The 43,812-nt window shown below is 63.8% G+C and carries 39 protein-coding genes, 1 other RNA gene and 2 pseudogenes (1 of these 42 cut by a window edge); 27 read left to right on the forward strand and 15 right to left on the reverse strand.

The window, feature by feature from the left end; genetic code table 11:
• Window positions 1-2,112, reverse strand: partial view of a DNA gyrase subunit A gene (gene gyrA, locus QMO14_RS05610; RefSeq protein ID WP_301505309.1) — the 5' portion only. Its footprint begins 534 nt before the window's first position; 2,112 of the gene's 2,646 nt are visible here — the first part of the coding sequence; it begins with the start codon at window positions 2,110-2,112; its stop codon lies off the left edge, out of view.
• A 224-nt stretch (window positions 2,113-2,336) separates the two neighbouring features.
• Here gyrA and ompA point away from each other — a divergent pair, with 224 nt between their 5' ends.
• The 5 genes from ompA to QMO14_RS05635 all read left to right on the forward strand — a co-directional run bounded on the left by ompA (window position 2,337) and on the right by QMO14_RS05635 (window position 5,491).
• Entirely contained in the window at window positions 2,337-2,987 is a 651-nt protein-coding gene (gene ompA, locus QMO14_RS05615; protein ID WP_301505311.1) for an outer membrane protein OmpA, read from the forward strand.
• Between the two features lie 128 nt (window positions 2,988-3,115).
• Window positions 3,116-3,835, forward strand: a complete 720-nt coding sequence (ubiG, locus tag QMO14_RS05620; protein ID WP_301505393.1) for a bifunctional 2-polyprenyl-6-hydroxyphenol methylase/3-demethylubiquinol 3-O-methyltransferase UbiG — start codon at window positions 3,116-3,118, stop codon at window positions 3,833-3,835.
• Entirely contained in the window at window positions 3,832-4,500 is a 669-nt protein-coding gene (locus QMO14_RS05625) for an HAD-IA family hydrolase (RefSeq protein ID WP_301505313.1), read from the forward strand. Before ubiG ends, QMO14_RS05625 begins: the two co-directional genes overlap by 4 nt.
• A 13-nt stretch (window positions 4,501-4,513) precedes the next feature.
• Window positions 4,514-4,898: a transfer-messenger RNA gene (gene ssrA / locus QMO14_RS05630) on the forward strand.
• A gap of 203 nt (window positions 4,899-5,101) precedes the next feature.
• Window positions 5,102-5,491: an Arm DNA-binding domain-containing protein gene (locus QMO14_RS05635; RefSeq protein ID WP_301505315.1), complete on the forward strand. Its 390-nt coding sequence runs from the start codon at window positions 5,102-5,104 to the stop codon at window positions 5,489-5,491.
• Here QMO14_RS05635 and QMO14_RS05640 read toward each other — a convergent pair.
• Both QMO14_RS05640 and QMO14_RS05645 read right to left on the reverse strand, forming a co-directional pair.
• Window positions 5,373-5,942, reverse strand: coding sequence for a tannase/feruloyl esterase family alpha/beta hydrolase (locus QMO14_RS05640; protein WP_301505396.1), 570 nt, complete (start codon window positions 5,940-5,942; stop codon window positions 5,373-5,375). The genes QMO14_RS05635 and QMO14_RS05640 overlap by 119 nt on opposite strands.
• A gap of 46 nt (window positions 5,943-5,988) precedes the next feature.
• Complete coding sequence (locus QMO14_RS05645) at window positions 5,989-6,687, reverse strand: TetR/AcrR family transcriptional regulator (protein WP_301505317.1); 699 nt, start codon at window positions 6,685-6,687, stop codon at window positions 5,989-5,991.
• A 59-nt stretch (window positions 6,688-6,746) separates the two neighbouring features.
• On the opposite strand from QMO14_RS05645, the gene QMO14_RS05650 reads away from it, so the two are divergent.
• The 3 genes and pseudogenes from QMO14_RS05650 to QMO14_RS05660 form a co-directional block, all read left to right on the forward strand.
• Window positions 6,747-7,643 carry an alpha/beta hydrolase gene (locus QMO14_RS05650; protein WP_301505318.1) on the forward strand — a complete coding sequence of 299 codons (897 nt, stop codon included), beginning with the start codon at window positions 6,747-6,749 and terminating at the stop codon, window positions 7,641-7,643.
• Window positions 7,644-7,646: 3 nt separating this feature from the next.
• Window positions 7,647-8,555, forward strand: coding sequence for an SDR family NAD(P)-dependent oxidoreductase (locus QMO14_RS05655; RefSeq protein WP_301505320.1), 909 nt, complete (start codon window positions 7,647-7,649; stop codon window positions 8,553-8,555).
• Window positions 8,503-8,832: pseudogene (locus QMO14_RS05660) on the forward strand (SDR family NAD(P)-dependent oxidoreductase); the annotation flags it as partial. The gene QMO14_RS05655 and the pseudogene QMO14_RS05660, both read left to right, overlap by 53 nt.
• A gap of 248 nt (window positions 8,833-9,080) precedes the next feature.
• On the opposite strand, the gene QMO14_RS05665 reads toward QMO14_RS05660, so the two are convergent.
• From QMO14_RS05665 to QMO14_RS05690, 6 genes are all read right to left on the reverse strand, one after another.
• Window positions 9,081-10,253, reverse strand: coding sequence for a branched-chain amino acid ABC transporter substrate-binding protein (locus QMO14_RS05665; RefSeq protein ID WP_301505397.1), 1,173 nt, complete (start codon window positions 10,251-10,253; stop codon window positions 9,081-9,083).
• A 164-nt stretch (window positions 10,254-10,417) separates the two neighbouring features.
• Window positions 10,418-11,851, reverse strand: a complete 1,434-nt coding sequence (locus QMO14_RS05670) for an NAD-dependent succinate-semialdehyde dehydrogenase (RefSeq protein WP_301505322.1) — start codon at window positions 11,849-11,851, stop codon at window positions 10,418-10,420.
• An 82-nt stretch (window positions 11,852-11,933) separates the two neighbouring features.
• The gene (locus tag QMO14_RS05675) at window positions 11,934-12,476 is read right to left on the reverse strand and encodes a 3-hydroxyanthranilate 3,4-dioxygenase (protein WP_301505324.1); all 543 of its coding nucleotides are present in this window, start codon (window positions 12,474-12,476) and stop codon (window positions 11,934-11,936) included.
• 29 nt (window positions 12,477-12,505) lie between these two features.
• Window positions 12,506-13,309, reverse strand: a complete 804-nt coding sequence (locus tag QMO14_RS05680) for an aspartate dehydrogenase (RefSeq protein ID WP_301505326.1) — start codon at window positions 13,307-13,309, stop codon at window positions 12,506-12,508.
• Between the two features lie 29 nt (window positions 13,310-13,338).
• The gene (locus QMO14_RS05685) at window positions 13,339-14,301 is read right to left on the reverse strand and encodes a dihydrodipicolinate synthase family protein (protein ID WP_301505328.1); all 963 of its coding nucleotides are present in this window, start codon (window positions 14,299-14,301) and stop codon (window positions 13,339-13,341) included.
• A 457-nt stretch (window positions 14,302-14,758) separates the two neighbouring features.
• Window positions 14,759-15,229: an Lrp/AsnC family transcriptional regulator gene (locus tag QMO14_RS05690; RefSeq protein ID WP_301505330.1), complete on the reverse strand. Its 471-nt coding sequence runs from the start codon at window positions 15,227-15,229 to the stop codon at window positions 14,759-14,761.
• A 109-nt stretch (window positions 15,230-15,338) separates the two neighbouring features.
• On the opposite strand from QMO14_RS05690, the gene kynU reads away from it, so the two are divergent.
• Genes kynU through QMO14_RS05720 form a run of 6 tightly spaced genes read left to right on the forward strand, consistent with a single transcriptional unit; the run spans window position 15,339 to window position 21,878 of the window.
• Window positions 15,339-16,592: a kynureninase gene (gene kynU / locus QMO14_RS05695; protein ID WP_301505332.1), complete on the forward strand. Its 1,254-nt coding sequence runs from the start codon at window positions 15,339-15,341 to the stop codon at window positions 16,590-16,592.
• Between the two features lie 51 nt (window positions 16,593-16,643).
• Window positions 16,644-18,041: an FAD-binding oxidoreductase gene (locus QMO14_RS05700; protein ID WP_301505334.1), complete on the forward strand. Its 1,398-nt coding sequence runs from the start codon at window positions 16,644-16,646 to the stop codon at window positions 18,039-18,041.
• A gap of 49 nt (window positions 18,042-18,090) precedes the next feature.
• Complete coding sequence (locus tag QMO14_RS05705; RefSeq protein WP_301505336.1) at window positions 18,091-19,080, forward strand: tripartite tricarboxylate transporter substrate-binding protein; 990 nt, start codon at window positions 18,091-18,093, stop codon at window positions 19,078-19,080.
• Window positions 19,077-19,970 (forward strand): alpha/beta hydrolase, encoded by an 894-nt coding sequence (locus QMO14_RS05710; RefSeq protein WP_301505337.1) that lies wholly within the window; start codon window positions 19,077-19,079, stop codon window positions 19,968-19,970. The genes QMO14_RS05705 and QMO14_RS05710 overlap by 4 nt, the downstream gene beginning before the upstream one ends.
• A 17-nt stretch (window positions 19,971-19,987) precedes the next feature.
• On the forward strand, window positions 19,988-20,926 hold the full coding sequence (locus QMO14_RS05715) for a tryptophan 2,3-dioxygenase (RefSeq protein WP_301505339.1): 939 nt from the start codon (window positions 19,988-19,990) through the stop codon (window positions 20,924-20,926).
• A gap of 31 nt (window positions 20,927-20,957) precedes the next feature.
• Window positions 20,958-21,878: a LysR family transcriptional regulator gene (locus tag QMO14_RS05720; RefSeq protein WP_301505341.1), complete on the forward strand. Its 921-nt coding sequence runs from the start codon at window positions 20,958-20,960 to the stop codon at window positions 21,876-21,878.
• A 427-nt stretch (window positions 21,879-22,305) separates the two neighbouring features.
• On the opposite strand, the gene QMO14_RS05725 is transcribed toward QMO14_RS05720, so the two are convergent.
• Complete coding sequence (locus QMO14_RS05725) at window positions 22,306-22,500, reverse strand: hypothetical protein (RefSeq protein WP_301505343.1); 195 nt, start codon at window positions 22,498-22,500, stop codon at window positions 22,306-22,308.
• A gap of 62 nt (window positions 22,501-22,562) precedes the next feature.
• Between QMO14_RS05725 and QMO14_RS05730 the strand changes: the two genes are divergently transcribed.
• A protein-coding gene (locus QMO14_RS05730) for an IS3 family transposase (protein ID WP_159275353.1) occupies window positions 22,563-23,710 on the forward strand; the annotation gives its coding sequence in 2 pieces (ribosomal slippage) (window positions 22,563-22,830 and window positions 22,830-23,710; 1,149 coding nt in all).
• Between the two features lie 31 nt (window positions 23,711-23,741).
• On the opposite strand, the gene istB is transcribed toward QMO14_RS05730, so the two are convergent.
• The 3 genes and pseudogenes from istB to QMO14_RS05745 form a co-directional block, all read right to left on the reverse strand.
• Entirely contained in the window at window positions 23,742-24,533 is a 792-nt protein-coding gene (gene istB / locus QMO14_RS05735) for an IS21-like element helper ATPase IstB (RefSeq protein WP_301505346.1), read from the reverse strand.
• Window positions 24,526-26,043: an IS21 family transposase gene (istA, locus tag QMO14_RS05740; protein ID WP_301505348.1), complete on the reverse strand. Its 1,518-nt coding sequence runs from the start codon at window positions 26,041-26,043 to the stop codon at window positions 24,526-24,528. Before istA ends, istB begins: the two co-directional genes overlap by 8 nt.
• Before the next feature lie 921 nt (window positions 26,044-26,964).
• Window positions 26,965-27,771: pseudogene (locus tag QMO14_RS05745) on the reverse strand (LysR family transcriptional regulator); the annotation flags it as partial.
• A 154-nt stretch (window positions 27,772-27,925) separates the two neighbouring features.
• Between QMO14_RS05745 and QMO14_RS05750 the strand changes: the two are divergent.
• The 8 genes from QMO14_RS05750 to QMO14_RS05785 are packed head-to-tail and all read left to right on the forward strand — an operon-like array spanning window position 27,926 to window position 37,902.
• Window positions 27,926-28,777 (forward strand): fumarylacetoacetate hydrolase family protein, encoded by an 852-nt coding sequence (locus QMO14_RS05750; RefSeq protein ID WP_301505352.1) that lies wholly within the window; start codon window positions 27,926-27,928, stop codon window positions 28,775-28,777.
• Between the two features lie 15 nt (window positions 28,778-28,792).
• Window positions 28,793-30,895 (forward strand): hydantoinase/oxoprolinase family protein, encoded by a 2,103-nt coding sequence (locus tag QMO14_RS05755; protein ID WP_301505354.1) that lies wholly within the window; start codon window positions 28,793-28,795, stop codon window positions 30,893-30,895.
• Window positions 30,892-32,679 (forward strand): hydantoinase B/oxoprolinase family protein, encoded by a 1,788-nt coding sequence (locus QMO14_RS05760; protein WP_301505356.1) that lies wholly within the window; start codon window positions 30,892-30,894, stop codon window positions 32,677-32,679. Before QMO14_RS05755 ends, QMO14_RS05760 begins: the two co-directional genes overlap by 4 nt.
• 8 nt (window positions 32,680-32,687) lie before the next feature.
• Window positions 32,688-33,056, forward strand: coding sequence for a hypothetical protein (locus QMO14_RS05765; RefSeq protein ID WP_301505358.1), 369 nt, complete (start codon window positions 32,688-32,690; stop codon window positions 33,054-33,056).
• A gap of 2 nt (window positions 33,057-33,058) precedes the next feature.
• On the forward strand, window positions 33,059-34,129 hold the full coding sequence (locus QMO14_RS05770) for a GTP-binding protein (RefSeq protein ID WP_301505360.1): 1,071 nt from the start codon (window positions 33,059-33,061) through the stop codon (window positions 34,127-34,129).
• A 43-nt stretch (window positions 34,130-34,172) separates the two neighbouring features.
• Complete coding sequence (locus tag QMO14_RS05775; RefSeq protein ID WP_301505362.1) at window positions 34,173-35,585, forward strand: MFS transporter; 1,413 nt, start codon at window positions 34,173-34,175, stop codon at window positions 35,583-35,585.
• 26 nt (window positions 35,586-35,611) lie between these two features.
• Window positions 35,612-36,568, forward strand: a complete 957-nt coding sequence (locus QMO14_RS05780) for a tripartite tricarboxylate transporter substrate binding protein (protein ID WP_301505364.1) — start codon at window positions 35,612-35,614, stop codon at window positions 36,566-36,568.
• 44 nt (window positions 36,569-36,612) lie between these two features.
• A complete protein-coding gene (locus QMO14_RS05785; RefSeq protein ID WP_301505366.1) occupies window positions 36,613-37,902 on the forward strand; it encodes a porin in 1,290 nt (429 codons plus the stop codon).
• Window positions 37,903-38,673: 771 nt separating this feature from the next.
• Here QMO14_RS05785 and QMO14_RS05790 read toward each other — a convergent pair.
• Together QMO14_RS05790 and QMO14_RS05795 are read right to left on the reverse strand one after the other, a co-directional pair.
• Window positions 38,674-38,880 carry a hypothetical protein gene (locus QMO14_RS05790; RefSeq protein ID WP_301505368.1) on the reverse strand — a complete coding sequence of 69 codons (207 nt, stop codon included), beginning with the start codon at window positions 38,878-38,880 and terminating at the stop codon, window positions 38,674-38,676.
• A 9-nt stretch (window positions 38,881-38,889) separates the two neighbouring features.
• Window positions 38,890-39,165 (reverse strand): hypothetical protein, encoded by a 276-nt coding sequence (locus QMO14_RS05795; RefSeq protein ID WP_301505370.1) that lies wholly within the window; start codon window positions 39,163-39,165, stop codon window positions 38,890-38,892.
• Between the two features lie 51 nt (window positions 39,166-39,216).
• Here QMO14_RS05795 and QMO14_RS05800 point away from each other — a divergent pair, with 51 nt between their 5' ends.
• The 4 genes from QMO14_RS05800 to QMO14_RS05815 form a co-directional block, all read left to right on the forward strand.
• Window positions 39,217-39,501, forward strand: a complete 285-nt coding sequence (locus QMO14_RS05800; RefSeq protein ID WP_301505371.1) for a hypothetical protein — start codon at window positions 39,217-39,219, stop codon at window positions 39,499-39,501.
• 174 nt (window positions 39,502-39,675) lie between these two features.
• Window positions 39,676-41,271 (forward strand): class I SAM-dependent methyltransferase, encoded by a 1,596-nt coding sequence (locus QMO14_RS05805; RefSeq protein WP_301505373.1) that lies wholly within the window; start codon window positions 39,676-39,678, stop codon window positions 41,269-41,271.
• Window positions 41,272-41,320: 49 nt separating this feature from the next.
• A complete protein-coding gene (ggt, locus tag QMO14_RS05810) occupies window positions 41,321-43,057 on the forward strand; it encodes a gamma-glutamyltransferase (RefSeq protein WP_301505375.1) in 1,737 nt (578 codons plus the stop codon).
• A 61-nt stretch (window positions 43,058-43,118) separates the two neighbouring features.
• The coding region (locus QMO14_RS05815; protein ID WP_301505377.1) for a pseudouridine synthase at window positions 43,119-43,812 on the forward strand (694 nt) is incomplete at its 3' end.

Consider the following 43,812-nt stretch of genomic DNA (forward strand, 5'->3'; position numbering starts at 1 on the left):
GGTGAGCGCGGCGCCGATCAGGTAGTCGCCCTCGTCGAGGTTGACGGCGATGATGCCGCCCTTGCGCGGGTTGCTGAACTCGTCGAGCGCGGTCTTCTTGACCGTGCCCATCGAGGTCGCCATGAACACGTACTGGTCGGCCGGGAAGTTGCGCTTCTCGCCGGTGAGGGCGAGAGCGACGTTGATCTTCTCGCCTTCCTGCAGCGGGAACATGTTGACGATGGGACGCCCGCGCGAGCCGCGCGAACCCGCCGGCACTTCCCACACCTTGAGCCAGTAGAGCCGGCCGCGGTTGGAGAAGCACAGGATGTAGTCGTGCGTGTTGGCGATGAAGAGCTGGTCGATCCAGTCGTCGTCCTTGGTGGTGGTCGCCTGCTTGCCACGGCCGCCACGTTTTTGCGCACGGTATTCGCCCAGCGGCTGGCTCTTGATGTAGCCGCTGTGCGAGAGCGTGACCACCATGTCGGTCGGCGTGATCAGGTCTTCGGTCGAGAGGTCGTAGGCGCTGTGTTCTACCAGGCTGCGGCGTGCGCCGATCTTCGACTGGCCGAACTCCTGCTTCAGGGTGCCGAGTTCCTCGCTGATGATGGTCGAGACGCGTTCGGGCTTGGCCAGGATGTCMAGCAGGTCGTCGATCTCGGCCATGACTTCCTTGTACTCGGCCACGATCTTGTCCTGCTCGAGGCCGGTCAGGCGCTGCAGGCGCATCTGCAGGATTTCCTGGGCCTGGGTTTCCGACAGGCGGTAAAGGCCATCGCTGCCCATGCCGAATTCGCGCTCGAGGCCTTCGGGGCGGTAGTCGTCGGCGTTGACCACGCCACCGTCGGCGCGGGTACGCGTGAGCATCTCGCGCACCAGCTTGCTGTCCCAGCTGCGCGTCATGAGCTCGGCCTTGGCGACCGGGGGCGTCGGCGATTCGCGGATGATGCGGATGAACTCGTCGATGTTCGCCAGTGCCACCGCCAGACCTTCGAGCACGTGGCCGCGCTCGCGAGCCTTGCGCAGATTGAAGACCGTGCGGCGGGTGACCACTTCGCGGCGGTGCTGCAGGAAGACCTCGATGAGGTCCTTCAGGTTGCACAGCTTCGGCTGGCCGTCGACCAGCGCCACCATGTTGATGCCGAAGGTGTCCTGCAGCTGGGTCTGCTTGTACAGGTTGTTGAGCACCACCTCGGGCACTTCGCCGCGCTTGAGCTCGATCACCAGGCGCATGCCCGACTTGTCGGACTCGTCCTGGATGTGGCTGATGCCTTCGATCTTCTTCTCGTGCACCAGCTCGGCCATGCGCTCCTGCAGCGTCTTCTTGTTGACCTGGTAGGGAAGCTCATCAACGATGATCGCCTGGCGCTGGCCGCGGTCGATGTCCTCGAAGTGGCACTTGGCGCGCATCACGACCTTGCCGCGGCCGGTGCGGTAGCCGTCCTTCACCCCGTTGATGCCGTAGATGATGCCGGCGGTGGGGAAGTCGGGCGCGGGTACGATCTCCATCAGCTCGTCGATGCTGGCCTGGGGATTGCGCAGCAGGTGTAGGCAGGCGTCCACCACCTCGTTCAGGTTGTGCGGCGGGATATTCGTGGCCATGCCGACCGCAATACCGCCCGAGCCATTGACCAGCAAATTCGGCAGCTGGCTCGGCAACACCTTGGGCTCCTTTTCGGAGCCGTCGTAATTGTCCTGGAAGTCGACAGTTTCCTTGTCGATATCGGCCAGCATCTCGTGCGCAATTTTGGCCAGCCGGATTTCCGTATACCGCATTGCGGCCGCGTTGTCTCCATCGACGGACCCGAAGTTGCCCTGGCCGTCGACGAGCATGTGGCGCATCGAGAAGTCCTGGGCCAGGCGCACGATGGTGTCGTAGACCGACTGGTCGCCGTGCGGGTGGTACTTACCGATCACGTCGCCCACGATACGGGCCGACTTCTTGTACGGACGGTTCCAGTCGTTGTTGAGTTCGTGCATCGCGTAGAGCACGCGGCGGTGCACCGGCTTGAGGCCGTCACGGGCATCGGGGAGCGCTCGGCCCACGATCACGCTCATGGCGTAATCGAGATAGCTGCTGCGCATTTCCTCTTCGAGACTGATGGGCAGGGTTTCTTTTGCGAAGGAGGTCATGAGCAAGGGGCTGGCGGCAGGAAGGCGAAATTTTACGCTGTGAGGGGTGTCGCACCGCCGCAACACAAGGCGCCTATTCCGCCTCCGTCCTACGCTTCCGGGCCGTCCGGCGGCCTGTTTGCCAAAGACCCTATGGCACAATCGCCTCAACGTTTTGGGTGGTGGTCACTTAAAGCGTCCTTGATTCGCAGCGCGGCTGCGGCTTTTTCCCCAAGAGGAGAACCATGAAGAAACTGAATAAAGTGGCGATGATGTTTGCAGTCGCTGCGCTCGCCACTGCCGCCGGCGCGCAGACCCGTGTCACCGCTGCGGACGGCGGTCCTACGATCGACAACTGGCAAAACGGCACCGGCGAACTGGTTTGGAAGAACGGCACGAATGAACTGTGCTGGCGCGATGCCAACTGGACGCCTGCTACGGCTGCCGCTGGTTGCGACGGTGCTCTGGTTCCTGCGGCTCCCGCTGCCGTGGCTCCGACCCCCGGCGCCCCGGCCCCCCGGCCTCCCGCTCAAGTCGCCGCTTCGAAGGTCACTTTCGCAGCTGACGCCTTCTTCGACTTCGACAAGTCGGTGCTGAAGCCCGAAGGCCGCGCCAAGCTGACCGACCTGGTCGAGAAGATCCGTGGCGTGAATCTGGAAGTCATCATCGCTGTCGGCCACACCGACTCGATCGGTACGGACGCCTACAACCAGCGTCTGTCGGTGCGTCGCGCCGAAGCCGTCAAGGCCTTCCTGGTCTCGAAGGGCATCGAACGCAACCGCGTCTACACCGAAGGCAAGGGCAAGAAGCAGCCCGTGGCTGACAACCGCACCAAGGAAGGCCGCGCCAAGAACCGTCGCGTGGAAATCGAAGTGGTCGGCACCCGCGCCAACTAATCGATCGATTCCCATCGACAATGAAACCCCGCTTTGGCGGGGTTTTTTTATGGCTGCCGAATTCGCGATTGATCTTCGGTAAAGGCCGTGCTGTGTTTATCGGACACCGCCCGTTTCATAATCGCTTCATGACAGAAAACCTGAATGCGGATCCGGCCGAACTGGCCAAGTTTTCAGAACTCGCGCATCGCTGGTGGGATTTGGAAAGTGAATTTCGGCCGCTGCATGAAATCAATCCATTGCGCCTGGAATGGATTGACGGTATTGCCCCGATTTCACAGCGCCGCGTGCTCGATATCGGCTGCGGCGGCGGAATCCTTGCCGATTCGATGGCTCGCAAGGGAGCCGATGTTCTCGGCATCGATCTGGCCGGCAAGGCGCTCAAGGTCGCGCAACTGCATGCCCTCGAGGCGGGAACGCGTGGTGTGAAGTATCGCGAGATCAGCGCCGAGGCGCTGGCGGCCGAGCAGCCGGCAAGCTTCGATGTCGTGACCTGCATGGAGATGCTCGAGCACGTCCCGCAGCCGGCCTCGGTGATCCATGCCTGCGCCACGCTCGTTAAGCCGGGCGGCTGGGTATTCTTCTCGACGATCAACCGCAACCTGAAGTCCTTCATGCTGGCGATCGTGGGCGCGGAGTATGTCCTCGGCATGCTGCCTCGCGGAACCCACGAATATGCAAAGCTGATCCGGCCCAGCGAGTTGGCTGGCTATTGCCGCGCGGCCGGCTTGGACTTGAGGCATGCGCGCGGGATGGAGCACAACCCCTTGACCAAGCGCTATTGGCTCAGCGGCGACACCAGCGTCAACTATATGTTCGCCACGCAGAAGCCAGGGCCGCAAGGATGATGGGCATCGAAACGAAAGCCGTGTTGTTCGACCTCGACGGCACGTTGATCGACAGTGCGCCTGATCTCGGCGCCGCGGCCGACAAGATGCGCATCGATCGAGGTCTCGATTCGTATCCGCTGGAGCGCTACCGTCCCATGGCTGGGGCAGGCGCGCGCGGCATGCTTGGAGTGGCGTTCGGCATTACGCCGGAGTCGCCCGAGTTTCCGGAACTACGCGAAGAGTTCTTCGTCGCCTACGAGCGCCGCATGCTGCTCAACACACATGTGTTCGATGGCATCCAGGCGCTTGTCGAGGCGCTGCGGGCGCGCGGGTTCCTGTGGGGCGTCGTCACCAACAAGTCGATGCGTTTCACCGATCCGCTGACTCAAGCCATTCCGCTCTTTGCCAGTGCGGGGGCAGTGGTGAGTGGCGACACGACGCCGTTCGCAAAGCCGCACCCCGAGCCCTTGCACGAGGCCGCGCGCCGCCTTGGCGTGCCCTCCGAGGCATGCATCTATGTTGGCGACGACGAGCGGGACATCATCGCCGGGCGCGCCGCCGGTATGCGCACGGTCGCGGCAACCTACGGTTATATGGGGCCGCAGGCCGACTCGACGCTCTGGAAAGCCGATGCTTCGATCTCTTCTCCCTTGGAGCTCTTGAAGTTGCTCAATAACGCCTAAAATGCTGTCTCTTGGGGCTGCACTGGTTTCGACGTGGGTTCGGAGTCGCAGCGGGGCATGTCGAGCTGAATGCGCTCGTAAAACAGATTCAAACAAACTAACTGCAAACGACGAACGTTTCGCACTCGCTGCTTAATTGCCAGTGAGCCTTGCAACAGTTGGCCGATGGGCTGGGCAAGGGGGTCTGGAGCAATCCTGACCTCCCGGCTGCAAGGATAACTACATGGGCTGGCTCCGATCCGGGTACCTTGGGTCGGGGCGAGAAAATAGGGTGCTGGCGTCCGGTTTAGCGTGTGACTGCGCGACTCCGGAAGCGAGACTCAAAACAGATCACTAAACATGTAGAACTGCGCGATGAAGGCTTGCGGACGGGGGTTCAAATCCCCCCAGCTCCACCAACATAACGTCCGAGGGCGTTCACTGAAGTCCGGTGAACGCCCTTTTTCATTGGGAGATCGCCTGTTGGCGGTCCGATGAAATCCGACAAGGTCCATTGGCAGCCAAGCCAAAAGCGGGGAACAGACCAGGGAACATAGGGCAGAACTTGAGACTTTTGGAGTATTTGTTCCCCGGTTGCTCTGATCTTCGGGCTGCCCCACCCATGTTGACCGACAAACACTGCAAGAACGCCGCCCGTCCGCCAGACAAGAAGCGTGCGCGCCTCACCGACTCCTCTGGCCTGTATCTGGAGGTGAGTCCTGCCGGCTCGAAGCGATGGTTCTGGAAGACCTATGCGAATGGGAAAGAGGGGCGGATGGCTCTGGGCAGCTATCCGACGATGAACTTGGCGGAGGCGCGAAAGGCCCGAGACACCGCCAAGCTTCAGAAGGCGGACGGTATCGATCCGATCCCGGCGCGTAAGGTGCAGAAGCTCAAGGCGACCGACCCCGCCGGCGACCTTCAGCGTGGTTGCCATGGAGTGGTGCGGGAAGCAGAAGGATCAGTGGAGCGCCGGCCATGCGGAGCGTGCGCTGCGCCAGTTCGAGCGTGATCTGTTCTCTTGGCTGGGTGCGCGTCGATTGGCCGAGATTGAGCCTGTGGAGCTTCTGGCCACGCTGCGCAAGGTAGAGGCGCTTGGCGCGATCGAAATGGCTGATCGAGGCCTGATGCTGGCTCGACAGGTGTGGCGTTAAGGAGTGGCTACCGGTAGGGCGAGTCGCGACGCCGCTGTCCTTGTATTTCGGAAAGCTTGAGTACTTGCACAAGGGGCGCGCCAGTACCGGCGCTTTGGTCGTCGAATCCAGCTTCGTCGCCACGATGTTCTGTGTGGAGGGCTTGGCGCCACCCTCTCGCCACTTCGCGACCGCGTCCACAAGGTCGACGGTGTCGGGGCCGACACCGCCGGTGCAATGCTGAACGCCCGGCTGAAGGAAGAATTCCATTGAGGCATCCCGCGTGGATGCGCCGCCGACCGTGGTGGCTACATCGTTGAAGCACTTGATCTACCCATATTCGATCCCGCGGCCACTGACGCCGTCGTCATTCCGGTCAGGAACGCTTCTGCTCCTCGCGCGACAACCTGACTTGCGCGGCCTTGCGACGCCCACCTGTGGCCGTTGCCGGTTGGCGCTGCGTCGCGGCCAATCCGGTCTCGAGCACGAGCATCGCAGTATTCAGCACCTTGCCGCGCGTTGCCTCGTCGAGCCTGAAGGCGTCGTTGCGCACGGCCAGCGTCAGCATGCCGTTGAACATGCCCCACAACGCGGTCGCCATTGCGGCGGCATCGATGTCGCCGCGGATCTCGCCGCTCGCGATGCCATCGCGCAACGCCTGCTCCAGCTTGCCGTTCATCTCGGCCACCAGCGTTGTCAGTGACTTGGCGGCTTCCGGGTCGTCCGGAGGCGAGGCGAGCAGGAGGAACTGCGCCGGCTGCTCAAGCGCGAACTGCCGGTAAGCGTCGCCGGCGCGCAGGATGCGCTCGATGGGCGAGCCGGGTGCGGCATACGCCGCCTCCATGTGCCGACGGTTCTCGATCAGCGCCGACTCAGTCGCGGCCGCGAGCAAGGCGGCTTTGCCGCCGACCCGGTTGTAGACCGTCTGCGGGGCAACGTCGGCGCGACGCGCCACCTCTTCGGCACTCAGTGCAGCCGAGCCGCCTTCGGCCAGGATCGCCGAGGCGATCTCCACGATCGTTCGACGCATCTCCTCGGTGCGTCGCTGCGTGCGCGTCATGTTCTGCTTAAGCATGGGGTTGACTGTAGCAAACCCCAAAGGTAGAGTTGACTCCAATATTAGAGGAGACTAACGTGCCGCACTGTTCCGAAGTTCACTTCAATTCCGAAGGCCATCGCTGCGCTGCGTGGCTTTATCTGGCGGAGTGCAGCGCGCCCGCGCCAGTCATCGTGATGGCGCATGGGCTCGGCGGCGTGCGCCAGATGCGGCTTGATGCGTTTGCCGAGCGTTTCCAGGCAGCCGGCTACGCCTGCCTTGTCTTCGACTACCGGCACTTTGGTGGCAGCGAGGGTCAGCCTCGGCAACTGTTGGACGTGCGCAAGCAGCAGGCCGACTGGCGATCCGCCGTGGCGTTCGCGCGCGGACTGCCCCAGGTCGACGGGCAGCGCGTGGTCGTCTGGGGCACGTCGTTTGGTGGCGGTCACGCCATCCACACCGGCGCCACCGTGCAAGGCGTCAGCGCGGTGATCGCGCAATGCCCGTTCACCGACGGCGCGGCCTCCGGGCTGGCCATGAATCCGATCACCGCGCTGCGCGTGAGTTCGCTGGCGATCGCTGATCAGTTGCGCGCCTGGCTCGGCGCGCAGCCGCTCATGGTGGCCACCAGCGGATCCCCGCGATCCGCCGCCCTGATGACGGCGCATGACTGTCTCAGCGGTTATCTGAATCTGGTGCCGCACGGTGGTGTGCCGTTCGAGAACCGCGTCGCCGCGCGCGTGGCGTTGCAGATCATGGCCTACCGCCCGGGCCGGCTCGCTCGGCGCCTGCTGTGCCCCTCGCTGTTCTGCGTCTGCGAAAACGACACTGTCGCCCCGGCAGCCGCCACCTTGCGCCATGTGCGCAAAGCGCCACACGGCGAAGTCCGCCTGTATCGGGACGGTCATTTCGACATCTACGTCGGCGAAGCCTTCGAGCGGGTCGTGGCCGATCAGCTCGATTTTCTCCGGCGCCATATCCCCCTGAAAGGATGAGCCATGTCGAAATATGATTTGACCAATCGAGTCGTGGCCATCACCGGCTCTACCGGCGGCTTGGGATCAGCGCTCGCCGTGGCGCTACGCGCCAAGGGCGCCCGCTTGGCATTGTTCGATCTGGAATTGGCCAAGGTCGAGGCGCAGGCGAAGACCTTGGGCGGCCTCTCCCTAGCCCGCGGCTGGACCGCCAACGTGCGCAGCATGGAGAGCCTGGAGGCGGCCATGGCGGAAGCCACGGCGCATTTCGGCCACATCGACGTAGTGATCGCCAACGCAGGCATCGACACCATGGCGCCCATGGCTACGCTCAACCCGGAGGCATTCGAGCGCGTCATCGACATCAACCTCAACGGCGTCTGGCGCACCTTCCGCGCCGGCCTGCCCTACGTGCAGAAGCGGCAGGGCTACCTCATGGGCATTTCGTCGATGGCTGCCTTCGTCCATTCGCCGCTCCAGGCGTCCTACACCGCCAGCAAGGCAGGAGTTTGGGCCCTGTGCGACAGCGTCCGCCTGGAATTGCAGCATCTGGGAGTCGGCGTCGGCAGCGTGCATCCCACCTTTTTCCCCACACCGATGATGGACGACGTAGTGGCTGATCCTGCAGGCCGCGCCTTGTGGGGCGGAAATGACCAAGGCCTTTGGAAAATGGTGTCGCGGGAAGCAGTCGTGCGCGACATCGTGGCCGGCATCGAGCGGCGCGCGGACATGATGGTCGTGCCCAAGCGAAATACCATCATCGCAAAAGCGCCCGGACTCTTCCGGCGCTTTATCGAGCGCGCCGGCTTCCGTGGCAAAAACATCCAGCAAGCCATCGAGCTGGCATCGTCCTCCGGATGGAACTTCCCAGCAAAAGCTCATGAGGGGCATTCCGGGCTTGAGCGAGAGAGCAAGGCCGGGTGTGGCGTTTGACGTCACCGACGCTGCGGCAACGAAGGCTGTCATCCAGGAGGCGATCCAACGCTTTGCGCGCCTAGATGTGGTTTTTGCCAACGCTGGCATTTCGTGGCGTAGTGGCGCCTCAACAATTGCCAGTTGCGATGAGGCCGAGTTCGAGAAGATCGTAGAAGTCGATCTGCTTGGCGTCTGGCGCACGATTCGCGCGGCGCTGCCGGAGATTATTCGCAACAAAGGCCGAGTCCTAGTCACGTCTTCCGCATACGCTTTTCTCAATGGCATGGCGAATGCACCTTATGCCGCATCGAAGGCAGGGGTAGAAATGCTCACACGCCGCTTGAGAGCAGAGTTCGTATATGGCGATGGGTCAGCCCAACCACTACGTTGGAGCCCAGCACTTGCGGGCAACTACCCCGAGGGAAGGTCTGATGACTTGTACGAGAAATGCAGACCGGGCGGAGTCGATGGATTGCAATTGCTGATTCGATGGAATCCCGACCTGCCTTCAAACTACAGTCATCGTCAAAAAAGGCCCCTCGATCATCGAACCACAGCAATCTGCGAACGGATTCCGCCCTTGTACGTGAACAAAGTCAGCGCGCCGTTCCTGATGTCTCCCTTTTCGTCGAAGGCGATGGTTCCGGTCAGCCCCTTGTATTTCACCTTGCCTAGTTCAGGCAGATACACGGAAGGCTCCGGCGAGCCGGCCTTGACCATCGCATCGGCCAACACGCCTATCGCGTCATAGACGTACGGTGCGTAGATCTGCACGTCTACACCGTTCTTTTCCTTGAATCTGGTTTTGAACTCCTCCAGCGCTTGCCTGGCGTCGTCATCGACGCCCCCCGCCACGGCGCATACAACCGCCCCCTCGCCCACGGCATCCCCAGCGAGCTTCGGAAGTTCGGTGCTGCACATTCCGTCGCCGCCCATGAATTTCGCGTCAATTCCGAGCTGCCTGGCCTGCTTGAGCATCGGGCCGCCGACGGCGTCCATGCCGCCGAAGAACAGCACGTCGGGCCTGGCTGCCTTCAGCTTGGTCAAGATGGCGTTGAAGTCGGTCGACTTGTCGGTGGTGAACTCGTGGCCCACGATGGTGGCGCCAGCAGACTTGGCCGACTTCTCGAACTCCTCGGCGACGCCCTGGCCGTAGGCGGTGCGGTCGTCGATCACGGCGATGTTCCTGGCCTTGAGCGTTTCGACGGCGTACTTGCCCAACGTGCTGCCGAGTTGCATGTCGTCGGCCACGACGCGGAAGGCGGTCTTGAAGCCTTGGCGCGTGTACTTAGGGTTGGTTGCCGAAGGCGAGATCTGCGGAATGCCGGCGTCGCTGTACAGCCTGGAGGCGGGAATGGTCGTGCCCGAGTTCATGTGACCGACCACGCCTTTGACGTTTTCGTCGATCAGCTTCTGGGCCACTGCGGTGCCCTGCTTCGGATCACCTGCATCGTCTTCGGGCACCAGTTCGAATTTGGCGGTCCTGCTACCGATCTTGAGCCTCTTTGCATTCAGGTCTTCGATGGCCATCCTGGCGCCGAGCTCGTTGTCCTTGCCGAGGTGGGCGATGGGGCCGCTGGTCGGGCCGGCGTGCCCGATCCTGACGATCAGCATCTCTCCGTCCGGGGCCATTGCTGCAGGTGCCACGGCTTCTTCTTTCTTGCCGCAAGCCGTCAGGGTGAGTGCGGCCAAGACCGCAATCCATTTAAATTGCATAAGAGCTCCAGAGCATGGTGGGGAAAACAAGTCGAAAACCGTAGTGCGATTCGGCGTTCAGGCTGCTCAAGCTTCTCTCCGCCAACCAGCGGCACCCTCGTGCTTGCCCGGCGTCGTTGACGGAGGAGCCGATCGAAAGACGCTGCTCAAGCGCAGCAGGCGTATCAGAGCGCCATCTTGTGGGACACGGTCTTCACCACGGTGTAGTGCAGAAGACCTTCCGCGCCGCCTTCACGACCAAATCCACTGGCCTTGACCCCGCCAAAAGGCGTTTCGGCAACCGATGCCTCCAAGGTATTGAAGGAGAGATTTCCCGTTTCGATTCCGTCGATCATCCGATCCACGTTGGCCGCTGAATGCGTGAGCCCGTAAGCGGCGAGGCCGAAAGGCAGCGAGTTCGCCTTTGCAATGGCCTCATCCAGGGTGGAGACCCTGTTGATGATGGCGATCGGCCCGAAGGGCTCCTCCTGCATGACCTTCGCGTTGTCAGGAACGTCCGCCAGGACCGTTGGCGCAAAGAAGTACCCCTTGCCTCCGATCCGGTGCCCCCCGGCAAGTGTTCTTGCGCCTCTGGCAGCCGCATCTTCCGAAAGGGCCGTCAGCGCTTCGATGCGCCGGCCGCTGGCCACGGGCCCCATCCCGGTTTTCTCCTCGATGCTGTTGCCAACCACGATTGCCGCCGCATGCGCGGCGAAAGCATCGGCAAAACGATCGAAGACTTTCTCGTGGACGAAGAAGCGCGTTGGCGAAGTGCACACCTGTCCCGCGTTGCGCATCTTCCTCGTGGCCGACAGCACGCCGGCCTTGTATGGGTCCACGTCGTCGCAAACGATCACCGGTGCATGGCCGCCCAGTTCCATGAGCACCGGCTTGCCATGCCGTGCGGCGAGTCCTGTGAGGTGCCGGCCGACGGCCGTCGAACCCGTGAAGGCGACCATCCGCACCTGGTCGTGCGGGATCAGATAACTCGAAATCTCGGCCGGAATGCCGAACACGAGGTTCAGGACACCAGGGGGAAGCCCCGCATCATGGAAGGCGCGTGCAATATGCACAGCGCCGCCCGGGGTCTCTTCGGCCGCCTTCAGGATGATCGAGCAACCGGAAGCCAGGGCGCCCGCCACCTTGCGCGCAGGTTGGCTCATCGGAAAATTCCATGGCGAAAAGGCTGCGACCGTACCGATGGGCTGATGCACCGTCATGTACCGGATCCCGGGCTCGCTTGGAATGACGCGGCCATACATGCGCTGTGCCTCGCCGGCATCCCATTCAAAGAATTCGCAGCCACGGATCACTTCCATGCGCGCCTGCCTGATCGGCTTGCCCAACTCCGAGCTGATGGCGTAGGCGATCTCTTCATTGCGCTCGCGCAGGAGCGCACTGGCGCGCATCATGATTTCAGCGCGTTTTCGCGGTGCGGTACGGCTCCATGTCTTCAAGCCTTTTGCCGCGGCTTCGAGCGCATCGTCGAGGTCGGATTGCCGCGCAACGGGCAACGCACCGATGGTGGATTCGTCCGAGGGGTTGATGACCGGCATCGTCTCGGACGCGGAGCGCCATTGTCCGTCTATGTACAGTTTCAGATCGGGATAGGTAGGCATGGTGTGCTCGGCAGATGGAAGGCCCACGGCTGCCGGATGAATGAGTGTTGAATGGATGAACGTTGAAGCCGAAGCGCGGCACTCAAGCGCCGCGCGCCGTGTGCCAGGCTTGCCAATCCCGTCCCGGATGCACCGCGCCGCACGAGGGGCAGCGCCTCTGCTCCGGCGCCGCGCCGTAGAAGCTTTCATAGACGCGCGGCAGGTCGTTGACGATGCTCTGAAGCTGGATTTCCGTGCGATTCACCAGATGACCGCATTCCGCGCAGTACCACTCGAAGGCATCGATGGTGCCCAGCGGCCTGGTGCGCTCGATCACCGTGCACAGGCTGTTGGGCTCGGGACGCTGGGGCGAGTGGCGAACATGGGCGGGCAGGAGGAAGATGTCGCCCTCGTGCAGGTCGATGCGTTCGAACTTGCCGCGGTCTGCCACCAACAGGTGTGCATTGCCTTTGAATTGGTGAAAGTATTCCTCGAAAGGATCGTCGTGGAAGTCCGTCCGCTGATTGGGTCCGCCGACCACGGTCACGATCAGGTCCGTGTCTTTCCAGATCTGCTGGTTTCCGACCGGAGGCTTGAGCAGGTGCTGGTTCTCGGCAATCCACTTGGGGAAATTGATGGTTTTCAAGATGGGGTCTCCATGGAAATAGAGGGCGCTCAGATCGCCATGGCGGCGCTACGGTTCAGGATGGTCCTGAGCACGCTATGCGCCGTCATGACGGAGGTGCGTGCGTTGCCGACGTCGGGTTGACCGGCGATCCGAGTGACCATGCTCCCGCCCGCCGACGTCGCCTCGATCTCATGCACGTTGACGGACGCACCCGGGTCTGCGATCAATTCGACTTGCGTTGCGTCCAGGCCCAAACCGGCTAGAGCCACGGTGGCTGCAACATTTGCGTTTCGAGGGTAGAGGGCGGCGGCTTCGCGCGCGCTGCCTTGAAAAAAAGTCGTCGGGCTTGCGAGCGAAGCCAGGTCCACGCTTCTTTCCGCAACACTGCCAGCCCACGCCTGCGAAGGCTTGGACGCGCGATAAACCACGCGCGTGAGTCCTGCCGTGCGCGCCGCGCCGAGCCAGTCGATGCCGCCGATTGCGCCCGACGGCACGAGGATCTGGCGGCCCGCAGCGGCGGCCGCGTCGCGCAGCCGTTGTTCGCGCGAGGCATCCGCGAGAGCACCACTCGAGACCAGCACCAGATCGATGCCTGCATGCAGGACGGGGGCTGCGTATGTGTCCACCGCCTGATGGCCCGCGCATTCCACGACCATGTCGAGAGCGGCGTTCAGCATGGTGTCCAGGCTCTTCGTTACCGCGAGCAATGAACCTTGGACATGCGGTTGAACGGATTCGGGCTTGGAGACGAGGATGGCGGCCACTTCCACCGAAGCTTTTGCATGTGACAGCAGAAGCTGATGCAGCGCGCGACCGATGGCGCCATAGCCGATCAAACCGATGCGCTGCATTCAGTGCTCCTTTTCTTCCATGGTCCGGCTCAGACCTGCTTGAGACCGCTGCGGGCGAACGCTTCGCGTGCTGCTGCCTTCTGCCCTTCGGTCAAGTTCAGAAGAGGCCGGCGCACCGGGCCTCCGACCTGGCCCAGCAGCTCCAGCCAGTACTTCGAGTACGCCTGGGGTGTGCCGCTCGGGCGTGCCGCACGGAAAGCGGTGCGTGCGGGTTCCAGGCTGTCGCGTATCGCACGCGCCTCGGCCAGCTTGCCTTCGAATGCGAGTTGTGTGTAGGCATTGATGCGCTGGTCGACCGCGGTCTGCAACAGGAACGGCGGGGTAGAGCACAGGTACAGCCGCCAGCCGAGTTCGACGATGTTGTCCAGCCATTCCTCCTCCGAGGCTGTGCTGACGAGGATCCTGTCGCCGGCCAGCCGTGTCAGTTCACGGTACAGCACGCGATCGACGCTGTACTTGATGGCGACGATGTTGGGCAGCTCCGCGATGCGCGCGCACAGCTCGGGGCTCATCACATAGCCACAATCCGGGTGATTCCACAAGGCGATGCCGATGTCCAACTGCTCGCTGAGGTAGCGGTAGTACTCGTAGACCGTTTCTTCGACGTCCTGGTGGAAGTGCAGGACGGGGCTGTGCACGACGATGTAGTCGGCGCCGATGTCCTGCGAATGGCGAGCCAGGGCAAGCACAACGTCCAGATTGGCATCCGAGCAGGAACTCACGATGCCGCAATGGCCAGCCGCTTCCTCGACAGCGATCTCGAAGCTTCGTTTGCGCTCTGCCAGCGACATGGAGAAGAACTCTCCCTGCTTGCCGGTGACGAACAATCCACCCAGCCGCAGCGTGTGCACCCAATGGCGCAGATTTCGGCGGAATCCCCCTTCATCGAACGACAGGTCTTCGCGGAATGGCGTGACGGTCGCGGCCCAGACGCCACGGAAATGTTCGCGGGCATAGGCCTTGGCATCTTGCTTGCGGTACTTGCGGTTCATGGAGCTGCTTTCTTGAAAAGGGTTGTTGCCTATCGCACCGGATGTGTTGCGGCGGCACAGAGCGCATCGGGGCGGAGTCGACCGGCGGCATGGGAATCTGCCCCGCCAGGCGGCGAAGTCGGGGCCACACGCCGCCTCCTTTTTCCCGCTCCGCACTCTTGGTTGCGATGCGTCGGATTTGGCCGTCTTGTGGGCGTCACAACAAGCGAAATACTTTGAAGGATTGCTCAGCGTTTCTGCAAAGTCGCCAAGGTCCGTTTCGCCTCGGGCGCTGCATTCACCGTGATGTCGGGCGAGACGGGAGGGCGCTGTCTCGATGCGTGCCGGAGGCGCGGCGCATGACACGGGCGAGACCAGTCGCCGACGTCACCATGCACGCCGGTCGTTGCGAGCTGCCGCGAAATGCAAGAGCCGAAGCAACGAGCCGCCCCCATCGCGGCCCGCATAGGTAACTTCCTTATTCGGGAATCGGAACGCCGATCGCCGCTTTCACTTCCTGCATGGCGAAGCTGCTGCGCAGCATCTTCACGCCCGGCAATCGCCTGAGCTTGTGCTGCATCAGCGTCGAGTAGCGCTCAAGATCCTGTGCGACGACAAGCAGGATGAAGTCCTCCGGACCGGACACGCCGTAGCAGGCAATCACCTCCGGGATGTCTTTCACGCTTTGCTCGAACTGCATCGAGTGCGCTTCGTCCTGGCTGTCGATGCTGATCGTCACGAACACAAGCACTCCCCATCCAAGCGCTCGCCGGTCCAGCCTTGCCTGATAGCCCGCGATGACTCCTGCTTCTTCCAGCCGCCTGACGCGCCGCCAACTCGGTGACTGCGAAAGATGAGTGAGCTCCGCCAGCTCGGTGCTGGTCAGGCGACCGTTCAGCTGAAGCTCCCGCAGCACCAGACGGTCGATTCGATCCAGATCTATTTGCATGATTTATCCAATCGTAAAGAGATATTGAGATTGATTAGTCGTGATGGGCGGTATTCAGGCGCCATAAAGCCTAACAAATGCGCATCATGCTGCATACACTTTCTTTCCCATGAACACCCCTGAACCTACGAAATCGATCCCTTTGACGCGAGAGTTCTGCCTCGGGTTGGACATCGAAGACCCTTTGTCCGCGCACCGTGCACGCTTTCAGTTGCCGCAAGGCGTGATCTACCTGGACGGCAATTCGCTGGGAGCCCTTCCCAAGAGCGTTCCGCAGAGGCTCCGCGAGGCCGTGGAGGTGGAGTGGGGGGATGGATTGATCCGCTCGTGGAACGACGCCGCCTGGTATCCCGCCCCGCAACGTGTGGGCTCCCAGATCGCCCGCCTGATCGGCGCGGGACCGCGCGAAGTCATCGCTGCCGACTCGACATCCGTGAACCTGTTCAAGGTCTTGTGTGCGGCTCTGCGGATGAGGCCGGGGCGCAATGTCATCCTGGGAGAGAAGGACAACTTTCCGACCGATGCATACATCGCCGATGGCGTGAGCAGGCTGATGGGAGCGCAGTTCCGTGCGGTCGAGGCTTCGGATGTTCTCGACGCCATTGACGAGACCGTCGCCATTGTTTCGCTCACCCACGTGAACTACCGCACGGGGCGTCTCTACGACATGGCGGCGATCACCGCGCGCGCCCACGAGGCAGGCGCGCTGGTGGTATGGGACCTGTGCCATACGGCCGGGGCGATGCCCTGCGACCTGAATGGCTGCGGTGCCGACTTCGCGGTGGGCTGCGGCTACAAGTACCTTAATGGTGGCCCGGGCGCTCCGGCGTTCGTCTTTGTCGCCGAACGCCATCAGGAGGCTTTGGATCAGCCGCTGTCGGGTTGGCACGGCCACGCGAAGCCTTTCGAATTCGTCCAGCAGTATCAACCGGCGACGGGCATCGACCGGATGCTCGTCGGCACGGCGCCTCAACTGGGGCTGATCGCGCTGGAGGAAGCCCTGCATGCGTTCGACGACGTCGACATGGCCGCTCTGCGTCGCAAGAGCGAACGGATGACCGAGCTCTTCATCGAGCTTGTAGACCAGGAACTGGACGGTTTCACCGTGGCGACGCCGCGCGAAGCGACCCTGCGTGGCAGCCAGGTGTCGCTGGCGCACGAACACGGCTACGCGATCATGCAGGTCCTCATCGAGCGAGGCGTCATCGGCGACTTCCGTGCACCGAACATCCTGCGCTTCGGATTTGCGGTGCTCTATCTGCGTTTTGCCGACGTGTGGGACGCCGTGGCGCAGATCAAGGATGTGATGGCCACAGGCGCGTGGAAGAGCGACCGGTACATGGTGCGCAAGGCAGTCACGTGAACTTGTTGCCACCCGTCTCTCGTGTGTTTTGCCATGTCCTCGGTTGCAGCGATGAACAATGACCTTCCAGGTCGGCTGGTCGATCTCCTGGGAGCGTCGGCCGTCAAAGTCGGCGACGCCGTTCCACCTCATCACGCGACGGATTGGAGCGGCATGGTGCCAGTGAGGCCCCTTGCACTGGTCATGCCATCCAGCACCGAAGAGGTCGCCAGCGTCCTGCGGCTGTGCCATCGTTTCCACACACCCGTGGTGCCGCAGGGAGGGCTCACCGGTCTGGCCGGCGGTGCGAGGCCCGTGGCCAACGGCATTGCGCTTTCGCTGGCGCGGATGAGCGCCATAGGCCCGATCGACAAGCAGGAGTCCTGCGTGGAGGTTCAAGCAGGCGCGACGCTCCAGGCCGTACAGGAGGCCGCGCAGGCAGAGGGTCTCTCGTTCGGGATCGATCTGGGCGCGCGCGGCTCCTGCCAGATCGGCGGCAACCTGTCGACCAACGCCGGCGGCATGGGAGTCATCCAGTCCGGGATGATGCGCGAACAGATGCTGGGCCTGGAGGTCGTGATGGCCGATGGCGGCATCCTGAACATGCTGCGGCCCATGTTGAAGAACAACACCGGCTACGACCTCAAGCAACTCTTCGTGGGCGCCGAGGGAACTCTTGGCGTGATCACGCGTGCCTTGCTCAAGCTCCGTCCCGAGGTGCGTTCCAGGACGACCGCTTTTCTCGCGCTCCCTGACTACAACAGCGCGATCGTGTCATTGAGACGGCTGCAGACCAGCTTTCCGGGCGCCGTCGCGGCGTTCGAGCTGATGTGGGAAGACTTCCATCGGCTCGCCATCGCCTGGAACGCCATGGCGCCTCCCTTCGTCGAGCGCTACCCTCTGTTCGCCTTGATCGACATCGATGGCCATGAGGACGCTTCGACGACCGCTCAGCTGGAGAGCGTCCTGGCTTCGCTGATGGAAGCAGGTGCGGTTGCGGATGCCGTCATTGCCCAGGCCAGCGCGCAATCGCGCGCGCTCTGGCGCGGCCGCGAGATCCCGGCCGAGTTCCATTCGCGGATGCACCCCATCAGCTTCGACATCAGCCTGCCGGTGTCGAAGCTCGGCGATTTTGCGGAGAGCTGCGTGGCAGCCATGTCGCAACGGTGGCCCGGCCATCGAACGGTGCGCTTCGGCCATCTCGGCGATGGCAATTTGCATCTGACGACGGATGCGAGATCGATCGACGCCTCTCCCGAAGAAGCCGAACGCACGGTGGAGCACTTCGTTTTCGATCTCGTGGCGCAGATGGGAGGCAGCGTGTCTGCGGAGCACGGGATCGGGCTTTTGAAAAAGCCATACCTCCGCTTCAGCCGCACCGAGAGCGAGATCGCCGCAATGCGTTCGGTAAAGGCGGCATTCGATCCACTGAATCTGCTCAATCCCGGAAAGATCTTCGATCTGTCCTGAGCCCCTTGCCTTTGTCCCTGTTCGACATGAACCTACCGAGAAAAATCAGATGAAACTTGCGGCCCGGCTTGTCCAGCAACTGAGCGTATCGGCGTTGATTGCATTCGCGCTTGCACCGACTTCGACATTTGCGCAGAGCGATTCCCCCATCCGGATACTCGTGGGCTTCTCTCCGGGCGGGAGCACCGACATGATTGCGCGCCACCTGGCCCTTGGACTTCAGCGGGAACTGGGGCGGCCCGTGGTCGTCGACAACAAGCCGGGCGCGGGTGGCCAGATCGCGGCCCAGGCGCTCAAGCAGGCGAAACCCGACGGGCTCACGATCTTCCTGTCCAACAGCCACGCCATTTCGATGATTCCATTGACAGTACGGCAGCCCGGCTACGACCCCGCCAAGGATTTTTCTCCTATCGCGCTCGTCGCGCTCATCCCCGACGTGCTTGTCGTGAGCACCAGGAGCGTGCCGAGTTCTACGCCGAGCCTCAAGGATTTTGCTGCCTGGGCCAAGGCCAATCCCGGCAAAGGCAATGTCGGCGTCCCCGCACCCGCCAGCGCGCCGGACTTTGCGGTATCGATGATTTCTGCCGAGATTTCGGCACAGCTCGTATCGGTGCCCTATCGCGGCGAAGCGCCGTTGATCCAGGACTTGATCGCAGGCCAGATTCCAGCGGGCATCGGCTCCATCGCCGCGACGCTGCCGGCCGCAAAGGAAGGCAAGATCCGGATCGTCGCGATCAACGGGATGGCGCGCTCGCCGAGCTTGCCCGACGTACCGACCTACGGCGAACTCGGCATCGCAGGGTACGAGACCGTCGGATTCACCGCGCTGTACGCACCCGCGGGAACATCCGACGCACTGGTGAAAGCCTATGCTGCTGCAGCTTCGAAGGTCGTGGGCTCGAAGGATTTCTCCGAGAAGATGACAGCCCTCGGCGCCACCGCGGTGCAGGGCGCACCCGAAGACGTAAAGAAGATGATGCACGCCGCCGACGCCAGCTTTGCATCGATGGTCAAGCGCACGGGGTTCCAACCACAATGAGCACGGACATCGAATACCGCATGACCTTGGCTGACCGGGAGCGGGAATACTCCCCCAGCTCTTGCATCGGCGGCAACTACCAACCGTTCCTGGACGAATACCGGGACCGGAGCGAGGAGGCCATGCAACGCCATGCGGTGGTGCTGAATCTCTCCTATGGCGAGAAGGCGTCGAATCGGCTTGACTTCTTTCCTGCACCTGTAGCAGCGACCTTGCCGCCGTTGCTGGTGTTCATTCACGGGGGTTACTGGCAGGAGCTGACGAAGACATCCTCGCTTTTTCCCGCGAATGGTTGCGTGCCCGAAGGCATCGCGTTCGCTGCCATCGACTACACGCTGGCCCCGGAAGCCAGCGTGCTGGACATCGTCAGAGAGTGCAGGGCCGCCCTGCGCTGGCTGCATGCGCAAGGCGCCGCACTCGGCTTCGACCCACAACGCATCGTGGTCGCCGGCAGCTCGGCGGGTGCCCATCTCGCGGCCATGTGCTGCCTTCGGGGCTGGTCGAGCGACCCGGATCTCCCACCTGGATTGCCGCAGGCGGCGGTGCTGGTCTCGGGCATCTACGTGCTCGAACCGCTCATCGGCACATCGATCGACGCGGCCTTGTCGCTGAATCCCGATGAAGCGGCACTCGTCAGTCCTGGCTTGCTGCCGTTGGACGGGTTTCCGCCGGCGTTGGTGTGCTGGGGCGAATTCGAGACAAGCGAGTTCAAGCGTCAAGGCGCGGAATTCGCGTCGCGCGTCGACCGAGCGCGATCAGGTTCTGACACCGGCACTGGCGTCAGCGCGTTCGAAGTGCCGTCGCGCAATCACTTCGACGTCATCCTGGATCTCGCCCAACGCGACACGCCGCTCGGAGACGCGGCCCTGGCGTTGCTCACCCGCCCCTGAACCCTTGGAGAAACACGATGCCCGCTTATCGCCCTCAATTCCCGCACATCGTCGACATCAGCGGCGTCAACGCCTCCGCTGAAGCCCGGCCGATGCCCATGACGACGGACACGACCCGGGCCGAAACCGCCCAGTCGACCGGAGGCGCACCTCTCGTCGACTTCGCAGGCACGAGCAACCCCTACGTCGACTACCAGAGCATCGATCTGCTGCTGTCGTTGCAGCACCCCCGCAGCCCCGGCTATGACGAGACATGTTTCTTCATCATGGGGCAGGTCAAGGAGTTGCTGTTCAAGGCCTTGCATTTCGAGCTGTACAACGCGCAACTGCAACTCGCGAAGGATTGCGTGGAAAACGCATGCGAGATCCTGGCGCGGGCCAAGGCCTATGCGCAGTACATCACCAGCTCGTGGGACGTGCTTTCCACCATCTCGCCTGCGGGATTCAACGAGTTTCGCGATTACCTGGGCACGGCCTCGGGCCAGCTTTCGTTCATGTACCGGCACGTCGAGTTCGTGCTGGGCAACAAGAGCGCGAGGCTCGCAAGTGCCTTCAGGAACATGCCCCATGTCTGGCCCGGAATTCACGCCGCCTTGCACTCGCGCAGCCTCTACGACGAAGCCATCGCGCTTCTTGCCAGGCGTGGTCACGCGATCGACCAGGCGGCGCTCGAGCGGGATTGGTCGCAACCCTACAGCGTGAATGCTTCCGTGGAAAAGGCCTGGAGCAAGGTGTACGAAGACCCCGCTCCCGGCAACGACCTCTATCGACTCGCAGAAGCACTGGTTGCGGTGGGCGACCAGATCAGCCAGTACCGCTGGAGGCATTTCGTGTCGGTCCAGCGGCTGATTGGATTCAAGGCGGGAACGGGCGGCTCTGCGGGCGTGGGCTGGCTCCAGCACGTCACGGAGCATCGCCATTTTCCTGAGCTGTGGTCGATTCGCACGGATTTCTGACGGATAGGGGGCAAACAAAGTGAGCGTGCGCATGCCGTCACTTCCGCCCTCGGCAGTGACCATCCGGCAGTTGCGCGCATTTATCGCGGTTGCCCACGAGGGCAGCATTACGCGCGCGGCGCAACGCCTCTATCTCACGCCTTCGGCCTTGTCCATGTTGATCAGTGCGCTGGAAGGCGAACTCGCTGTTCGTCTGTTTGACCGGACAACACGCAAGATCGCACTCACGGAGGCAGGCCAGGAGTTGTTGCCCTCGATTGAACGCGTATTCGAGAATCTCGAGAGCGCATTCGAGGGCCTTCGTGGTTTCGTCGAACGGCGCGCGCATCGTTTCGCCGTTGCGACCTCCCCTCTGCTTGCATCCACGCTGGTTCCATACCTCCTCGCGAGTTTCAAGAAGCGTTTCCCGCAGGTCAGGGTAGAGATACTCGATCTACCGGTGGACAGCGTTGCCGCGGCAGTGCGTAGCGGGCAAGCAGCCTTTGGCATATGCACTTCGGATCTGAGTGCACAAGATCTCTCGACCACGACTCTTTGCCAGGATCGTTTGATGCTCGCTTGCCCGGCGGATCACGCTCTCGCATCGCTTCGTGAAGTGCGATGGTTCGATCTGTGCGATGAACCGCTTGTGCTGCTACGCCAAGGCAGCGGCCTGCGCGTACTGGTCGAACAGGGTTTCGCCGAAATCGGAGAAACGTTCAAGCCCGCTTATGAAGTAGCGCAGGTAACCACCGCCATCGGACTCGTGCGGGCCGGCCTCGGCATATCGATACTTCCGTCCTTCGTACTTTCGTGCGCGTTGCCAGCCGGCGTCGTGTTGGTTCCTTTGGGGGATCCCGTGATAAAGCGAGCCGTTGTAGCCATTTCCAGGGCTGAACATAGCCTGTCCGAATCCAGCGAAGCGTTCTTCTCGCACTCCTGCCATGAATCAAAAAAGATGTTCAGCTCGTGACGGGAAAAAGTAACTGGCCTGGTTAGGCCTCAAGAACAGCTGATAGTCGCGAAGAGCCTCGGCCACCCGCTGGAGCAGCTGGGCGGAAGCCCCCCATGAGCGAGTGGAGAAGATGAAGGCCAGCATTCGAGCCAAGGTCGAGCACCCGTTCATCCCGAGGCAACCTGGGCGAGTAGCCGACTCCCTATTTGACATCAGTCGCCGGTTCGGTAAGTTGGCCGCCCCAAGCTTCAACCAGCTGCTGAACCAACTCCGCGACAACGCGGCTCGCCGGCGAGAGCTTGCCCTGCTTGGGAAAAGCCAACGTCACATGCTGTTGGCGGCGGTGTAAATCCGCTGCTATTCGGCGGTGAGGATGCGGTTTTGCAGGTGGTTGAGGCGCAATGGAAGAGGGCCCCTTGCGGGGCCCTGGTTGGGTGAGCGGGGTTCAGAACGGCTCGTCCGGATCGAAGGACGCAGGCGGCTCGTCGTGCACGAGCTGGTCGTACCAGGCCTGCTGGACGTCGCGGCCGTAGATTCTCCACAGCTGCTCGCGCAGCACGCGCAGGCACTCGAAGACGGCCAGGGCCTGCTCGGCAGTCCAGTTGGTGGGAAGCGTTGGTGGTTGTTCGCGCTCGGACATCTGGGCTGCTGCCGGTTTCAAAGACACCTTGTTAAGGTGTGAAATGAAACCGGAGGTGGTTCATGGGAACGAGAAGGCAATTCAGCCGAGAGTTCAAGCTTGAGGCTGTCAAGCTGGTGAAGGAACGAGGCGTGTCGGTGGCGCAGGCTGCACGCGACCTCGATGTGCACGAGAACGTGCTGCGCAAATGGGTACGTGAGGCGACTGCGGACCCGCAGCAGGCGTTCCCTGGTCATGGCGTGATGAAGCCCGAACAGGCTGAGCTGGAGCGTTTGAGGAAGGAGAACGCCAAGCTGCGCATGGAGCGTGACCTGTTGAAAAAAGCGGCGGCCTACTTCGCCAAGGAGTCGATGTGAAGTTCGGCTTCGTTGCGAAACACCGAGGGACGTGGCCGTTGGCAATGATGTGCGAGGCGCTCGGTGTCTCGCGAAGCGGCTTCTATGCGTGGCTTAGCAGGCCCCGAAGCCAACGCAGTCTGGAAGACGAGGTGCTCGGCAGCCAGGTGCGTCAGAGTTTCCTGGGCAGTGACCGCACCTATGGTGCCCGGCGCGTGTGGCATGACGTGCTGGCACTCGGTCAGCGATGCGGATTGCACCGCATTGAACGGCTCATGCGTCAACAGGCCCTGCGTGCGAGGCCACGACGCAGAGGCTTGCCGCAAGACCGAGGCCAGCGCAGCGCTATCGCCGACAACGTGTTAGACCGGCAGTTCCAGGCTGATGCGCCCAACCAGAAGTGGGTGGCCGACTTCACGTACATCTGGACGGCCGAGGGCTGGCTGTATGCCGCTGCGGTGCTCGACCTGTACTCGCGTCGCATCGTCGGCTGGTCGATGCAGGACAGCATGACCTCGCAACTCGTGGCCGATGCGTTGATGATGGCCGTGTGGCGCCGGGGCAAGCCGGTCGCGTTGCTGCATCACTCCGATCAAGGAAGCCAATACACCAGCGAGCACTTCCAGGAGCTGCTCAAGGAGCAAGGCATCACCTGCAGCATGAGCCGCGCGGGCGAGGTCTGGGACAACTCGGCCATGGAGAGCTTCTTCAGTTCACTGAAGACTGAGCGCACGGCTAGAAAGGTGTACCGGACCCGGGAACAGGCCCGCGCTGATGTGTTCGATTACATCGAGCGGTTCTACAACCCGACGCGTCGTCACTCGACGCTCGGCTACGTCAGTCCGATACAGTTCGAGAAAGCTCAAAAAGCTTAGGTCGGTGTCCACGAAACCGGCAGCAGCCCAATCATGACTTCTTGCTCCTGACAGGTTTGCCTGCGCGCTGCCTGGAACGCGCAGCCAGGCGCTCCTGAGCTTCCTTGGCGCGATAGGACTGGCCCTCGATGCGCACGACCTCGGCGCGGTGCATGAGGCGGTCCACGAGCGAGACGACGCACCCTGCGTTGGGGAAGACCTCGCCCCAGTCGGCAAACGCCTTGTTCGTTGTGACCACGGTGCTCTTGTGCTGGTAGCGGCGGCTGACCAGCTCGAAGAGCAAGTCGGCGTGGCGGTTGGAGTAGGACAGGTAGCCGACCTCGTCGATGAGCAGCAGATCGGGCGCGGCATAGCGGCGCAGCCTGCTGCGCAGGGCCGAGTCGCTGTCCAGCGCCGCGAGGTCGCCGAGCAACTGCCCGGCGGTGACGAACAGCACCGTATGTCCTGCCAGCACGGCCTGGTAGCCCAGGTTGCAGGCGCACATCGTCTTGCCCACGCCGTTGGGGCCGGCGAACACGACGTTGGTGGCATCGGCGAGGAACTGCAGCGTCATGAGCTCCTCGATGGCTGCGCGATCGATCTGCGTGGGCCAGCTCCAGTCGAAGTCGGCGACGGGCTTGAATTGCCCGATGTGCGCATCGCGAAGGCGCCGCTCCAGGCTTCGTCGGCCGCGTTCCTGGAGCTCCCAGCGCAGCCACTGCGCGATGCGCTGCGCCGCATCGGCGTCGGCCATCACCTCGGACCAATGGGCCAGAAGCCCATGCAGACGGAGGCCCTGGGCCTGTTCGCGCAACTCGGCGGCGTTCATCGGTGTCTCACTCATCGCGGCGATCTCCTTGGTCGGGCTGTGAGGCCTGCACGATCTGGTCGTACGACGCCAGCGCGTGCGAGCGCACCGGCGCGTCGCGCCGGGCGACCTCCTCGCTCAGGCGCAGCTCGGTGGGCGGCGGCAGGCCCTGCTCCTCGCGGGCGCGCTCCAGTGCCAGGCGCACGGCGTTGGGGTGTGGCACATCGCGTTTGAGCGCTTCGCCGATGGCCGCCTGCAGGGGCGCGGCGCCATAGCGATCGAGCAAGCGCAGCAGCGCGGCCGTGATGGTGCCCAGGTTGTGGCCGCGCGCGGCCGCCGCCTTGAGCAACGCGAGCGCCCCCGGCGCAGCATGGGCGAGCCGATCGGTGCCGCGATGCGCATGGGCGGCGCGCTTGCGCTCCACCAGCGCCTGGATATGGGCCAGATCCTCGATCTGTTGGCCGCTGTCATAGCTGCGCGGGTGCGAGGCGACTTCCTGTGCCCCGTCGAAGACGCGCATGCGCCGGTCATCGGCAAGCACCGACAGCGTGCGCCGCACATGGGTGTGCGGCACCGTGTAGTCGTTCAGGTCGAACCGCACGTAGGGTGTCTTGCCCACCTGCACGGCCACGCGCTCGCCCAGCGGGTACTCGCGCTCGGGCAACGCCAGCAGGCTCGATCGCTCGACCTCGAAGGCATCGTTCACGCTCAGGCGTGAATCCTCCGGCCAGCGCCGCTGCGACGCCTGGCCCTCGCACCAGGCGCGCGCCTGAGCGTTCAGATCGTCCAGGTCGATGAAGGCACGGGCGGCGAAGAAGCTGTCGCGAACGTAGCGTATGGCGCGCTCGACCCGGCCCTTCTCGTTCCCGCGCGCGATGGCCACCGGGCGCGGCTCGAAGCAATGATGGGCGGCGAACTTGAGCAGCTCGGGGTTGAAGCGCACGGCGTCGCCTACGCGCTCGAGTACGGCGCTCTTGAGGTTGTCGTAGAGCAGGACCCTCGCGCACCCGCCATAGGCGATAAAGGCCTCGGCATGGCCGCGCAGGAAGCTGTCCATCCGGGCATCGAGGAAGAACCTCAGGAAGATACGCCGCGAGTAGCTCAGCACCATCACGAAGGCCATCAGCGGTCGGCGTGCACGGCCGATCTGCAGGTGACCGAAATGAGCCCAGTCAACTTGGGCGGCCTCACCCGCAAGGGTGCGCAGCCGCAGGAAGGCCTCGGCCGCTGGGCGCGGGCGCATGCCGGCAATGACATGGCGGAAGTGCTCAGGGCTGCCGCGGTAGCCGCGTTCGTGGACCATCGTGAACAGCCGCGCGGCGGTGAGCGTGGGGAACTTGACCAAGGTCGCGAGGACGAAGTCGCGGTACGGATCGATGCGACTGGGCCGCAGCGGCGAAGCCGGCGCGGGATCGCCGGCCTGCGCGAGCACGCGCCGCACGGTATCGCGATGCACATGCAACTGGCGGGCGATGGTGCCTACGCGCCAGCGCTCGGCGCGGTACAGACGCAGGATCTGCGCACTCAGATCGGCATGGATAACCAAGGTGTCTCCTTCACGGACAGGGATCGATGAGGCGAGCAGGCCAGCGTGAAGCGCGGGCGTGACGCAGGAAGCCCTGGCGAGTCCAGGGCGACAGCGCCGCGGCACAGCGCCGGCAGCGCCAGGCGATCGGCGTCGCATCGGACACGGAGGGCGCGCGCACGTGGGCTTGCTCAGGCGCGGCCAGTGGAGCACCGAGGGCCGGGATCGGGGAACCCTGATGCGTCACGATGTTGGTGGCGGCAGTGTCCAACGCGGCCACTGAGTGGCACGGCCGCTCGCGTTCGCGGCGTCGCTGGCGCCAGCGGCGTGCGCGCTCGGCATGCGCCATGCGTCCGGCGCGGCCTGCCTGGTAGCGCCGTGCGGCCTCGCGCTGCGAGTCCTGGCGTGCTGCGCGAGAGCACGCCGGGCCGCAATAGCGCTGGCCGCGATCGCAGCGACTGCACAGCAGCACCTGTGCACGGCAGCGCGCGCACACGAACAGGCGGGCGGGATGGTCGACCAGTTGCCAGGCTCCTCGGGGTCACTCCCGAGGACCTCGCCGCTCAGAGCGGCGCCCCGCTGCTGCGAGCGGGCCCGGCCCGTTCGCAATACACTGGCGCTGCATCCGCTTCGGCGTGTTGTAGGGCACGGCGTGCGGAATGAAGCTGCCAGGCCAACGGCCGCCGCCGTGCCCGCCTACGACTCGGGCATGCCCCGAGTTCTACCGCACTCGCAGCCCACCCTCCCAGAGGACCGTGGCCGTCACGACGCGCCGCCGCGCAGCAGGCCGCCCTGCAGGGCGGCCTGCTGCGCGACCCATCCCACACGAACGATCACTGCAAAACCGCCGCCTCGCCGCCGGTCACGGAAACGGCACCTCACCGCCGATGAACAAAAGCGCCTTCTCACCGCCGAATAAGCGCGCTTCCTGACCGCCGTTCACACATGCCGGACCAGATCGGGCTTCACCAGCTTGCTGGCTTGCAGACGGCCACTCTGCAACTCGGCAGTCATCGAGTACGGACCGAGCACCGAGTACAGGCCCGGCGTCCGGGCCACCAGTTCCTTCTGCACCGTCAATGAGTCCGCTTCGGCGACGGATACGAGCTTGAATCCGAGGCTGCGTGCCGCCTCGTCGAGTGCTTCGCGCCAATGACTGGGCCTGCGCGGAAGGACCAACTGCAGTCCGGACAGACGAGAGAAGTTCACAGTGGACTCCCGCGTGATCTCGTCGCCAGGGGCAGAGACCAGGTACGTATGCGCAACGCTCAACAGCTTCTCCTCTCGGCCGCTCGGGCGGTTGAAGCGAAAGAGGACCGCCATATCGACAGCACCGCTGTCCAGCAGCGTGTCCAGTTCAGTGCCTTGAGACTCGGTAATGTTGAGACGGATACCCGGGTGCTCCGAGCGCAGCCGCTCGAACAACCGGGTCACCAGTGGATGTGCGCCTGAAGGAATGATGCCCATCCGGACTTCACCGAGCAGCTTGCCTGACTCCGTGCGCAGTTCCTCCGTAAGGCGTTCCGTTTCCTGCAGCCATGAGCGCAGTCGCACCACAGCCCTTGCGCCCAGTTCGGTCAGGGTCACACCACGGCCGGTGCGGCGAAAGAGCGGGCCGCCCAGTGCGGCTTCGAACTCGCTGATCTGGCGACTGACATGCGATTGCACCGTCTGGCGGCGTGCAGCCACCTTGCTGAGGCTACCGGCCTCGACCACTTCGAGGAAGAGCCTGACGCTTGCGACGTTCATAGGGATTTCCCTTAAGAGCCATGCCTAAATTGGCAACTCTGAAACGCCTGAATTCTATCTAGGCGGATGGCTCGCCAATTTCTACATTTGGTCCAGCGCTTCGCTAGGGCATACGAAATTCCAAACCCGCAGAGATCCATCCCAAGGAGATACCTTGAAACTCGCCAGCTTCAAACACGACGGACGAGCCACCTACGGAGTGGCACAGGCAGACCGCTATCTGCAACCCCCTGCCGACTTTCTGAACCGCTATCCGGACCTCGCCGCAGTGCTGCGCGCTAATGCACAACGCGAGCTCGAGCACGCCGCGATCAGCAGTGGTATTTCAATTCAGGCCGCAGCGACGCAGGCCCTGCCGGTCCTGCCCACCCCGCAGAAGTTCATCTGCGTCGGCCTGAATTACAAGACCCACGTCGCTGAGACCAAGCGCGACGACAGCGCATACCCCGCCCTATTCGTGCGCTTCGCGGATTCACTGGCCGCGAATGGGGACGTCGTGCATCGCCCGTCTTTCTCGGAGCGCTTCGATTGGGAGGGCGAGCTCGCCGTCGTCATCGGCAAGGAGGGGCGTGCGATCTCTCAGGCACAAGCCTTCGACCATGTTGCCGGCTATGCGTGCTTCAACGACATCACCGTGCGCGACTGGCAACGCCACACGCATCAGTGGACCCCGGGCAAGAATTTCCCCGGCACCGGTCCGCTGGGCCCTTGGCTCGTGACCGCCGATGAAGTCCCGGACGTCAACGCGTTGACCCTCGAGACCCGCCTCAATGGCGAAATCATGCAGAAGGCATCGCTTGCCGACCTGATCTTCACCATCCCGGTGCTGATCGAATACATCTCCCGCTTCACCCCCCTGTCCCCTGGTGACGTGATTGCCACCGGCACGCCCGGTGGCGTGGGCGACCGCCGCACGCCGCCTGTGTACATGAAGGACGGCGATGTGGTCGAGGTCGAAATCACTGGCCTCGGCATTCTCAAAAACCGCATCGGTACTGCGGCCTGACCGCACGAAATCACCATGGCAAACAAATCTCAGGCGGTGCCTCCCGTCAGCGCCAAGCTGCGCATAGCCGTCGACATCGGCGGCACGTTCACCGACATGGCGGCTTTCGATGAAGTCTCCGGCAAGCTCCTGTTCGGCAAGGCGCTGTCCACGCACGGGCAACTCGTCGACGGCATCCAGCACACGCTGGACAGCGCAGACATCGACGTGCACAACGGCAATCTTTTTCTGCACGGCTCGACCATCGCGATCAACACGCTGCTTGAGCGCAATGGTGCCAACACAGCGCTGCTGATTACCGAGGGGTTCCGCGACATCTACGAGATCGGCCGCGTCAATCGTCCGGACGCGTACAACCTTTTCTTCAACAAGCACACGCCGCTGGTCAAGCGCTCCTTGCGCTTCGAGGTTGCGGAAAGGCTGCGCGCCGATGGAAGCACGCACAAGCCGCTCGATGAGGCGGCCGTGCGCGAACTCGCGCGAGAACTGCGCGGACAGGGCATCGAGGCGGTGGCCGTGCTGCTGCTGCACTCCTATCGCAACCCCGCGCACGAGCAGCGCGTCAAGCAGATCCTGCAGGAGGAACTGCCGGGCGCGTTCGTGAGTGCCTCGCACGAACTCTCACAGGAGTACCGGGAGTTCGAACGCGTCTCCACCGTCGTGGCGAATGCCTACGTCGGACCCCGCGTGTCGGCCTATCTCGGCGAGTTGGAGAAGCACCTTGCCAAGGGCGGGTTCGAGGGCGACTTCTACGTCGTGCAGTCCACTGGCGGGCTCTTTCCCAGCGAGCATGCCCGGCGAGACTGCGTGCGCATGCTGGAGTCGGGCCCGGCGGCCGGCGTCATCGGCGCGCAGGCCATCTGCGCTCAACTGGGCATGGGGGATGCGATCGCCTTCGACATGGGTGGCACTACAGCCAAGGCCGGCGTGATCAGCGAGGGGCGCCCTCTGACGACAGGCTCGGCGCTGATCGGTGGCTACGAACGCGCGCTGCCGATCCAGATCCCGATGATGGACATCCACGAAGTGGGCACCGGTGGCGGCAGCATTGCGCGCGTTGAAACCGGCAGCGCACTGCGCGTCGGCCCCCAGAGCGCCGGCTCGATTCCCGGTCCTGTGGCCTACGGCCGCGGCGGCACCGAACCCACGGTGACGGACGCCAACCTGCTGCTGGGCCGGCTCGACGCCGACCACTTCCTGGGCGGCGAACTCAAGCTCGACATGGCCGGCTGCGAACACCAGATGCGCGAGCGCGTCGCCGGGCCGCTGGGGCTGGATCCGACCGAGGCGGCCGACGGCATCCTTCGCATCGCCGTGACGCAGATGTCGCATGCTGTGAAGGCAGTGACCACCGAGCGCGGCCTTGATGCCGGCAGCTTCACCATGGTGGTCTACGGCGGTGCGGGTCCGCTGCACGCTTCGGCCATTGCGCGCGAGATCGGCATCCGCAAGGTGCTCATCCCCTTCGCTCCCGGCTACTTCTCGGCCTACGGCATGCTGTTTTCCGATCTGCGCTACGACTACGTGCGCTCGGTGTTCCGCAAGCTCAACGACGTGTCGTTCGAAGAGATCGAATCGCTCTACCAGGGGATGGAAGACGAAGGCCGCGCCGCGCTGGCGCAGTCCGGTGTCAAAGCCGACGGGATCGTCATCGAGCGCGCCGCCGACATGCGGTATGTCGGCCAGGAACACGCAGTGACGGTCGACCTCCCAATGGCCTTCTTCGAGAGCAAGGACCGTTCGGCGATCAAGCGCCAGTTCGACGAACTTCACAAGGTGCGCTACGGCACCTCTGCGCCGAAGGAACCTGCTGACCTGGTGAGCCTGCGCGTCACGGTGCTGGGCACCATGAAGAAGCCGCCAAAGCACAGTGTCGAGACGGGCTCCGAGCAGCCCGAGAAGGCAGCCCTGCGCGTCGTCAAGCCGGTGTACTTCCGTTCGGGAGGCTGGGCGGACACGCCGGTCTACAAGCGCGACCTGCTGCTCTCGGGCAACGTCGTGGCAGGGCCTGCGCTGATCGAGGAGCACGCCTCCACCACCGTTGTGCAGCCGGGCGATGAATTGCGCGTCGACGAACTGGGCAACCTTCAAATTTCCATTGGGAGCGACAGGACATGAGCAACCCGCACGACAAGCCGATCGACCCGGTCACCGTCGAGATCATCCGCAACGGCCTGTACGCGGTCACGGAGGAGATGAAGACCAACCTCACGCGCACCGCCTACAACCTCATCATCTACGAGGCGCTGGACTTCACGGTCGGCCTTTTCACCAAGGAGGGCGACACCGTCTCGATCGGCCTGGGCCTGCCGATGTTCATCCGAGGCATGTCCGAGACGGTCAAGGCGAAGATCAAGCACTTCGGCTACGAGAACATCCTGCCTGGCGACATCCTCGTCACGAACGACGCGTACACCACAGGCAGCCATCTGAACCACTTCACGTTCACGATGCCGATATTCCACGAGGGCAAGCTGGAAGGCTTTACCTGTTGCATGGCACATTGGCTGGACGTGGGCGGCACGCTCGGCAATGTGACCACCGATATCTTCAGCGAAGGGATCCAGATTCCCATCCTGAAGTATCAGCGCGAGGGCGTGGTCAACCAGGACCTGATCGACATCATCGCGATGAATGTGCGGCTGGCCGAGCGCGCCCTGGGTGATCTGCGTGCCCAGATCACGGCCATCACCACCGGGGAGCGCCGCTACGTCGAGCTGCTGCAGCGCTATGGCGCCGAGGCGGTGAATGGTTCGATCCGCCAGATCATGGATTCATCCGAAGCAGTGGCGCGCAAGAACACGCTGTCGATTCCAGACGGAGTCTACGAGGCCGAGTCCTTCATGGATGACGACGGTCTGGAGATCGGCAAGCGCATTCCGATACGTGTCAAGGTGACGGTCGCGGGCGACGAGATGACCGTGGACCTGTCGGACGTCAGCAAGCAGGTGCGCGGTTTCTACAACTCCGGCTTCACGACCGGCATCGCTTGTGCGCAGGTGGCCTACAAGTGTCTGACCACGCCCACCGACTACCCGGTCAACGACGGCAGCTTCCGGTCGCTCAAGGTCATCATGCCGATGGGCACGGTGATCAGTGCCGAGCGGCCATACCCCATGCGGGTGTGGATGACGTTCCCGATGACGGTGATCGACACCATCTTCAAGGCACTCGCACCAGCCATTCCCGACCGCTCCATTGCCGGCCACCATGCCGACCTGGTGTTCCCCAATATCCACGGCATTTCGCCGGAGGACGGGAGACTGTTCATCGTGGGCATTGGCCCGCTGGGCGGCGGCTGGGGTGCCAAGAGCACCGAGGACGGCGTCTCGGTCACCGTCTGCATCAACGATGGCGACACGCACAACAGCCCGACCGAGCAGCTGGAAGCCAAGTACCCGGTGCTCGTGGAGAAGTACGAGATCCGCAGGGACAGCGCCGGCGCCGGCAAGTACCGTGGCGGGCTGGGCGCCGAGATGGTGGTGCAGGCGCTGTCGCCGTTCACCGTCACCACGCGCATCGACCGGGTGCATTGCAAGCCCTGGGGGTTGGAGGGCGGTGGCGATGCCATGGGCAACGGCCTGGCGGTACGCCACAAGGGCGAGTGGAAGACCGACCACCTGAACGCCAAGATCTTCAATGTGCGGCTGGAGCGCGGAGACGCCTACAAGATGCTGTCGGGCGGCGGCGGCGGTTTCGGTGACCCGTTGGAGCGTGACGTCGACCTGGTGGCCGAGGACGTGCGCGAAGGCTATGTGAGCGCGGAAGTCGCTCGCGAGGTCTACCGTGTGGCGCTGGATTCGCGCGGCGAGGTGGACGGGAACGCCACGCAAGGTCTGCGCCGCGCTCCCGGGAAAGCCGCGAGCATCCCGTCGCCTGCGGTCGCCTGGGACGGTCAGTGATCGCAGTCATGGCCGACGAGGTCTCGCAGCGCGCCGACCGCCTGTTGTCGCTGTGGAGCGAACTGTCGATGCTCCATGTGGCATTGGGCGGTGCCTGTGCTTGCGGTACAGGCGGCATCAGCCTGCGGCTCGATGACTTCGAACTGGACATCGTCGGCTACCTCGAAGACAACGGCTTGCGGTCAGGCATTGCGGAGGTGGTCGATTTCTTCGGCGACCTGCAGAAGGCAGGAATGCCACCGCAACCGTTGCGCCAGATTCTGGAAGATGCTCGCAACGACCAGCTCTCGGCGGCAGTGGCCGAATGGCTGCTGCCCAAGTTGGAGAAGACCTTGCGCTCCTTCGCAGAGCTGCACGGACCCAAGGCGCGGGACTGACCATGGGCGGACATTTCTCTTCCTTGCTGGCCGAGCCTGAAGCGCGTGTCGCCCGAGTGCCGGTGACCGTGCTCACGGGTTTCCTCGGCAGCGGCAAGACCACGCTGCTGAACGCACTGCTGCGTGAGCCCGAGCTCCATGGTGTCGCCGTCATCGTCAACGAATTCGGCGAAGTGGGGATCGACCACGACCTGATCGCACAAGCCCATGACGACACCGTGCTGCTCGCCAACGGCTGCCTGTGTTGTGCCGTACGAGGCGATCTTGTCGACGCGCTGGGCCGGCTCGCCGCGCGAACGGATCGCCCATTGCGCCATGTGCTGATCGAAACCAGCGGCTTGGCCGACCCCGGTCCGATCATCCGCACGCTGACGGGCGACGCCGGAATCCGCGCCCGATTCGCACTGGGTCGGCTGGTGTGCACCGTCGATGCGGTGCTGGCCATGGGGACACTGGACCGTCACCCGGAATCGGTTCGGCAGATCGCGGTCGCGGACGACCTGTTCCTCACGAAGACCGATTTGCTGGAAGCCGCAGCGCCTCCAACAGCCCTTCTCGAGCGCGTGCGTGGCATCAACACCGCGGCGCCGTGGCATACCAGCCGCGAGGAACAGCTGCGGTTACTCGTTCATCTCGTTCGCAAGGCCTCAGGCAGCGATGTGGATGTGAGCGAGACGCCTTTCTACAGGCCGGCAGCGCAGGGCGCGCAGCCTGCCACACGGCACAGAGATGGCATCTCGTCGTTCATGGTGGTTCGCGATGTCGCGTTGCCGCGCGCTGCGTTCTCCGCCTGGATGGACATGGTCATCGCGATGCGCGGGGAGGACCTGCTGCGCGTCAAGGGGCTGGTGCAGCTTGCCGAAGAGCCCGATCGCCCCATGGTCATCCACGGCGTGCAGCACCTCTTTGCGCCGCCGGAGTTTCTTGCGACCTGGCCCAGCCCGGATCGGCGTACGCGGATCGTCTTCATTACCCGTGGCGTCGATGCGGCGTCTCTGGACGAGACGTTGGACGTGATGGTGCGCCGGCATATCCGGCGAGACGGGCCCAGGTTAGCAGGCGCGCCGCCCTGATCCGCGGCTCCAACACTCAAACAGAAAAGATTCCGGAGACAAGATGACAGTCGATTCGACCCAGACGGGACAGAGCAGGGGCGCCATTCAACAGGCTGCCGGACTGCTGTTTCGCATCGAGAACGTGCCGTTCAGCCGCTGGCACACCAAGGCCCGCATCATCATGGGCAGCGCCACTTTCTTCGACGCGTTCGATGCGCTTGCATTGGCGTTCGTGCTGCCGGTCCTGATCGGGCTCTGGCACCTCTCGCCCCTGCAGGTGGGCATGCTGATCGCCTCCGGCTACGCGGGTCAGGTCATCGGTGCTCTCCTGTTCGGATGGCTCGCGGAACGCTACGGCCGGGTGCCGAGCGTCACCGCGACCGTGGCCCTCATGTCGGTGATGAGCATCGCATGCGCGACGGCCGGCAGTTTCGACGTGCTGTTTGCACTGCGCTTTTTGCAAGGGATCGGCGTCGGCGGCGAGGTGCCTATCGCGGCCGCCTACATCAACGAACTCTCCCAGGCGAAGGGACGCGGCCGCTTCTTCATCCTCTATGAACTGATTTTTCCTTTGGGGCTGCTCGCGGCGGCCCAGGTCGGCGCATTCGTCGTGCCTCGCTTCGGCTGGGAATACATGTTTCTCGTCGGCGGCATTCCGGGCTTGCTCATCCTGGTCTTCATGGCGCGTCTACCGGAATCTCCCCGCTGGCTCACCTCGAAGGGAAGGTTTGCCGACGCCGAGCGCGTGATCGCCGGCATCGAGGCGAGCACCACGAAGAGGAGCCTGGATATCACGCGAGAGAAGGACCAGGTCGAGGCTCGAGTCGCTGCCCTCGCGACCGGGTTGGCCAGCACCCGAAAGGGATCGTGGAAGGAACTGTTCTCACCGCTGTACCGACCGCGCACGCTGGTCGTCTGGGTGCTGTGGGCATCCTCCTACTTCGTCGCCAACGGCATCAACAACTGGTTGCCCACGCTCTACCGCACGGTCTATCACCTGCCGCTGCAGGAGTCGCTGCGCATGGCGTCTCTGACGAATGTTCTCAGTACCTGCGCCGTGTTGGTATGCGCCTTGATGGTCGATCGCGTCGGCCGGCGCCGATGGGCGACCTCCAGCTTCCTGGTCAGTGGCCTGTTGCTGGGCCTCCTCGCCGCGATCGGCGCCGGCAGCCCTTGGTCGGTGGTGGTGCTGGCGTCCACGGCCTACGCGGTGATGGGCACGACCACCGTGCTGCTCTATCTCTACACGCCGGAGATCTACCCGACCCGGATGCGCGCGATCGGAACGGGATTGGCGACATCGTGGTTGCGCGTGGCATCGGCTACCGCTCCCGCCATCGTCGGGATCGTCCTGACTTCCCATGGCATCGCGACGGTCTTCCTGATGTTCGCGCTGGCCAACGTGGTCGGATTCTTCGCGGCGCAGCGCATGGTCGAAACGGCCAACCGCGCACTCGAGGAGATCTCGCCATGACCCACCCAAAACGAACTGGAGACATGATGAAAATCCCAAGCCTGATTGCCCTCGCTACGATCTTTGCGGCACCCGCGGGCGCGCAGACTGCCAAGTTTCCGGATCGAATGATCCGGATCATCGTTCCCTTTGCCGCAGGCGGCGGGGTCGACTCTACGGCTCGGCTGGTCGCCAACAGGTTGCAAACCCAACTCGGCGTCTCAGTGATCGTGGAGAACCGCGCCGGCGCGAACGGGGTGCTTGGCGGCAAGGCAGTGCAGACGGCGGCCAACGATGGCTACACGCTGCTGTTCTCGGCGGCCACCCATGTCCTCGCCAAACAGGTGCTGAGCAACGCACCTTACGACCCGGTCGTCGATTTCGCTCCCGTGGCACGCGTCGCCGAGGCGCCGTTGATGCTGGTGATCGCGCCGCAACTCGAAGTGCAGAAGCTGCCGGAACTGCTCGCCGCCGCGAAGCAGACGACGTGGACGGCCGCGATCCCGGCGGCTGGCGCGCCGAGCCACCTGGCCACGCTTCTGCTGGCCAAGCAAGGCAACGTCACATTCAGCTTCGTTCCCTACAAGGGCACGCAGCCCGCGCTGGTTGATGTCGCGGGTGGCCATGTGCAGCTGATGCTGGACTCGATGATCTCGGTGCTGCCGCTGGCGAAAGCCGGCCGCGTCAAGCCGGTCGCGATTACTTCGCCGAAACGCAGTCCGCTCGCGCCGGAGGTGCCGACAGCGCAAGAAAGCGGGTTGCCCGGCTTGACCTATGCGTCCTGGTACGGCATCTGGGCGCCGAAGGGCACGGCACCGGAGCGTGTGCAACTTCTCAACAAGGCGATCAACGCCTCCGTCAACGAGCTCACCAGATCCGGCGCATTTGCAGGTCTGGGCATCGACCCCGTGAGCCAGGATGCAGATCAATTCGCTCGCTACATCACAGGGTACGTAACCCAGAGCGCCGACCTCCTGAAAAGCGCGGGCTTCAAGCCCGAGTGACGTTCCCTTGTTTTTTTCCCGCCCACCAGAAAAAGGAGACATCCATGAAAACCGCCCTCGTGGCAACAGCGCTGCTGTCCTCTGCCGCCGCTGCTTCCGCTCAATCGTCCGTGACGCTCTTTGGCGTTGTGGACGCTGCCATCAGCCACTACACAGCTCGAAGCGAGTTCTACAACGACTCCGGCCGCATCGTTCCGCTCCCCGCGAATGGCAATGCGGTCACCCGAACTCAAACGGTCCTGTCCAATAGCGCCAACTCGAACAGCCGGCTGGGATTCCGCGGAACCGAAGACCTGGGCGGAGGCCTGGCCGCCAGCTTCTGGCTGGAATCTCCACTCGCCAACGATTCGGGCGCTGGCGGACTGACCAGCTTCTCGCGTCGCTCGACAATCAGTCTGTCCGGCGGCTTCGGTGAAATCCGGCTGGGGCGCGATTTCACGCCGACCTTCTGGAACGATTCGGTGTTCAGTCCGTTCAGCACGATCGGCGTCGGGGCGAACGTGATATCCACGGTAGGGACGAATCTGGCCATCGCCAGGGGACCGGGTTCCGCTGTCGCAGCTTCCGACAACTACCTGCGCACCAGCAACAGCATCGGATACTTCCTGCCGCCCAACCTCGGTGGTTTCTACGGCCAGCTGCAATATGCGCTGCACGAGAACGTTGCACAGAGCGGCTTGGCCGGAAGCCCGACACGAAAAGGGCAGTTTGCCGGCGGGCGTTTCGGCTATGCCTCCGGACCTCTCGATGTCGCTGTGGCCTATGGGCAAAGCACCGCGGCGGATGCCACTGCCGTGAATGCGCTCGGACTCCCCACCGGCGTGGGAGCGAACGAAAAGATCAAGACGTTCAATCTCGGAGCTTCCTACAACTTCGGGGTTGTCAAACTCTTCGGTGAACTGTCGCGGGTCAAGGATCAGTCGACCACGACAGCGCCATCTGGTTTAGGGGGCCTGCTCGTCGTCCGCGACGTCGACAAGTACAACGGCGGTCTCGTCGGGGTCACGGTTCCGGTGGGCCCCGGGTTGATCAAAGCAGCTTATTCCCGGGTCAAGTTCGACAACGACCTGGGGCCGCTGGCGACGCCATTCACGCCGCGTCGCGACGCTTCCGTCAGCAAGTTCGCGATCGGATACGAACACAACCTTTCCAAGCGGACGGCACTGTATGCAACGGCTGCCTGGATCCGGGCTAAGGATGCCCAGAACAATGCCGCGATCATCGGCGCGGCCACCGGAACTGCTCCCTATCTGTCGACCGGTGCGGTCGGCGGCTCGGGCTACGCACCGCGGCGGTCTATGGGATACGACATCGGGATCCGGCACACGTTTTGAGGTTGCATCTTGCTCAGGCTATCGCTCGTCGCCCCGACGCTGGGCTGTTTCAGCCTGGTGGAGGCGGTGAGTACAGCTTGCACAGTCTGCGGACGCTGTGCTCGCCTTTCTAGCGCTCGATGAACGCGTACTTCGGACTGCTTGGCAAAGTACGCGGCGGCCTTTTTGGATGTCGCGCTCCTCGGTCACGCGCTTGAACTCGGCTTTCAGCCGCCGCGGTTCGTCTGTCTGCGACATCTGCGCGTGCCGATCACCGTGACGATCTGCTCGAGAACGCGCGTGGCATGGCGGTGAATACGGTTTCAAGGCCTGCGCGGACGAGTTGAGTTCATATGTGCCCGGCAAGACAACCAGGCACTCGCCGGCGAGCGTGGATCAGGGGGGGAGGCCGAGACGGCTGGCCCCCGGTCCGGGCCGTTCGGGGGGTGTACTTCCGGTTGCTTGATCGATCGGCTGTACATCGAGCGGATCGCAAGGGCTGCTGATCTGGTTTCCGTCGAACTTAACTCGCAGGAACCTTCCGCTCGCTCCGGCTACCGTGCCGAACCTGCCGTCACACAATACGCGGCTTCCTCGTTCGAGATCGAGCCCGTGCAGCCGGCAAATCTCCTTGATGGTCATCTTTTTTGCTCACGGCGATAGTTGTCAGCAAATTGTTTTCGGATGACATGGGCGCGTCTTCTTCCAGGATTCGTCCGCTTGTGTAGGACGACCGCGTGGGCGCTTGAAGTCGTGCACCGGGTCTGGCAGCGTCAGCTCAGTTCGACGCTGTCAATAGCACTGGAAGAGGACGCCCTGTTCCGCAGGAGCCTTGCCCAGCCAGCGCGGCGTCTTGTCGCGCGCATCGCAATAGTCGGATGCCTGGACATAGGTCATGGCGCGCAGGACCCCTTCACGGACTTGCGTCACCTCGTTGGGGGGAGTGGAGCAGCCGGCGACGAGGACCAGGGCGAGCGGAAGCAGTGTGCGCCAAATCATCGGGGCATTCTAAGACCGGGGATCGTTGGAGCTGCGCCCGCGACCCGGGTAGAGATACCTGAAGTATTCGCCCGACCGGCCGAACAATTGCCTTGCAAGCTGGACCGGATCTTCGTCCTTGTGCTTCTCATAGAGCACCGGTCCCCAGATGATGAAGCCGTCGATGCTGAGGCTCCTGGGTGAAGGCTCGATGGCCTTCCATGCATGTGCGAACTTCGAGATCCAGGCAAGCGCTTCCTTGAGCGGATAGTTCGGCGGGGCGGTCGTTTCGTCGGTCGACGGCATGGCGGACTTCCTTGTTGAAAAGACTGTACAAATATACAGTAAACTACTCCCATGGAAAACATGCCCGCCACTCTCTGGATCGCCGCCTGCGCGCACCGGTTGCAGCAGCGGTGGCACACGGTGGACGCCCTCGATCTGGAGGACGTCGCACGAACCCTGTGGCGCGACGCGCGTCTGCGTGCGATGTGGCCGGAAGACGCTGCGGCGGATTGGCTCCGCCCGGTCGCCCGCCCCGAGGAAAGCGGCGAATGTTCTTCCGATCCCGGTCTTTTCCATCCCAGTTTCTCCTTGACGGGTAAACCGTCCCCCGCTGGTCAACCTGTGCGGGGGCCTTGACGCAATGCCAAGCAGATAGGCTTTTCACGCCCGGCCAATCGGCCGGGCTTTTTTATTGCGCCACGGCCTGTGGTCACGGCTATAGTCAGCGAGCACTGTCACATCGCGGTCACTGTCTGCGATCGTCTCTGCGCTCCTTCCTGCCACTTGCCCAGATCCCGAAAAAGGACGCCCGTGCCGGATTCCCTGACTTCCGAGTTGACCAGCTATTACGACACGGTGCCCTACGACTCGCATCCGTTCCCGCAATCGGCGATGGAGCACCTGGAAGCGCTGGCCTTTCTTTTCGGTCTCGACGTTCCGCTCCCCGCAACGGCCCGCGTACTGGAGCTCGGCTGCGCCGCTGGCGGCAACCTGATTCCCTTCGCTGCCCGTCATCCCCAGGCGCGCGCGGTCGGCGTCGACCTGTCGACCGTGCAGGTGGACCAGGGCATGGCTGCCATCGAACGCGCGGGGCTGTCGAACATCGAGCTCAAGGTGTTCAACCTGGCGGAGGTCGATGCCTCGTTCGGCCAGTTCGACTACATCGTCTGCCACGGCGTCTACAGCTGGGTGCCGGGCCCGGTGCAGGACGCGATCTTGCGTGTCTGCAGCGAGAACCTCGCACCGAACGGCGTGGCTTACATCAGCTACAACGTCTACCCAGGCTGGAAGGCGCGCGAGATCGTGCGCGATGCCATGGTCCTGCGCGGAGGGCCGCGCGACACGCCCGAAGAAAAGCTCTCCTACGCGCGCGGCATGCTCGACTTCCTCGAACAATCGGCCCGCCCCGACAGCGTGCTCAAGAAGACGCTCGAGGAGGCCATGCCCATCGTGCGCAGCGCCAACAGCTCCTACCTGCTGCACGAGTTCCTGGAGCCCTGCAACGCGCCATGCTATTTCAAGGAGTTCGTCTCGCGCGCACAGGCCCGCGGCCTTGCATACCTGTGCGACGCGGAGCCGTCGACGATGTTCGTGCAGAACTATGGCGAGAAGGTGCGCGATCCGCTGCTGCGCGAGTGCGGCGGCAGCCAAGTGCTCATGGAGCAGTACCTCGATTTCCTGGTCAACCGCACGTTCCGCCAGACGCTGCTGGTGGGCCAGCCGCACGCCAGGGACATCCGTTACAAGCTGCAGCCGGCGCGCATCCGCCAGCTCGAACTCGCGGGCATCTTCAAGACCGAGGACGGCACCGCGCTCGCCCTCGACGCGCGCGAGCAGCCCTGCAATGCGCAGCGCGGCCTCAAGGTCAGGCTGCGGCATCCGGTGCACAAGGCGGTGGCGCATCTGCTTGACACGCGCTATCCGGCCTCGATGCCCGCTGGCGCTCTCATCGGGGCCGTGGCCGGTCTGGTGGGGCAGCCCGTGGCGGTGGTCGAGCCGGTTGTGATGGCCATGGTCGAGGAACTGCTGATCCTCGGCGCCCTGCGCTTCAGGCGCTCGCCGGTACTCACTGCCGAGACGGTTTCCAGCCTGCCGCAGACGCTGGCCGCGGTACGAGGTGCGGTGGCCCTGGTGGAGGGCGCCGGCGTCACGGCCAGCACGTGCAATCAATGGCACGAGCACGTGACGGTGTCGCTGCTCGAACGCAGCCTGCTGCCGCTCCTCGACGGCACCCATTCGCATGAAGCGCTGGCCGAACATCTCGAAGCCGAGGTGCGCAGCGACCGGCTGCGCTTCGTCAAGGACGACAAGCCGTTGACCGAGCCGGCGGCCGTCAGGGAGTTTGCGCGCCAGCAGGTCGCGCTTGCGCTCGATGCATTGCGCCGCAAGGCACTGCTCACGGCCTGATTCGATCAACACAACAGATTCTTCAACACGCCCTAGAGGAGACTTCAACATGCAACAAATCCACTGGACTCCGAAACTGAGGGGCGCCGTCGCGGCGGTCCTCGTGCTGGCCGCGGCCGGCGCGACGAACGCGGCGTCGGTGGCGCCCGTCGCCGCCGAGAACGGCATGGTCGTGAGTGCGCAGCACCTGGCCAGCAAGATCGGCGTCGACGTGCTCAAGCGCGGCGGCAACGCGGTCGACGCAGCGGTGGCCGTGGGCTACGCGCTGGCGGTGGTGTATCCCGCAGCGGGCAACCTCGGCGGCGGCGGCTTCATGACCGTGCAGCTGGCCGACGGCCGCAAGACCTTTCTCGACTTCCGCGAGAAGGCGCCGCTGGCCGCCACGGCCAACATGTACCTCGACAAGGACGGCAACGTCATCAAGGGCCTGAGCACCAAGGGCCACCTCGCGGTGGGCGTGCCGGGCAGCGTCTCGGGCATGGAGTACGCGCGCGAGAAGTACGGCACCATGAAGCGCGGCGAGTTGCTCGCCCCGTCGATCCAGCTGGCCGAAAAGGGCTTCACGCTGCAGCAAGGCGACATCGACCTGCTCGGCACCGCCACGGCCGACTTCAAGGAAGACCCGGCTTCGGCCGCCATCTTCCTGAACAAGGGCGAGCCGTACAAGGTGGGCGACAAGCTGGTGCAGAAAGATCTCGCCAGGACGCTGCGCGAGATCAGCGCCAAGGGCACGGACGGCTTCTACAAGGGCTGGGTCGGCAACGCCATCGTGGCCTCCAGCCAGGCCGGCAAGGGCCTGATCACGCAGGCCGACCTCGACCAGTACAAGACGCGCGAACTCGCTCCGGTGGAATGCGACTACCGCGGCTACCGCGTGGTATCGGCGCCCCCGCCGAGCTCGGGCGGCGTGATCATCTGCGAGATGCTCAACATTCTCGAGGGCTACCCGCTCAAGGACCTGGGCTACCACTCGGCGCAGGCCGTGCACTACCAGATCGAGGCCATGCGCCACGCGTACGTGGACCGCAACAGCTACCTGGGCGATCCCGACTTCGTGAAGAACCCGCTCGACCGGCTGCTCGACAAGGGCTACGCCGAGAAGATCCGCGCCGTCATCGATCCGAAGAAGGCCGGCGTCTCCAAGGACATCAAGCCCGGCGTCGCGCCTCACGAAGGCAGCAACACCACCCACTACTCGATCGCCGACAAATGGGGCAACGCGGTCTCGGTGACCTACACGCTGAACGACTGGTTCGGCGCCAAGATCACCGCCGCCAAGACCGGCGTGCTGCTGAACGACGAGATGGACGACTTCACCTCCAAGGTGGGCGTGCCCAACCTCTACGGTTTGGTGCAGGGCGAGGCCAACAAGATCGAGCCGGGCAAGCGCCCGCTGAGCTCGATGAGCCCGACCATCGTGTCCAAGGACGGCAAGCCGGTGATGGTGGTCGGCACGCCGGGCGGCAGCCGCATCATCACTGCGGTGATGTTGACCATGATCAACGCCATCGACTACGGCATGAACGTGCAGGAAGCCGTCGACGCGCCGCGCTTCCACCAGCAGTGGCTGCCTGACGTCACCAACGTCGAGGCCTACGCGCTGAGCCCCGACACCCGCAAGATCCTGACCGACATGGGTCACAACCTGGGCGTTCCGCAGCCGGCCAACCACCTTGCGGCCATCATCGTCGGCGCGCCGTCGCTGGGCGGCAAGCCGGTGGGCAACAACCGCTTCTACGGCGCCAACGACCCGCGCCGCAACACCGGGCTGGCGGCAGGGTACTGATCCTGCGGCAAACTCGAAGGCGGCCGTACCCTTGGCGGGGCGGCCGCTTTTTTCTTTTCCCATGCATCTGCAAGACATCCTCTACACCCAGGGCTTCGGCACGCGCCGCGTGTGCGCGGGGCTGGTCCAGCAAGGCCACGTGAGCATCGGCGGCGAGGTGGTGGACGACCCGTTCGCCGACCTGGAACCCGAAGGACTCCACTACATCGTCCAGGGCACCCCGTGGGAGTACCACGAGAAGGCCTACCTGATGCTGCACAAGCCGGCCGGCACCGAGTGCTCGCAGAAGCCCTCGACCTACCCGAGCATCTACACGCTGCTGCCTTCCCCGCTGCGGCTGCGGCCCAACAAGGGCGCGGTGCAGGGCGTGCAGGCCATCGGCCGGCTCGACCAGGACACCACCGGCCTGCTGCTCCTGACCGACGACGGCCAGTTCATCCACAAGATGGGTTCGCCCAAGCACCATGTGCCCAAGGTCTACGAGGTGACGGCCAAGCACCCGGTGGACGAAGCGCAGATCGCGAAACTGCTGGCCGGCGTGGTGCTCGACGACGATCCGAAGCCGGTGCGCGCCGCCGCCTGCGAGTCCGACAGCCCGCTGCACCTGCGGCTCACCCTCACCGAGGGCAAGTACCACCAGGTCAAGCGCATGCTGGCGGCGGTCGGCAACCGGGTGGAGGGGCTGCACCGCTCGCGCATCGGCGAGCTGGCGCTGCCCGCCGAGCTCGCGCCCGGGCAGTGGCGCTGGCTGACCG

It is taken from the genome of Variovorax sp. CAN15, assembly GCF_030462475.1.
In the GTDB taxonomy this organism is placed as follows: Bacteria; Pseudomonadota; Gammaproteobacteria; order Burkholderiales; family Burkholderiaceae_C; genus Variovorax.

Coding starts and splice junctions, on each gene's coding strand:
- ompA (WP_301505311.1), top strand. CDS start 2,337: ATGAAGAAACTGAATAAAGTGGCGATGATGTTTGCAGTCGCTGCGCTC.
- ubiG (WP_301505393.1), top strand. CDS start 3,116: ATGACAGAAAACCTGAATGCGGATCCGGCCGAACTGGCCAAGTTTTCA.
- QMO14_RS05625 (WP_301505313.1), top strand. CDS start 3,832: ATGATGGGCATCGAAACGAAAGCCGTGTTGTTCGACCTCGACGGCACG.
- QMO14_RS05635 (WP_301505315.1), top strand. CDS start 5,102: ATGTTGACCGACAAACACTGCAAGAACGCCGCCCGTCCGCCAGACAAG.
- QMO14_RS05645 (WP_301505317.1), bottom strand. CDS start 6,687: ATGCTTAAGCAGAACATGACGCGCACGCAGCGACGCACCGAGGAGATG.
- QMO14_RS05655 (WP_301505320.1), top strand. CDS start 7,647: ATGTCGAAATATGATTTGACCAATCGAGTCGTGGCCATCACCGGCTCT.
- QMO14_RS05665 (WP_301505397.1), bottom strand. CDS start 10,253: ATGCAATTTAAATGGATTGCGGTCTTGGCCGCACTCACCCTGACGGCT.
- QMO14_RS05670 (WP_301505322.1), bottom strand. CDS start 11,851: ATGCCTACCTATCCCGATCTGAAACTGTACATAGACGGACAATGGCGC.
- QMO14_RS05680 (WP_301505326.1), bottom strand. CDS start 13,309: ATGCAGCGCATCGGTTTGATCGGCTATGGCGCCATCGGTCGCGCGCTG.
- QMO14_RS05685 (WP_301505328.1), bottom strand. CDS start 14,301: ATGAACCGCAAGTACCGCAAGCAAGATGCCAAGGCCTATGCCCGCGAA.
- QMO14_RS05690 (WP_301505330.1), bottom strand. CDS start 15,229: ATGCAAATAGATCTGGATCGAATCGACCGTCTGGTGCTGCGGGAGCTT.
- kynU (WP_301505332.1), top strand. CDS start 15,339: ATGAACACCCCTGAACCTACGAAATCGATCCCTTTGACGCGAGAGTTC.
- QMO14_RS05700 (WP_301505334.1), top strand. CDS start 16,644: ATGAACAATGACCTTCCAGGTCGGCTGGTCGATCTCCTGGGAGCGTCG.
- QMO14_RS05705 (WP_301505336.1), top strand. CDS start 18,091: ATGAAACTTGCGGCCCGGCTTGTCCAGCAACTGAGCGTATCGGCGTTG.
- QMO14_RS05710 (WP_301505337.1), top strand. CDS start 19,077: ATGAGCACGGACATCGAATACCGCATGACCTTGGCTGACCGGGAGCGG.
- QMO14_RS05715 (WP_301505339.1), top strand. CDS start 19,988: ATGCCCGCTTATCGCCCTCAATTCCCGCACATCGTCGACATCAGCGGC.
- QMO14_RS05720 (WP_301505341.1), top strand. CDS start 20,958: ATGCCGTCACTTCCGCCCTCGGCAGTGACCATCCGGCAGTTGCGCGCA.
- QMO14_RS05725 (WP_301505343.1), bottom strand. CDS start 22,500: ATGTCCGAGCGCGAACAACCACCAACGCTTCCCACCAACTGGACTGCC.
- istB (WP_301505346.1), bottom strand. CDS start 24,533: ATGAGTGAGACACCGATGAACGCCGCCGAGTTGCGCGAACAGGCCCAG.
- QMO14_RS05755 (WP_301505354.1), top strand. CDS start 28,793: ATGGCAAACAAATCTCAGGCGGTGCCTCCCGTCAGCGCCAAGCTGCGC.
- QMO14_RS05760 (WP_301505356.1), top strand. CDS start 30,892: ATGAGCAACCCGCACGACAAGCCGATCGACCCGGTCACCGTCGAGATC.
- QMO14_RS05765 (WP_301505358.1), top strand. CDS start 32,688: ATGGCCGACGAGGTCTCGCAGCGCGCCGACCGCCTGTTGTCGCTGTGG.
- QMO14_RS05770 (WP_301505360.1), top strand. CDS start 33,059: ATGGGCGGACATTTCTCTTCCTTGCTGGCCGAGCCTGAAGCGCGTGTC.
- QMO14_RS05775 (WP_301505362.1), top strand. CDS start 34,173: ATGACAGTCGATTCGACCCAGACGGGACAGAGCAGGGGCGCCATTCAA.
- QMO14_RS05780 (WP_301505364.1), top strand. CDS start 35,612: ATGAAAATCCCAAGCCTGATTGCCCTCGCTACGATCTTTGCGGCACCC.
- QMO14_RS05785 (WP_301505366.1), top strand. CDS start 36,613: ATGAAAACCGCCCTCGTGGCAACAGCGCTGCTGTCCTCTGCCGCCGCT.
- QMO14_RS05790 (WP_301505368.1), bottom strand. CDS start 38,880: ATGATTTGGCGCACACTGCTTCCGCTCGCCCTGGTCCTCGTCGCCGGC.
- QMO14_RS05795 (WP_301505370.1), bottom strand. CDS start 39,165: ATGCCGTCGACCGACGAAACGACCGCCCCGCCGAACTATCCGCTCAAG.
- QMO14_RS05800 (WP_301505371.1), top strand. CDS start 39,217: ATGGAAAACATGCCCGCCACTCTCTGGATCGCCGCCTGCGCGCACCGG.
- ggt (WP_301505375.1), top strand. CDS start 41,321: ATGCAACAAATCCACTGGACTCCGAAACTGAGGGGCGCCGTCGCGGCG.